At 63.5% G+C, this 41,642-nt stretch carries 52 protein-coding genes and 1 pseudogene (1 of these 53 only partly in view); 35 read left to right on the top strand and 18 right to left on the bottom strand.

Annotated features, from left to right (window positions below; all coding sequences use genetic code 11):
* A partial coding sequence (locus tag NKH70_RS22835; RefSeq protein WP_353026031.1) for a coiled-coil domain-containing protein occupies positions 1–1,080 on the bottom strand: 1,080 nt, incomplete at its 3' end.
* Between the two features lie 304 nt (positions 1,081–1,384).
* On the opposite strand from NKH70_RS22835, the gene NKH70_RS22830 reads away from it, so the two are divergent.
* From NKH70_RS22830 to NKH70_RS22805, 6 genes are all read left to right on the top strand, one after another.
* Positions 1,385–1,609, top strand: a complete 225-nt coding sequence (locus NKH70_RS22830) for a hypothetical protein (protein WP_352799302.1) — start codon at positions 1,385–1,387, stop codon at positions 1,607–1,609.
* A 155-nt stretch (positions 1,610–1,764) separates the two neighbouring features.
* Positions 1,765–4,263, top strand: coding sequence for a DNA ligase D (ligD, locus tag NKH70_RS22825; RefSeq protein WP_352912635.1), 2,499 nt, complete (start codon positions 1,765–1,767; stop codon positions 4,261–4,263).
* Positions 4,264–4,484: 221 nt separating this feature from the next.
* Positions 4,485–5,396, top strand: coding sequence for a non-homologous end joining protein Ku (gene ku / locus NKH70_RS22820; RefSeq protein WP_352912636.1), 912 nt, complete (start codon positions 4,485–4,487; stop codon positions 5,394–5,396).
* 59 nt (positions 5,397–5,455) lie between these two features.
* Positions 5,456–6,487 carry a tetratricopeptide repeat protein gene (locus NKH70_RS22815; RefSeq protein ID WP_352912834.1) on the top strand — a complete coding sequence of 344 codons (1,032 nt, stop codon included), beginning with the start codon at positions 5,456–5,458 and terminating at the stop codon, positions 6,485–6,487.
* A gap of 215 nt (positions 6,488–6,702) precedes the next feature.
* Entirely contained in the window at positions 6,703–7,347 is a 645-nt protein-coding gene (locus tag NKH70_RS22810) for an alpha/beta hydrolase family protein (protein ID WP_352912637.1), read from the top strand.
* 9 nt (positions 7,348–7,356) lie between these two features.
* Positions 7,357–8,127 (top strand): exodeoxyribonuclease III, encoded by a 771-nt coding sequence (locus NKH70_RS22805; RefSeq protein WP_352912638.1) that lies wholly within the window; start codon positions 7,357–7,359, stop codon positions 8,125–8,127.
* 39 nt (positions 8,128–8,166) lie between these two features.
* On the opposite strand, the gene NKH70_RS22800 is transcribed toward NKH70_RS22805, so the two are convergent.
* From NKH70_RS22800 to NKH70_RS22790, 3 genes are all read right to left on the bottom strand, one after another.
* A complete protein-coding gene (locus NKH70_RS22800; RefSeq protein WP_352912639.1) occupies positions 8,167–8,631 on the bottom strand; it encodes a GFA family protein in 465 nt (154 codons plus the stop codon).
* A gap of 96 nt (positions 8,632–8,727) precedes the next feature.
* Positions 8,728–8,931, bottom strand: coding sequence for a tautomerase family protein (locus tag NKH70_RS22795; RefSeq protein WP_353026029.1), 204 nt, complete (start codon positions 8,929–8,931; stop codon positions 8,728–8,730).
* A gap of 34 nt (positions 8,932–8,965) precedes the next feature.
* On the bottom strand, positions 8,966–9,706 hold the full coding sequence (locus tag NKH70_RS22790; protein WP_352912641.1) for an SDR family oxidoreductase: 741 nt from the start codon (positions 9,704–9,706) through the stop codon (positions 8,966–8,968).
* A gap of 100 nt (positions 9,707–9,806) precedes the next feature.
* Between NKH70_RS22790 and NKH70_RS22785 the strand changes: the two genes are divergently transcribed.
* The 3 genes from NKH70_RS22785 to NKH70_RS22775 all read left to right on the top strand — a co-directional run bounded on the left by NKH70_RS22785 (position 9,807) and on the right by NKH70_RS22775 (position 13,209).
* Positions 9,807–10,712, top strand: coding sequence for a LysR family transcriptional regulator (locus NKH70_RS22785; RefSeq protein WP_352979396.1), 906 nt, complete (start codon positions 9,807–9,809; stop codon positions 10,710–10,712).
* 160 nt (positions 10,713–10,872) lie between these two features.
* Entirely contained in the window at positions 10,873–11,424 is a 552-nt protein-coding gene (locus tag NKH70_RS22780) for an isochorismatase family protein (RefSeq protein ID WP_352717078.1), read from the top strand.
* Between the two features lie 162 nt (positions 11,425–11,586).
* Positions 11,587–13,209: an ABC-F family ATP-binding cassette domain-containing protein gene (locus NKH70_RS22775; RefSeq protein WP_352717076.1), complete on the top strand. Its 1,623-nt coding sequence runs from the start codon at positions 11,587–11,589 to the stop codon at positions 13,207–13,209.
* A 63-nt stretch (positions 13,210–13,272) separates the two neighbouring features.
* Here the strand turns inward: NKH70_RS22775 and NKH70_RS22770 are convergent, their stop codons facing one another.
* Positions 13,273–13,704, bottom strand: a complete 432-nt coding sequence (locus NKH70_RS22770; RefSeq protein WP_352717075.1) for an SAM-dependent methyltransferase — start codon at positions 13,702–13,704, stop codon at positions 13,273–13,275.
* Positions 13,705–14,196: 492 nt separating this feature from the next.
* Between NKH70_RS22770 and NKH70_RS22765 the strand changes: the two genes are divergently transcribed.
* The 3 genes from NKH70_RS22765 to NKH70_RS22755 all read left to right on the top strand — a co-directional run bounded on the left by NKH70_RS22765 (position 14,197) and on the right by NKH70_RS22755 (position 16,880).
* Positions 14,197–15,342 carry a KamA family radical SAM protein gene (locus tag NKH70_RS22765; protein WP_352717107.1) on the top strand — a complete coding sequence of 382 codons (1,146 nt, stop codon included), beginning with the start codon at positions 14,197–14,199 and terminating at the stop codon, positions 15,340–15,342.
* Positions 15,343–15,492: 150 nt separating this feature from the next.
* Complete coding sequence (locus NKH70_RS22760; protein WP_352717071.1) at positions 15,493–15,747, top strand: exopolysaccharide production repressor protein; 255 nt, start codon at positions 15,493–15,495, stop codon at positions 15,745–15,747.
* Positions 15,748–16,052: 305 nt separating this feature from the next.
* Positions 16,053–16,880 (top strand): hypothetical protein, encoded by an 828-nt coding sequence (locus NKH70_RS22755; RefSeq protein ID WP_353026027.1) that lies wholly within the window; start codon positions 16,053–16,055, stop codon positions 16,878–16,880.
* On the opposite strand, the gene yghU is transcribed toward NKH70_RS22755, so the two are convergent.
* Positions 16,877–17,764, bottom strand: coding sequence for a glutathione-dependent disulfide-bond oxidoreductase (gene yghU, locus NKH70_RS22750; RefSeq protein WP_352717067.1), 888 nt, complete (start codon positions 17,762–17,764; stop codon positions 16,877–16,879). The genes NKH70_RS22755 and yghU overlap by 4 nt on opposite strands.
* A gap of 259 nt (positions 17,765–18,023) precedes the next feature.
* Here yghU and NKH70_RS22745 point away from each other — a divergent pair, with 259 nt between their 5' ends.
* Positions 18,024–18,929 (top strand): S1C family serine protease, encoded by a 906-nt coding sequence (locus tag NKH70_RS22745; protein ID WP_352465364.1) that lies wholly within the window; start codon positions 18,024–18,026, stop codon positions 18,927–18,929.
* A 15-nt stretch (positions 18,930–18,944) separates the two neighbouring features.
* On the opposite strand, the gene NKH70_RS22740 is transcribed toward NKH70_RS22745, so the two are convergent.
* The 5 genes and pseudogenes from NKH70_RS22740 to NKH70_RS22720 all read right to left on the bottom strand — a co-directional run bounded on the left by NKH70_RS22740 (position 18,945) and on the right by NKH70_RS22720 (position 20,753).
* Complete coding sequence (locus NKH70_RS22740) at positions 18,945–19,556, bottom strand: hypothetical protein (protein WP_352717064.1); 612 nt, start codon at positions 19,554–19,556, stop codon at positions 18,945–18,947.
* 45 nt (positions 19,557–19,601) lie between these two features.
* The gene (locus NKH70_RS22735) at positions 19,602–19,784 is read right to left on the bottom strand and encodes a hypothetical protein (RefSeq protein WP_245274654.1); all 183 of its coding nucleotides are present in this window, start codon (positions 19,782–19,784) and stop codon (positions 19,602–19,604) included.
* Between the two features lie 216 nt (positions 19,785–20,000).
* A complete protein-coding gene (locus NKH70_RS22730) occupies positions 20,001–20,183 on the bottom strand; it encodes a DUF3606 domain-containing protein (protein WP_353026024.1) in 183 nt (60 codons plus the stop codon).
* 11 nt (positions 20,184–20,194) lie between these two features.
* Positions 20,195–20,502: pseudogene (locus tag NKH70_RS22725) on the bottom strand (hypothetical protein).
* Positions 20,499–20,753 carry a hypothetical protein gene (locus NKH70_RS22720; RefSeq protein WP_352717063.1) on the bottom strand — a complete coding sequence of 85 codons (255 nt, stop codon included), beginning with the start codon at positions 20,751–20,753 and terminating at the stop codon, positions 20,499–20,501. Before NKH70_RS22720 ends, NKH70_RS22725 begins: the two are co-directional and overlap by 4 nt.
* A gap of 122 nt (positions 20,754–20,875) precedes the next feature.
* On the opposite strand from NKH70_RS22720, the gene NKH70_RS22715 reads away from it, so the two are divergent.
* Entirely contained in the window at positions 20,876–21,046 is a 171-nt protein-coding gene (locus NKH70_RS22715; protein ID WP_352912645.1) for a hypothetical protein, read from the top strand.
* A gap of 122 nt (positions 21,047–21,168) precedes the next feature.
* The gene (locus NKH70_RS22710) at positions 21,169–22,128 is read left to right on the top strand and encodes a prohibitin family protein (protein WP_352912646.1); all 960 of its coding nucleotides are present in this window, start codon (positions 21,169–21,171) and stop codon (positions 22,126–22,128) included.
* Between the two features lie 60 nt (positions 22,129–22,188).
* Here NKH70_RS22710 and NKH70_RS22705 read toward each other — a convergent pair whose 3' ends face one another.
* Positions 22,189–22,755, bottom strand: coding sequence for an RBBP9/YdeN family alpha/beta hydrolase (locus NKH70_RS22705; RefSeq protein WP_352717057.1), 567 nt, complete (start codon positions 22,753–22,755; stop codon positions 22,189–22,191).
* A 111-nt stretch (positions 22,756–22,866) separates the two neighbouring features.
* Between NKH70_RS22705 and NKH70_RS22700 the strand changes: the two genes are divergently transcribed.
* A complete protein-coding gene (locus tag NKH70_RS22700) occupies positions 22,867–23,340 on the top strand; it encodes an Lrp/AsnC family transcriptional regulator (RefSeq protein WP_352717056.1) in 474 nt (157 codons plus the stop codon).
* 5 nt (positions 23,341–23,345) lie between these two features.
* Here the strand turns inward: NKH70_RS22700 and NKH70_RS22695 are convergent, their stop codons facing one another.
* Entirely contained in the window at positions 23,346–23,822 is a 477-nt protein-coding gene (locus NKH70_RS22695) for an Lrp/AsnC family transcriptional regulator (protein ID WP_245274655.1), read from the bottom strand.
* A 157-nt stretch (positions 23,823–23,979) separates the two neighbouring features.
* Here NKH70_RS22695 and NKH70_RS22690 point away from each other — a divergent pair, with 157 nt between their 5' ends.
* Together NKH70_RS22690 and NKH70_RS22685 are read left to right on the top strand one after the other, a co-directional pair.
* Positions 23,980–24,732 (top strand): tryptophan 2,3-dioxygenase family protein, encoded by a 753-nt coding sequence (locus tag NKH70_RS22690; protein ID WP_352717055.1) that lies wholly within the window; start codon positions 23,980–23,982, stop codon positions 24,730–24,732.
* 275 nt (positions 24,733–25,007) lie between these two features.
* Entirely contained in the window at positions 25,008–25,439 is a 432-nt protein-coding gene (locus NKH70_RS22685) for a DoxX family protein (RefSeq protein WP_352912647.1), read from the top strand.
* A 727-nt stretch (positions 25,440–26,166) separates the two neighbouring features.
* On the opposite strand, the gene NKH70_RS22680 is transcribed toward NKH70_RS22685, so the two are convergent.
* Together NKH70_RS22680 and NKH70_RS22675 are read right to left on the bottom strand one after the other, a co-directional pair.
* The gene (locus tag NKH70_RS22680) at positions 26,167–26,472 is read right to left on the bottom strand and encodes a hypothetical protein (RefSeq protein WP_023675713.1); all 306 of its coding nucleotides are present in this window, start codon (positions 26,470–26,472) and stop codon (positions 26,167–26,169) included.
* A 235-nt stretch (positions 26,473–26,707) separates the two neighbouring features.
* Positions 26,708–27,526 carry a class I SAM-dependent methyltransferase gene (locus NKH70_RS22675; protein WP_352717053.1) on the bottom strand — a complete coding sequence of 273 codons (819 nt, stop codon included), beginning with the start codon at positions 27,524–27,526 and terminating at the stop codon, positions 26,708–26,710.
* 376 nt (positions 27,527–27,902) lie between these two features.
* Between NKH70_RS22675 and NKH70_RS22670 the strand changes: the two genes are divergently transcribed.
* From NKH70_RS22670 to NKH70_RS22660, 3 genes are all read left to right on the top strand, one after another.
* On the top strand, positions 27,903–28,310 hold the full coding sequence (locus NKH70_RS22670; protein WP_353026020.1) for a hypothetical protein: 408 nt from the start codon (positions 27,903–27,905) through the stop codon (positions 28,308–28,310).
* A 3-nt stretch (positions 28,311–28,313) separates the two neighbouring features.
* Entirely contained in the window at positions 28,314–28,718 is a 405-nt protein-coding gene (locus NKH70_RS22665; protein WP_352717050.1) for a hypothetical protein, read from the top strand.
* Positions 28,719–28,976: 258 nt separating this feature from the next.
* Positions 28,977–29,276, top strand: a complete 300-nt coding sequence (locus tag NKH70_RS22660; protein WP_352465306.1) for a hypothetical protein — start codon at positions 28,977–28,979, stop codon at positions 29,274–29,276.
* Between the two features lie 50 nt (positions 29,277–29,326).
* Here NKH70_RS22660 and NKH70_RS22655 read toward each other — a convergent pair whose 3' ends face one another.
* Positions 29,327–29,602 carry a hypothetical protein gene (locus tag NKH70_RS22655; protein WP_352979356.1) on the bottom strand — a complete coding sequence of 92 codons (276 nt, stop codon included), beginning with the start codon at positions 29,600–29,602 and terminating at the stop codon, positions 29,327–29,329.
* A gap of 167 nt (positions 29,603–29,769) precedes the next feature.
* On the opposite strand from NKH70_RS22655, the gene NKH70_RS22650 reads away from it, so the two are divergent.
* The 4 genes from NKH70_RS22650 to NKH70_RS22635 all read left to right on the top strand — a co-directional run bounded on the left by NKH70_RS22650 (position 29,770) and on the right by NKH70_RS22635 (position 31,401).
* Positions 29,770–30,066 (top strand): hypothetical protein, encoded by a 297-nt coding sequence (locus tag NKH70_RS22650; RefSeq protein WP_352912649.1) that lies wholly within the window; start codon positions 29,770–29,772, stop codon positions 30,064–30,066.
* Positions 30,067–30,443: 377 nt separating this feature from the next.
* Complete coding sequence (locus NKH70_RS22645; RefSeq protein ID WP_352717046.1) at positions 30,444–30,749, top strand: DUF1236 domain-containing protein; 306 nt, start codon at positions 30,444–30,446, stop codon at positions 30,747–30,749.
* 122 nt (positions 30,750–30,871) lie between these two features.
* A complete protein-coding gene (locus NKH70_RS22640) occupies positions 30,872–31,084 on the top strand; it encodes a hypothetical protein (RefSeq protein WP_352452715.1) in 213 nt (70 codons plus the stop codon).
* Between the two features lie 86 nt (positions 31,085–31,170).
* The gene (locus NKH70_RS22635; RefSeq protein WP_352717044.1) at positions 31,171–31,401 is read left to right on the top strand and encodes a DUF2934 domain-containing protein; all 231 of its coding nucleotides are present in this window, start codon (positions 31,171–31,173) and stop codon (positions 31,399–31,401) included.
* A gap of 159 nt (positions 31,402–31,560) precedes the next feature.
* Here NKH70_RS22635 and NKH70_RS22630 read toward each other — a convergent pair whose 3' ends face one another.
* Positions 31,561–31,872 (bottom strand): hypothetical protein, encoded by a 312-nt coding sequence (locus NKH70_RS22630; RefSeq protein ID WP_352912650.1) that lies wholly within the window; start codon positions 31,870–31,872, stop codon positions 31,561–31,563.
* Positions 31,873–32,312: 440 nt separating this feature from the next.
* Here NKH70_RS22630 and NKH70_RS22625 point away from each other — a divergent pair, with 440 nt between their 5' ends.
* Entirely contained in the window at positions 32,313–32,981 is a 669-nt protein-coding gene (locus tag NKH70_RS22625; protein ID WP_352912651.1) for a hypothetical protein, read from the top strand.
* A 145-nt stretch (positions 32,982–33,126) separates the two neighbouring features.
* On the opposite strand, the gene NKH70_RS22620 is transcribed toward NKH70_RS22625, so the two are convergent.
* Positions 33,127–33,459, bottom strand: a complete 333-nt coding sequence (locus NKH70_RS22620) for a hypothetical protein (protein WP_352912652.1) — start codon at positions 33,457–33,459, stop codon at positions 33,127–33,129.
* A gap of 274 nt (positions 33,460–33,733) precedes the next feature.
* Between NKH70_RS22620 and NKH70_RS22615 the strand changes: the two genes are divergently transcribed.
* The 9 genes from NKH70_RS22615 to NKH70_RS22575 all read left to right on the top strand — a co-directional run.
* Positions 33,734–33,988 carry a hypothetical protein gene (locus NKH70_RS22615; RefSeq protein ID WP_352912653.1) on the top strand — a complete coding sequence of 85 codons (255 nt, stop codon included), beginning with the start codon at positions 33,734–33,736 and terminating at the stop codon, positions 33,986–33,988.
* A 168-nt stretch (positions 33,989–34,156) separates the two neighbouring features.
* Complete coding sequence (locus tag NKH70_RS22610; protein ID WP_352912836.1) at positions 34,157–34,882, top strand: GntR family transcriptional regulator; 726 nt, start codon at positions 34,157–34,159, stop codon at positions 34,880–34,882.
* A gap of 3 nt (positions 34,883–34,885) precedes the next feature.
* Positions 34,886–35,941, top strand: coding sequence for an ADP-ribosylglycohydrolase family protein (locus tag NKH70_RS22605; protein ID WP_352912654.1), 1,056 nt, complete (start codon positions 34,886–34,888; stop codon positions 35,939–35,941).
* A complete protein-coding gene (locus NKH70_RS22600; RefSeq protein ID WP_352717035.1) occupies positions 35,938–36,924 on the top strand; it encodes a PfkB family carbohydrate kinase in 987 nt (328 codons plus the stop codon). Before NKH70_RS22605 ends, NKH70_RS22600 begins: the two co-directional genes overlap by 4 nt.
* Before the next feature lie 39 nt (positions 36,925–36,963).
* Positions 36,964–38,025 (top strand): ABC transporter substrate-binding protein, encoded by a 1,062-nt coding sequence (locus NKH70_RS22595; protein WP_352912655.1) that lies wholly within the window; start codon positions 36,964–36,966, stop codon positions 38,023–38,025.
* Positions 38,026–38,091: 66 nt separating this feature from the next.
* Positions 38,092–38,961: an ABC transporter permease gene (locus NKH70_RS22590; protein WP_352912656.1), complete on the top strand. Its 870-nt coding sequence runs from the start codon at positions 38,092–38,094 to the stop codon at positions 38,959–38,961.
* Positions 38,961–39,749, top strand: coding sequence for an ABC transporter permease (locus NKH70_RS22585; protein WP_352912657.1), 789 nt, complete (start codon positions 38,961–38,963; stop codon positions 39,747–39,749). The genes NKH70_RS22590 and NKH70_RS22585 overlap by 1 nt, the downstream gene beginning before the upstream one ends.
* The gene (locus NKH70_RS22580; RefSeq protein ID WP_352912658.1) at positions 39,749–40,816 is read left to right on the top strand and encodes an ABC transporter ATP-binding protein; all 1,068 of its coding nucleotides are present in this window, start codon (positions 39,749–39,751) and stop codon (positions 40,814–40,816) included. The genes NKH70_RS22585 and NKH70_RS22580 overlap by 1 nt, the downstream gene beginning before the upstream one ends.
* Before the next feature lie 79 nt (positions 40,817–40,895).
* Positions 40,896–41,642: the 5' portion of an aconitase X gene (locus NKH70_RS22575; protein ID WP_352912659.1), read on the top strand. Its footprint extends 504 nt past the window's final position; only the first 747 of its 1,251 coding nucleotides appear in the window; the start codon lies at positions 40,896–40,898; its stop codon lies beyond the right edge, outside the window.

Below are 41,642 nucleotides of genomic sequence, written 5' to 3'. Positions count from 1 at the left end.
CAGCTGCGCCACGGCCGCACGGTCGGCGGTCGCGTCCTGCCGCAGCTTTTCGATCTCGGCCACGAGCTCGGTCCGCTGGCGATCGAGCGCATCCGGCGGAGGCGCCCGGGCGGCTTCGCTCACCTGCGTCCGCAGCTGCGCCAGCTCCGCGCGGTCGGCGGTCGCGTCCTGCCGCAGCTTTTCGATCTCGGCCGCGAGCTCGGTCCGCTGGCGGTCGAGCGCATCCGGCGGAGGCGCTCGGGCGGCTTCGCTCACCTGCATCCGCAGCTGCGCCACGGCCGCACGGTCGGCGGTCGCCGCCTGCCGCAGCTTTTCGATCTCGGCCGCGAGCTCTGCCCGCTGGCGATCGAGCGCAACCGCATCCGGCGGAGGCGCCCGGGCGGCTTCGCTCACCTGCGCTCGCAACTGCGCCAGCTCCGCGCGGTCGGCGGTCGCCCCCTGCCGCAACTTTTCGATCTCGGCCGCGAGTTCAGTCCGCTGGCGGTCGAGCGTAACCGCATCCGGTGGCGGTGCCCGGGCGGCTTCTCTTACCTGCGTCCGCAGCTGCGCCACTGCCGCGCGGTCGGCGGTCGCGTCCTGCCGCAGCTTTTCGACCAACTGGGGGAGGTTCGTGCTGTCGCCCGCCGCCACCTGCTGCAATTTTTCGATCTGACCCAAAAGTTCGGTCAGCTGGCGATCGAGCGTAGCCGCATCCGGTGGCGGCGCCCGGGCGGCTTCGCTCACCTGCGTCCGCAGTTGCGCCATGGTCGCGCGGTCGATCGTCGCGTCCTGCCGCAGCTTTTCGATCTCAGCCGCGAGCTCGGCCAGCTGGCGATCGAGCGGGGCGGCATCCGTCGAAGCCGCCTGGGCGGCTTCGCTCACCAGCTCCGTGTGATCGGCGGTCGCCTGTTGCCGCAGCTTTTCGATCTCAACTGCGGACGCAGTCGAGAGCGTAATTGTCGCGCCGACGATCAACATACTAGCCAAGAGTATTTTTTGCCAGTTGACACGAAACCAGCCCCTGGATTTCAGCAACTCGGCGCCGCTTGCAGGTGGAACGGCAGCTTTGAGGCCAATGTCTGTCCGTTTTCCGTTCGTCAAAAGAGCGACCTCGGTCGGGGGCTTGCTATCCCGCGACGCCAATTGGAAGACGTGCACCACGAGCCTACGCATAAATTCGAGCTTTTAGCTTCATCCATTCGAGTAAATTCGAGCTTTTAGCTTCATCCATTCGAGGGATGCTTCATCCAGTCCGGGGAAGTGTCACGTCCTGATATATGGACGTCGGGCACTATGCGCCGGCGGTCGTGGGACGCTCGCTCGCCGAAATTGACACGACACCCCGTCTCAGCCATCCTTGAGCTGGCCGTCTTGTCTTGCGGCTCTGCGTGTATGAGCAAATTGCATGGCCAGTTCCGCTACCAGCCAAAAATCCAAGCGCGCCGCGGTGCGCAAGGCGCTCGACCGCCACAAGGTCTACATCACCGCGCAACGTTTTTCGGCCGGCAGCTACAGCGCGCGCGTGCTGGTCGATGGCGAGGCCTATTGGGTCGACGAATTCCGGCTCAGCCAGCTGCAGCAGGGCCTGTCGCCGGCCGAACTCGAATTGACGCCGGCCACCGACGATTGAGCGGCGTGACCTCCCATCCTTCGTCATCCCAGGGCGGTGCAGGAGCGAAGCGACGTCGCGGAGACCCTGGGATCCATGCCGTTACATTGGAGCGCCGCTGCGATGGGATTTTGATGCTGCGCTCGTTGCTTTTGCCCACCACCCGCGCCTAGTCCATGACCGCCCCACCAAAGCTCAAGGCCTATCGCGCCAAGCGCGAGTTCACGAGGACGCCGGAACCGGCCGGCGGTCTGGTTGCCGGTGAGGGCAATCGTTTCGTCGTCCACAAGCATCACGCCACCGCCGATCACTACGATCTGCGCCTGCAGGTCGGCGACGTGCTGAAGAGCTGGGCGGTGCCGCGCGGCCCGTCGCTGAACCCGGCCGACAAAAGGCTGGCGGTCGAGACCGAGGACCATCCGCTCGAATATATCGACTTCGAAGGTGTCATTCCCGAAGGCGAATATGGCGGCGGGCCGATGATCGTCTGGGATACCGGCGTCTGGGCGCCGATGGACGATGTCGAGAAGAGCCTGCGCACCGGCTCCTTCAAGTTCCGGCTGGCCGGCGAAAAGCTGAATGGCGGCTGGATGCTGACGCGGCTGAAACCGAAGCCCGGCGAGGATGAGGGCAAGAAGAACTGGCTGCTGTTCAAGGAGCGTGATCTCGCCGCCGACACCACGCTCGACATACTGGAAGCCCGCCCGGAAAGCGTCAAATCCGGACGCCTCATCGAGGAACTGGTGGCAGCGCCGAAGCCTGCCGCCAAACCTGCCAGGCCGGTGGTGCTGAAACCCGGCGCTTTGCCGGGCGCCGTCAAGACGCCGCCGCCTCCCCGGATCGAGCCGCAGCTGGCTACGCAGGTTCCGAAGCCGCCGGGCGGAGATGACCCCGCGGCCCGAACGGGCGAAGTCTGGCTGCACGAGATCAAATTCGACGGCTACCGCACCATGGCGCATCTCGCTAACGGCGCAGTCAGGCTGATCACCCGCGCCGGCCTCGACTGGACGAAGCGCTATGGCGACCTTCCGCTTGCATTCGCCAGGCTGCCGTGCCGCGAGGCGATCATCGATGGCGAGGTCGTCGCGCTCGACGCCAAGGGCATCAGCCGCTTTGCCCTTTTGCAGGACGCGCTGGCCGAAGGCGCCGGCAACAAGCTCCATTTCTACGCCTTCGATCTTCTGTATCTCGACGGCTGGGACCTGAGACAAGCGCCGCTCCGCCGGCGCAAGGCGCTGCTTTCGCAATTGCTGTCCGGTCTCGGTGCCAATTCGGCCATCCAGCTCAGCGATCATGTCGAAGGCGACGGCCAGGCGCTCTATGACCAGGCATCCGAGATGGGGCTCGAGGGTGTCGTCTCCAAGCGCGCCACGGCGGTCTACCAGAGCGGCCGCACCAAGACCTGGACCAAGACCAAGGCGCTCCAGACCGGCGACTTCGTCATCGCCGGCTACACCGTCTCCGATGCGGCAGAGGGGTTGGCAGCACTCGGCCTCGGTGAATTCGAAGACGGCGAACTGCATTATCGCGGCAAGGTCGGCACCGGCTTCGATGCCGCGACAGCAGGCGAATTGCTGGCGCGGCTGGAGCCATTGCGGGCCGGTGCATCCGCGCCCGAAGGGGTTCCCCGCGAAATCATGCGCGAGATGAACTGGGTGCGGCCGCTGCTTTCGGCGCATATCCACTACGCCAACCGGACCACCGACAATGCGCTGCGTCATGCCGTGTTCCGCGGCCTGCGTGACGTCGGGCTGTCGACGCCGGTTTCGGCCAAGCGCAAGCGGCTGATCGCCGAGGCCGACCTCGCCACAATCTGGGTGACCAACCCGACGCGGCGGCTGTTCGGCAAGACCGGCCCGACCAAGCTCGATATCGCCGTCTATTACGCGCTGGTCGGCGATTTCATGCTGCCGCATATCCTTGGCCGGCCGGTGTCGCTGGTGCGCTGCCCGACCGGCAGACCGCAGGACTGTTTCTTCCAGCGCCATGCCTTCACCGGCATGCCGTCCTCGGTGGCGACCTTCGAGGCGACCAATTCGGAGGGCGAGACCAAATCCTATCTCTCGGTGGAAGACGCCAAGGGCTATCTGGCGCTGGCGCAGTTCGGCGTCGTCGAGTTCCACACCTGGGGCACCCATCGCACGCGGCTCGACAAGCCGGACCTGATCGTCTTCGACCTCGACCCGGGCGAAGGGATCGCCTGGCGCGAGGTGGTTGAGGCGGCGGTGCACATTAAGGGCGAGCTGGAAGCGCTAGGGCTGGTGCCGTTCGCCAAGACCTCCGGCGGGCACGGCATCCACATCACCGTGCCGGTGACACAAAAGCAGAACTGGAAGAAACTGCACCAGGCGACCAGCGCCGTCTCCACGCATCTTGCCGCCACCGCGCCCGACACTTTCACCACCACCATGGGCAAGGACAACCGCAAGCGGCGTATCTTCATCGATTATCACCGCAATGCGCGCGGCCACACCTCGGCGGCTCCCTATTCGTTGCGCGCCCGCACCAACTTGCCGGCCTCGACGCCGGTGAGCTGGAGCGATCTGGAATCCATCGACGCTCCGCAGGATCTGAATTATTCCTCGCTGCCGGGCCTTCTGGCGACGTCGGGCGATCCCTGGGCCGACATGGAAGATTTCGCCCGGGATTTGCCGGTGATAGGCACCGCGAGGTAGTCCTGCGGGCGCGGCCCCAGACTCCATCGACGCTCCGGAAAATTTGAATTATTCTTCGCCACGGACCTCTTGCCTGCAGGCGGCTCTCAGCGGAGGAAGATTTCGCTAGGAATTTGCCGGTATTGTAAGGGGCAATGTAGGATTTCGGCAGCCCCGTTCGTCCTCCGGACGAATGAACGCTGCGAACAGTTCGACAGCACAAGTCCGCGTAGGAGTATTTCATGGCGCCCAGGGCAAGTTGGAAAGGTTACCTCAAGCTCAGTCTGGTCAGCTGTCCGGTCCGGCTCTATCCGGCGACCAGCGCCAGCGAGCGCATCAGCTTCAACCAGCTGCACAAGAAGACGCACAACCGCATCAACATGAAACCGGTCGACCCCGAACTCGGGCTGGTCGAGCGCTCGGACCTGGTCAAGGGCTACGAATACGAGGACAAGCAATACATCATCATCGAGGACGCCGATCTCGATGCGGTGCGTATCGAATCCAATCATACGATGAACATCGAGGCCTTTGTCGACGAGCATTCGGTCGACGTCATCTATCAGGATGCGCCCTACTACCTGGCGCCGGACGGCGCAATGGCCGAGGAGACCTTCGCCGTGCTGCGCGAAGCGATGCGCAAATCCGGCAAGCTGGCGATCGCCCGCCTGGTGCTGTCCAGCCGCGAGCGCGTGGTGACGATCGGCGCGCGCGAGAACGGCATGTTCGTCTGCACCTTGAGAAATCCGAACGAAGTGCGTGGCACGGCTGAATATTTCGGCAATATCCCGGCCGGAAACCCCGATCCCGAAATGCTGCAGTTGGCCGAAGCGCTGATCAAGCAGAAGGAAACCACCTTCGATCCAAAGAATTACGAGGACCGCTACGAGATCGCGCTGATGACGATGATCCGAGAGAAGCTCAAGGGCCACAAGCCTATCATCGCGGCGGCGCCTGAGCGCGGCAATGTCATCAACCTGATGGATGCGTTGAAGGCGAGCCTGTCCCAATCGGCCAAACCGCCGGCCAAGTCGAAGAGCAAGGCCGACGAGGCGGCGAAACCGGCAGCCAAAGCAAAGTCCGCCAAGGGCGGCGCCAAGGAAAACCCGCTCAAGGCCAATCTGCTGCAGGCCGTCGGTAAGAGCAAAGGGTGACGGCGCCCACTGGCACGATCTTCGGCACTATCGGCGCGCTCGCGGCGTTTCCGCTTCGCATGGCGGCGCGCGAGGTCGCGCGCCGGCAGGGCCAATTGCGGCGCGGAGTCACCAGACGGACCACCCATGTCGTGTTCGGGCGGACGTTCCTCGCCAAGGCCGATGATGCCGAGATTGAGCGCCGCGTCGTCACCGAGCGCGCGGCCGGGCGCAAGCTGGTCAGTGAGAACGGCTTCCTGCGCCTGCTCGGGCTGATGAAGGCGCCGGAGGCTTCGGCGCTGTCGCGGCAGTCGCTGGTCGACCAATCGCGGCTGACCGGCGCGGATCTCGACCGTTTGTCGCTGTTCGATGCCTTCGAGCACGACGCCGAACCTTACTCCTTTCGCGACCTGATCCTCGCCCGCAAATATGCCGGCCTGGTTGCCGGCGGCGCCTCATGGGGTGCGATTGCGCGCTCGGTGCACCGCTCCGGCCCGGTCGCCTCGCTCACCGCCAAGTCGCTCGCCGTCGGCTCGCTGCATGGGCGGGCCGACGCCATCTATCTCGAAGGCGGCCAGAGCGAGCTCGACGGCCAGTTGCTGTTCGATCTGGGAACGCAGGATGACGATACGCTGGAAGAGCTGTTTGCCGATGCCGAGGCGGCGGAAGAGGCTGACGACCACGAGCAGGCCGCGGCACTCTACCAGCGCTGCCTGGCCATAGACCCGAGCGACGCCATCGCCGCCTTCAACCGCGCCAACTGCCTGCGCGCCGCCGGCCACGCGGCGGAGGCGGCGCACGACTATGCCCGCGCGATAAAGCTCGATCCCGGGTTCGTCGAGGCCTGGTTCAATCTCGCCGGGCTGATGAGCGAAGAGGGGCGGGTAGCCTCGGCGCGCCGCCATTTGCTCAAGGCGATCGCGCTGGATGCGAAGTACGCCGATGCGGTGTTCAACCTTGCGAGGCTGGAGTTCGACGCCGGCAATCTCGCCGAGGCGCGGCGGAGCTGGGTGCGCTATCTTGAACTCGACGCCAGCTCCGAATGGGCGCGTATGGCGGCCAAGGGCGTCCAGTTCGTCGATTTGCAGCTGGCGCGGATGTCGGCAGGGTGAGGTAATCCAATGCCTGCGCTTGAACACCCCCCTCTGTCCTGCCGGACATCTCCCCCGCAAGGGGGAGATCGGCAGCTTCTCCTTACCGCCCGCCTTCCAACGTTGGTGATTGGCGAAAGCGATGGCGACATCCAATCTCCCCCCCTTGCGGGGGAGATGGCCGGCAGGCCAGAGGGGGGTGGGACGGAACGCGGCCTCCATAAGTGGGCCACCCTATGACCACCTTCCTCTTCGACGGTCCCGACACCGCTGCCATCACTATCCTGCTGGCGCATGGCGCAGGCGCTCCTATGGACTCGCCCTCGATGACCGCCACGGCAAAAGCGCTCGCCGCGGCCGGCTTCCGCGTCGCGCGCTTTGAATTCCACTACATGGCGGCCCGCCGCTACGGCCACCGCAAGCCGCCGCCGCGCGCCGAGACGGTTAACCCGGAATACGTCAAGGCGATCGCCGACCTCCGGGCGAAGGGCGTGACGGGTCCGCTCATCATCGGCGGCAAGTCGATGGGCGGACGCGTCGCTTCGATGATCGCCGACCAGATGTTTTCGAAGGGCGAGATTTCAGGGCTGCTGTGTCTCGGCTATCCCTTCCATCCGCCGGACAAACCGACGCAGCTTCGGACAAAACACCTCGCCGATCTCAAGACGCCGACATTGATCTTCCAGGGCACGCGCGACGAGTTCGGGACCAAAGACGAGGTCGCGACCTATGCTCTGTCCGACGCAATCGAGATCTTCTGGCTGGAAGACGGCGACCATGATCTGAAGCCGCGCAAAAACATCTCCGGCTTCTCCACCGCCGATCATCTGAAGACGCTCGCTGATGCGGTGAAGGCGTGGACCGAACGCATCGTGCGCTGAAGCAGGCCGATGAAGATCGCCACCTTCAACGTCAACAACATCAACGGCCGGCTGCCGAACCTGCTCGCATGGCTGGCCGCCGCCAAACCCGACATCGCCTGCCTGCAGGAGCTTAAGGCCAGGCAGACGCAGTTTCCGCGAACGGCGCTGGCGGCGGCCGGCTATGGCGCGGTGTGGGTCGGGCAGCCGACCTGGAACGGCGTCGCCATCCTTTCGCGTGGCTCGGAGCCCGTTCTGACCCGCGACGCGCTGCCCGGCGACGATAGCGACCAGCAGGCGCGCTACATCGAAGCGGCGGTCAACGGCATCGTCGTCGCCTCGCTCTACGCGCCGAACGGCAACCCGCAGCCCGGCCCGAAGTTCCAGTACAAGCTGGCCTGGCACGAAAGGCTGGAGGCGCATGCGGCGCAGTTGCTCGACACCGGCCTGCCCGTGGTGCTGGCCGGCGACTACAACATCGTGCCCGAGCCGCGCGACATCTACCCGACCCGCTCCTATGACGACAACGCGCTGGTCCAGCCGGAAAGCCGCGCATCGTTCCAGCGGCTGCTCGACCAGGGCTGGCTTGACGCGCTGCGTAAGAAGCATCCGACGGAGACGCTCTACACATTCTGGGACTATCGCCGCAATCGCTGGCCGCGCGACGCCGGCCTGCGGCTCGACCATATCTTGCTCAGCAAGAAGCTGTCGCGCCGGCTGGTAGCGGCGGGCATCGACCGCGACGTGCGCGGCGAGACCGGCGCCAGCGATCACGCGCCGGTCTGGGTGGAGTTGCGGTGAAGCATGAAAGCTGGCGCCGCCTTTCCGGGCGGCAACCAGTCAGGTTGGCCGCGCCGCTTCGCGGGCGAACGCTTCGATCAAAGGGGCGTATCCCTCAAGGTCGGGCTGCGTAGCGAAACTGTGGGTAGCGGCGGTCGAAGCCCAGGGCAGCTTTTCCGACGTGAAGACTTCGACGAAAGGCGCATACCAATGATGTTCGTCCAGCATGGTCGCACGAACATTGACGAAAAAGTCCAGGCCATGCGGACGCGTGAACATCCAGTTCTTGCAGTGCGGGCAATAGAGCTGCCGGTGCGGGCCGTGCAGGCCGCCGACCACCGGCTCGCCTTGCGTTATGGCAAAACCGTCGCTGGGCACGGCGATGGTCAGGGAATACGCGCTGGCGCTCAGCTTCTGGCAGCCGGTGCAGTGACACGCCGTCGTCAGCAAGGGCGGCGCGCTGATGCGAAAGCGTATTCCGCCGCACAGGCAACCGCCGTCCCAAGGTAGCTTCCAATCGTCCATCGCTGGCCTCGCGTTAGCTCTGCCAGCGATCTAGCGCGCGACCGCCAAGCTGCAATCTCTCCCTTGACGGTCCCAGAAGGGGGGAGATCGGCAGCTTCACGTCCTTCTCTCAGGGATCGTGAACACCACGTCGGCGCGGCCGTAGCCGCCATCGGCGACCTCCTCGATCAGCACCATCGTGTAGGGGCGCACGCCTTCGCCGAACATCTCGACGAACAGGGCTGTGGTCTTGTGGACGAGGTCCTCCTTCTGTCCGGCGGACAGCGCGCGCTCAGGCACCTTGAAATTTGCAAACGGCATGATGTCGATTTCCTGTTGGTTGTTGGAGGTAAAGTCAGACCGTGCCGCCATTGGCGCGCAGCACCTGGCCGTTGACCCAGCCGCTGTCCGGTCCGGCGAGGAACGACACCACGCCGGCGATGTCGGCGGGCTGGCCGAGCCGCCCGAGCGGGATCATCCTGGTGATCGTCTCGACCAGTGCCTCGGACTTGCCGCCGAGGAACAGCTCGGTTGCCACCGGCCCCGGCGCCACGACATTGACGGTGATGCCGCGCGGCCCGAGTTCCTTGGCCAGCACATGCGTCATGGCCTCGACGCCGGCCTTGGTGGCAGCGTAAACGCCGTAGGTCGGCTGGTAGAGCCCGACCACGCTGGACGAGAAGCTGATGATGCGGCCGCCGTCGCGCAGCCTTCTTGCGCCCTCGCGCATGCCGCGGAAGACGCCACCGAGATTCACCGCGATCTGCTGCTCGAAACCGGCGTCGTCCATCTGCGCGATCGGCGCGAGCTTCATGATGCCGGCATTGTTGACCAGCACGTCGAGGCCGCCAAAGGCCTGCTCGGCTGCGTCGAACAGATGCGCCACGCCCTTGGGATCGCCGACATCGGCCTGGACGGCGATCGCCGTGCCGCCCGCCGCCTCGATCCCGCGCACCACGCCTTCGGCGGCTTCAGCGCCCCTGGCATAATTGACGACGACCGAAAAGCCGTCGCGTGCCAGCCTTCTGGCAATTTCGGCGCCGATGCCCTTCGAGGCGCCGGTTACCAGCGCCACCTTTCCATTCCGCGTAGTCATGTCAGCTCTCCAATTCTTGTCGGCTGAAAATAGGCGATAAATCTTGCGGGATAATCGATCGGCACTTGCCAACACCATTCGGATATGGCGAACAATGGCGATGGACAGTCTCGACCGGATGCGCCTGCTTGCCCGCGTGATCGAGCGCGGCAGCTTCACCGCGGCGGCCGCCGATCTCTCGATGTCGCGATCGACTGCCACCGACGCGATCAAGGACCTCGAGGCGCGGCTGGGGGTGAGGCTGCTCGAACGCACCACGCGCCATGTCACCCCGACATTGGACGGCCAAGCCTATTACCAGCGCTGCCTCGCCATCCTTGCCGATGTCGAGGATGCCGAGGCCGGCTTTCAATCGGCGCAGCCGCAGGGCCTTTTGAGGATCGACGTGCACGGCTTCATGGCCCGCCATTTCATCCTGCCGCGGCTCTCCGAATTCCTCGACCGCTACCCCGGGATCGACTTGCATATCGGCGACGGCGACCGGCTGGTCGATCTGGTGCGCGAGGGCATCGACTGCGTGCTGCGTTCCGGCGAACAGGCCGACAGCGGCATGATCGTGCGGCGGGTGGCAACATTACGCGAAGTCACCAGCGCCAGCCCCGCCTATCTCGAAAAGCACGGCATGCCGGCAACCCCCGACGATCTCGAAGGCCATCTTATGGTCGGCTTCCGCTCGTCGCGGACCGGCGAGGTCATGCCGCTCGAATTCACCGTTGGCGGCGCGTTGCGCTATGTCAGCCTGCCCAACCGGGTGACGGTCAACGGCTCCGACACGATGGCGGAGCTGGCGCGTCTCGGCTTCGGCCTTGTGCAGGCGCCGCATTACCGCTTCGCCGGGGATTTCGCACGCGGCACGCTTGTCGAAGTGCTGCCGGATTACCCGCCGTCACCGACACCGCTGTCGGCGCTCTACCCGCAGAACCGCCAGCTCGCGCCACGGGTACGCGTGTTCATCGACTGGGTGACCGGGATTTTTGGCGAGGATGGGACATCGGGCCGGGTGTGATCGTGCGCCGGGGGCCGCCGGCTACTTTGCGAAGGGCCGCGATCCTTCACGCCCCCCTCTGTCCTGCCGGACATCTCCCCCACAAGGGGGGAGATCGGTGGCTTCAGCGTCGGCGCCGAGTATCCTTGACCCGCCTACCACCCACGCTATGTTCGCACCCATGTCAGGGACCAGCCCCGCGGCCACTGCGCCGCTCATCGTGATCGATCTTCAGACCGGCATGTTCGACGGTGTCGCCGAACCGCCGATCCATGATGCCGATGGCATGGTTGCCCGCACCCGCGCGCTGATCGAATGGGCACGGCGCAGCGGGCGCAAGATCGCCTTCATCAGGCATGACGGCCCGCAGGGCGATCCTCTGGCGCCGGGTGAGCCGGGCTGGCCGGTGTGGCCGGCGCTCGGCCAGGCCGAGGACGAGCCGACTTTCGCCAAGCGTGTCGGCGACGCGTTCAGCAATGCCGCGCTTGCAGAATGGGTGGTCGGGCAGGGCGCCGGCGAGGTCGTTCTGATCGGCGCGCAGACCGATTTTTGCGTGGCGGCCACGGTGAAGGGCGCCTTTGCAGCGGGCCTGGGCGTCACCGTGATTTCCGACGCTCACAGCACGCTCGACACCACCAGCGAGACCGCCGCGGAGATCATCGCCCGGCACAATGCGGCATTTGCCGCCGCCGGGGTCAAGCTGGCGACGACAAAGGCCCTTACCGATAGCTGATTCGCCGGCTCATCCCTACGCCGTCAAAGCCTGATCCAGCCGGGAAGAAACTGGCGGGTTCAGACAATTTGGCGCGCGGCGCCTCGCCACTTGCGGGCTTCCGCAAGCGCGGCCTATCGCGTATTGGCGCGGGACCTCTCCTTTGGCCTTTCCCGGGAAACCATGATTCGTCTCGAAAGCATCAGCAAGCAGAACGGCCGGCAGATTGTCTTCATTGAAGCCTCCGCCGCCTTGCAGAAGGGCGAGAAGGTCGGGCTGGTCGGGCCTAACGGCGCCGGCAAGACGACGCTGTTTCGCATGATCAACGGCGAGGAGCAGCCTGACGAGGGCCAGGTCTCGGTCGATCGCGGCGTCACCATCGGTTATTTCAGCCAGGATGTCGGCGACATGGAAGGCCGCAGCGCCGTTGCCGAAGTGATGGACGGCGCCGGGCCGGTGAGCGAAGTGGCGGCCGAGATGCGCAAGCTCGAGCACGCCATGGGCGACCCCGATCGCGCCGGTGAGATGGACGAGATCATCGCCCGCTACGGCGAGGCGCAGCACCGCTTCGAGGAACTCGACGGCTATGCGCTGGATGGGCGTGCTCGCGAGGTGCTGGACGGCCTTGGCTTCAGCCAGGAGATGATGGACGGCGACGTCGGCAAGCTGTCCGGCGGCTGGAAGATGCGCGTGGCGCTGGCCAGGATCCTTTTGATGCGGCCCGACGCCATGCTGCTCGACGAACCGAGCAACCATCTCGACCTGGAAAGCCTGATCTGGCTGGAGCAGTTCCTGAAGAATTATGACGGTGCGCTGCTGATGACCTCGCACGACCGCGAGTTCATGAACCGCATCGTCAACAAGGTCGTCGAGATCGACGGCGGCTCGCTGACTGCCTACTCCGGCAACTACGAATTCTACCAGCAGCAGCGGGCGATTGCCGACCGGCAGCAGCAGGCGCAGTTCGAGCGCCAGCAGGCGATGCTGGCCAAGGAGATCGCCTTCATCGAGCGCTTCAAGGCACGTGCCTCGCATGCCGCCCAGGTGCAGAGTCGGGTGAAAAAGCTGGACAAGATCGACCGTGTCGAGCCGCCCAAGCGCCGCCAGAAGGTGTCGTTCGATTTCCAGCCGGCGCCGCGCTGCGGCGAGGACGTGGTGACGCTGAAGAACGTGCACAAGGGCTATGGCAGCCGCTCGGTCTACGAGGGATTGGATTTTCAGGTGCGCCGCCGCGAGCGCTGGTGCATCATGGGCGTCAACGGCGCCGGCAAGTCGACGCTGCTTAAGCTGGTGGCTGGCGCTTCCGAGCCGGACAATGGCACGGTGGCGCGCGGCCCGAGCGTCAAGATGGGCTATTTCGCCCAGCACGCCATGGAAGTGCTGGAGGGCGAGCGCACCGTGTTCCAGACACTGGAAGATGCGTTTCCGCAGGCCGGCCAGGCGCCGCTTAGGGCGCTGGCCGGCTGCTTCGGCTTTTCCGGCGACGAGATCGAGAAGAAATGCCGCGTGCTGTCGGGCGGCGAGAAGGCGCGGCTGGTGATGGCGCTGATGCTGTTCGACCCGCCCAATTTGCTGGTGCTGGACGAGCCGACCAACCACCTCGACATCGCCACCAAGGAGATGCTGATCACGGCACTGTCGCAGTACGAGGGGACCATGCTGTTCGTCTCGCATGACCGCCATTTCCTGGCGGCGCTGTCGAACCGGGTGCTGGAACTGACGCCCGAGGGCATCCAAACCTATGGCGGCGGCTATACCGAATATGTCGAGCGCACCGGGCAGGAGGCGCCGGGGCTGCGGAGCTGAGACACAGATTCGGCTCTGCCACTCCCCGTCGCCTAAAGCGCGTGGCGTTCGATCGAGCTCTGCTCAGCCGTGTATCGCAATTTCGCGCAGCGGATCGCCGCCATCGATGAACAGCCGGCCTTGCGCGGTCAACGCCGCCTTGAGCCGTTGCAGGGCAATTTTTCCTGCTTCGGGATGACGCCCGTCCAGCGCGCCGACGCGCACCGCAACGGCAATGTCGAAGTGCTTCTCGTCGGCCTCCAACTCGAAATCCTCGATGGCGATCTGGCGAAGGCTCAGCCGGCCTGCCGCAATCTCGGCGCGCGAAGCGGCCCCGGCCTGCGCAATGGCCTTGGCCGAGCGGTCGATCGCCAGCACGTGCCCGCCGCCGATCCGGCGCGCCATCTCGCGCGCTGCAGCACCCGGTCCGCAGCCGATCTCCAGCACTCGCATGCCCGGCCGCAGGGGCAGCGCATTGATGATCGCCAAAAGCCTTGGCGACAAATCGTTCGCCATTTCCGCTTCTCCAGCTTTTCGCGATCCGAGATTAGCGACCGCGGCCGGCGACGGGAAGGCCGAGAGGCGCGGGCATTGCCGATGTGTTCAGCTGGTGTTTTGGGTACTGGTTGAGGAGGGGGGAATGATCGACGATCCGGTCTCGACCGCGGGCGACCGGGCGGACCCCGAGCGGCCCGGCGTCGTTGACCTGAGGGGTAGGGAGGGAACTGGCGCCGAGCCTAACCGGTGGGGGGTAGATTACCGGCCGTTTATGTGTATACGCTCAAGCTAATATAAGAGCAAGCTAATGTTTTGCGTCAGCGATGCGGGACGTTGGTTTCTGATCAGTGGACGGCCGCCGCTCCTGGCCGCGCACTCCAACCGGCCCAGCACCGCTTATTGCCTTCACGTCCAGGCTCCAATGCTGTACCCCGGCCCGAACTTCAAGGAGCCTCGATGACCTCACATCCCGACATCCCCGACGCCGGCATGGCGGTTGATGCGGCCGGCATGACAGCCGATGACGAGCGCGCACGCGAGGCGGATGCCGCATGGCAGGACGATGTTCGCGAGGGCGTGCGGCATATAGGCGATCTGGATTCGCTGCCGCTGTCGCCAGCCGAGCGCGCGGCGGCCGAAGCCGCGGCCACGCGCCACAAGGTTCGCATTCCCAAGGCCTATCTCGACCTGATCGACTGGAACGACCCCGCCGATCCGATACGGCTTCAGGTCATCCCGTCGCCCGATGAACTGGGGGAGCAGGAGGGCGAACTCGACGATCCGATCGCCGACCACGCCTTCAGTCCGGTACCGCGATTGACGCATCGCCATGCCGACCGGGTTCTGCTGTTCCCGACCTATCAATGCGCGGTCTATTGCCGGTTCTGCTTTCGTAAGGAGTCGCTGACGTCGATCGGCCGGGGTTTTTCGCGCGAGGCGCTGGAGCCGGCCTTCGCCTATATCGAGTCCCGTCCGGAAATCCGCGAGGTGATCCTGACCGGCGGCGATCCGCTGTCCCTGCCGGACAAAGCGCTGGCGGAAATCCGAGCCCGAGTCGAGGCGATCCAGCATGTGCGGCTGTTGCGCATTCATACCCGCGTGCCCGTCGCGCTGCCGTCGCGCGTCACCGGCGGGCTGGTTCAAGCCCTGCAGGGTCGGCTGATGGTCACGGTCGTCACCCATTTCAACCATCCGCGGGAGATCACTGAGGCGACCGAGCGGGCCTGCCGTACTTTAAGGCAGGGCGGCTTCGTGCTGATGAACCAGAGCGTTCTGCTGAAAGACGTGAACGATACGGTCGAGGTGCTGGAGGAACTGTGCCGGGAGCTGATGTACCGCCTCGGCGTCAAACCCTATTACCTGCACCACGGCGACCTCGCGCGCGGCATGGCGCACCGGCGCACCACGATCGCCGAGGGCCAGGCGCTGGCCAGCGCCTTGCGGGCGCGCCTGTCGGGCATCTGCAATCCCGTCTACGTGCTGGACCTGCCGGACGGCGGAGGGAAAGTGCCGCTCGGCCCGTCCCATCTTGAGGCGCGGGAAGGGGAGACGTGGCGAATACGTGGGCTTGATGGGGCGGTGAGGGAGTATGGAGAGCTGGTTGGGGAGGAGGGGACGCGCAGCCGCCGTCCAAGCCAGCCCACCTTGATGACGTGACATGCGGCCCTTAATCACGGAAGCATGCGTTAACTGCTCCTCTATTTGGTGCTTGCGCAATTGCTAAAATGGTGAAAACGTTGGTTCGGGGTAATGGGTTAGGGGAGTTCGTCCCGGCTGTTGCGAGTTCCGGGGCGGCGCAGAAAAGTCATGAACTTTCCACAGTTCCTGGTGGGGCTGACCACCACATCGTCCATCGTTGCGATCTCGGCTTACTTTGCGACGGGTTCAATCTGGAAGACGCTGGCCTGGACGATCTTGACCTTGATCGTCATGCAAGTTGGATATTTCCTATTCGTCGTCCGGTTGATCTACGGATCCGGGGCGAAAAACGCGGCGGCAAAGCCGCGGCGTCTGAGGGCTGTGCCGCCGAACCGTCGAGGTCGCGTTCAGCTTAGGCAGTAATGTCCCATATAGATATCATGGTCTAGACAGGACATGTTCGGTTCTGGGAATGTGCATTGGACGTTCCGCTAGTTTAGTCAACTAATATATATCGCCCAACTCATATCGTCGGTTTTGGGCTAGCGGGAAAACCTGGCTGCCGCTTGTACGATTGTGCCTGAGGCGACAGTTTACAATCGGCGGGCAACGGTCCTTTGCTGGTCGGCCTGTGAATCCGGCTGGTGTTTTCGATGGGGCGTTGAGGGCTATAAAGCTGTTCAACCGTGCGGCATCGAGGTGCGCGTCGGCCGGTCGAAGAGGGGATGATGGCCACCGACGGAACGCCAAACATGATTTTGCTGATCGGCAGCGCGCCCGATGTGGTGCGCTGCGCGGCCTGGCCCAAGCAGGCCTTCGGCAAGATTGTCGCCATCAACAATGCCTGGCGCGTGCGCCCCGACTGGGATTTCCTCGTCCATGCCGGCGATTTCCCGGCGGAGCGGATGCCGCAAGGCGATCCCCTGCAGCAGGCGCAGATATTCAGCGCCTCGCATTACGTGCCGGCGCAAAACAGCTTTGGCGGCTTCGTCTATGCCGGCGGCACCATGTCGATGACGGCGGCCTACTGGACGATCCACAGCCAGAAGCCGGACGTGCTGGCATTCCTTGGCTGCGACATGATCTACGATCAGCCCGGCAACACGCATTTTTACGGCGTCGGCCGGGCCGACCCTTTGCGCAACGACGTGACGCTGCGCAACCTCGAGGCGAAGTCGGCCCGCCTGCTCATCCATGCGCTCCGGCGCGGCTGCCTGTGCGTCAATCTATCCGATCTGCCGAGCAGCCGGCTGATCTTCCCGCGGCTGACGCTCGACGAACTCGGCGCGCTTTCTTCCTCGCAACTTTCGGAAATGAAGGCGGAGATGCTTGCCCGGCTGCGGCTCGATCGGGCGGAGGAGGCCGACAGGATGGAGAAGGAACTCGGCTATTTCTTCGAGGACGGCATGTACTGGAAGCACCTCGACAAGCTCGACGAGAAATTCCTGGCCAATATCGACCGGCTGCGGATGGCGGCGGTGGAGGCGAGCCTGAGCAGTCGGCCGAAGCTGCCGATCTCCCCTACAAGGCGGGAGATCGGCGCGTCGTCGGCTTAGCTTTTGGCCGCCTCGAGCTTGTCCTGCGTCTTCGTCTCGAAATCGCTGGCGTCATGGCGCTCGTGCAGCTGCATCGAAGGCTCGCCGAAGGTGCGGTTGACCATGCGGCCGCGCTTGACCGCCGGGCGCGCGTCGATGGCGTCGGCCCAGCGCTGCACGTTCTTGTACTGCTCAACCTGCAGGAACTCGCCGGAATCTTCGTACATGCGGCCCTTGGCCAGCCCGCCATACCAGGGCCACACCGCAATGTCGGCAATCGTGTAGTCGCTGCCGCCGAGATACTCGCTTTCGGCCAAGCGCCGGTCGAGCACGTCCATCTGCCGCTTGGTCTCCATGGCGAAGCGGTCGATGGCATATTCGATCTTCGTTGGCGCATAGACGTAGAAATGGCCGAAGCCGCCGCCGAGATAGGGCGCCGAGCCCATCTGCCAGAACAGCCATGACAGGGTCTCGGCGCGAGCCGGCTGCTCTGTCGGCAGGAATTCGCTGAATTTTTCGGCGAGATAGAGCAGGATCGAACCGGATTCGAAGATGCGGACAGGCTTTTTCCCGCTGCGGTCCATCATGGCCGGGATCTTGGAGTTGGGGTTGACCTCGACGAAGCCGCTGCCGAACTGGTCGCCGTCGTTGATCCTGATAAGCCAGGCGTCGTATTCGGCGCCGCTGTGGCCGAGCGCCAGAAGCTCCTCCAGCATGATCGTCACCTTGACGCCGTTCGGTGTCGCCAGCGAATAAAGCTGCAGCGGATGCTTGCCGACCGGCAGCTCCTTGTCATGCGTCGGGCCGGCGATCGGCCGGTTGATGCTGGCGAAAGCGCCGCCGTTTGCCTTGTTCCAGGTCCAGACTTTTGGCGGCGTGTATTGGTCCGTTGTGTAGTCGTTCATTTGGGAGGCCTTTGGAAAGATTGGGTTGGGAGGATTGGGGAGGATATCAGGTATCAACTTGGGTAATGGCGGAGGAACTTTGCATAGGGCAGCTTCGGATAGCCGTAGGTACAGATAGGGCTGCCGGCGCAGTTGCAAAACCCCGGCGCGAACGGCGCGGCGCCGGTCCACGCTAAAGCCGGCGCCGCCTCTTGCGCCTGATCACCTGCGCCATATCTATAGCCCATATCAGCCTGCGAACATCGCCAGGAACCAAAGCATGAATATCGAACCCCTTTTGCGATCCATCGTGGCCGTCCGAGCCACCGTGCCGGAGGACGCCTTCACGGCAGACGCGCTGGGCACCCGCCGCGAAGGCAGCGGCGTGGTCATCCGCGGCGACGGGCTGGTGCTCACCATCGGCTATCTCATCACCGAGGCCGAGGAGGTCTGGCTGGCCGACCAGGACGGGCGCGTGGTTCCCGCCCATGCGCTCGCCTACGACCAGGAATCGGGCTTCGGCCTGGTGCAGGCGCTGGCGCCGCTCGGGCTTCCCGCCATTGCGCTCGGCGATGCGTCCAGGGCGAAGATCGGTGATCCCGTCGTGCTCGCCGACGGCGTCGGCCGCTCCGTGCGGGCGCGGATCGTCACCAAGCAGGAATTCGCCGGCTATTGGGAATATCTGCTCGACGAGGCGATCTTCACGGCGCCGGCTCACCCCTCATGGGGCGGCGCCGGCCTGATCGGCGCGGATGGCAGGCTGCTGGGCATCGGTTCGCTGCGCCTGCAGATGAGCCGCAACGGCGAGGTCGCCGACATCAACATGGTGGTGCCGATCGATCTTCTGCCGCCCATCCTCGACGATCTGCTGACCCGCGGGCAGGTCGCCAGGCCGCCGCGGCCCTGGCTCGGCGCCTTCTCGGCCGAGAGCGACGGCAAGGTCGTGGTGATGAGCGTTGCCGAGGGCGGTCCGGCCGCCCAGGCGGGCCTTCGCCAAGGCGACGTCATCTCGGATGTCCGCGACACGGCGGTCGACGGGCTTGCCGATTTTTATCGCAAGCTTTGGAAGAGCGGCCCGGCGGGTGCCGAGATCCCGCTCCGGGTGCTGCGCGATGGCCGCGAAACCTGGCTGCGCGTCAAGTCCGCCGATCGCAACAGCCTGCTGTGGAAGCCGCCGCTGCAGTGAGGCAACCGAAACCCTTCACTCTCCGCAAGCGCTGAAGCCAGTGCCTGGGGTCCATTCCGCGAATGGGATGACCTTACCTTCGACCGATACGGTCGCTTGCCTGGTGGTGCCGTCTGCCAGCTTCTTGCTGCTTTTGCCCTTGCCGGTCAGCACATTGTAGTCGCAGTCGCCGGCAACATTGTCGTCCATGTAATCCCAATACTCGTAGGCGAAACCGGCGACGACGAACGTGCCGTTGCGCCAGGCGAGCGTCAGCGTCTTGTTGGTCCGCTCGCTGCCGATCTCCATCGCCGGAATATAGAGCTTGATCGAGCCGTTGGGGAGCGCGGTGAGTTCGGGCTCGGTGTCGGATGTGGCGGGGCCCGGCCGGTCGTAATCCTTCCATTCGCCGTAGATCTGTTCATGCACGACCCCGGCAGGTCTGAGAAAATTGCCGTCGCGATCCCTGAGGAACAAATGCAGGTCCATGGGATGGCCGGGCTCGGTCTGGACGATCATCGCCAGATCGGCGGCGCCATCGCCGTTCCAGTCGCCGGTCGCCGCCGTGATGATCTTCTGGGTCTCGATCGGCTCCGCCAGGGCGGCGGCCGGCAGCAACAGGATCAGACCGAATATTGTCGATCGCATGTAAAAATCCCCTGAGCCTGGGCAGGCCTGAGACGCACGCGCTTCTCAGGAGGCCCGGCTCTGCCGCGTCTCGGAACGGCTCGTCTCGTTGAGCAGCCGGCAGAGCGAAACCGCTTCACGACGGCTCAGGCCGATCAGCGCGATTTCCGAAAATTGCGCCGGCAGATCGTGAACGATGTCCCACACCATCCATCGGCCGTTCGGCTCCATGACACATTCGTAGCGCAATAATTGTTCCTGCATCCGACCCCCGGCTTTGCTCACCGGACTGGTACAGCGTCGAGGTAAATGAGTTGTTGCGCCGCGAGAGTATTCCGCGGCTGTCAAAACCAGGCGTTGAATCCTGCAGGGCGAACCCGACAGGGCACGACCGACGGTGCAGATACTCTCGACAAGGCGGCAGGGCAGGGACGCTTCTGAACGGCGGCGGCCGCCAAACGTGGATCAGGCGTTGCGGCTCGCCATATGCGCGTCGAGCTTCCTCCTCGAGGGGCCGTACCGCTTGATGATGGTTGCGGCCTCGCTTTGCGGTATGCCGTATTTGCGGGCAAAGGCAGCGACCTCGTAAGGCTCTTCGCCGAAGACCAGTTTGCGATCCTGCTTGGTCTTGGATTTGTCGTCGGCCATGGCGTCCTCCATCACATCTGGTCGTTATAGGGCTCCTTGGTCCGGCCGACCATCCTGGCCAGTTCGCCAAAGGATGGCACGCCGGTTTCACCCCGGGCATTGTTGGCCGCCTGCAGCAGCCTGAGCGGAAAGCAGACGGCGTCGCGGTTGGACGGCGACATGTCTTCATAGAGACGCTCGTCGCTGGTCATCGCCGCCTCGGCCCGGCGCAACGCCATGTCGACCTCGTCGACCGATAACAGGCCCTTGTGGACCAGCGCGTTGTTGACGGCCGCGATCGCCATCATCAGTCCTTCGACTGGAGATTGGCGACGTTCATCGTCTTGCGTCCTTGCCGGGCTTCTTGACCGTAGCTTTGTCGTCTGGCCGGATCGCTGCGCGCGGCGGGTTCTGGCCCTCCGAATGCCGGGTCTTGTCGTCGAAATCGTCAGCCGGCCTAGTCAATCCCATGCCGCCGGGAGGTGGCTTGTTGCCGGCCGCATCCTGCGAGAATTCGTCGGCCGCGTCGGGGCTCGTCTTTGCCGGATATTTCCTCGCTCCGGTCTCGTAGCGGTTCGGGTCGTCGGCCATGTCCTGTGCTCCGGTTGCAATGAGCAGATAACTTTCATGCGGCGGCAGCGGTTCCGTGGCGAAAAACGACGTTGCCGGTGCGCAAGCCTTCGCAATCTGTCGGGTTTCGTGCATGCTTGTGCATGCCAACGATGCTTCGCTCCGACGCGCCGGCAAAATGCTGCTCCTACTGCGGCGGGCGCGACCACGACTACGAGGATTGCCCGAAGCGCAAAAGCGATGCCGAACGGCAGAAGCAGACGCCAGGCAACGCCTACCAACCCGGCGCTGCGGCTGCAGGGGAAATCCGCTAGCCAGCCTGAACCACCCCGCCGGTCCGACAGGCCGGCGCGAAGGTCCTTCCATGTCCAGAGGATTGCAATGCCGCCACTATTGTGGGCAAAAGCAGCACGGGCAATCAGGTTGGGGTGGGGCAATGACCGAAACGCAAGGCAGTTCAGGCCGTCCGCAGGGCAAGCCGGGGACGGCATCGGGGTCGATCGGTTCCGGCCTGATCGCACTCCTCATCGTGGCGCTCGGCGTCTTTGCGCTGTTTGGATCCTGGTACACGATCGACCAGGGCGACCGCGGCGTGCTCTTGACCAACGGAGCGCTGAGTTCGGTCGTCGATCCCGGACTGCATTTCAAGCTGCCGTGGTTGCAGCGCGTCGAGAAGATCAGCCTGCGCCAGCAGGTGCTCAAATGGGGCTGCGAGAACCAGAACGATTGCAGCGGCCTGCCGGCCATGCAGGCCTATTCGCGCGACCAGCAGCCGGCCGACATGCGCGTCACCGTCAACTTCCACGTGCCGGCAGCCGAGGTCAGCAACGTCTACACCAATTATGGATCGATCGAGGCACTGGCCGACCGTGTCATCGCCAGGAAAGCACCGCAGGAGATCAAGACGGTGTTCGGCCAGTACGACGCGGTGTCGGTGATCCAGAACCGGGCGAAGTTCAACAAGGACGTCGCCGACGCCATTGCGGCGGTAACCGACGGCCCGGTGATGATCGACAGCGTGCAGGTCGAGAACATCGACTTCTCCGACGCCTACGAGCAGGCGGTCGAAGCCAGGATGACGGCGCAGGTCGAGGTGCAGAAGCAGGAACAGAACCTGCAGCAGGAAAAGATCAAGGCCGACATCGCCGTCACCCAGGCCAAGGGCCGCGCCGACAGCGTCAAGGCCGAAGCCGAGGCCAGCGCCTACAAGACCAGGGTCGAAGGCGATGCGACCGCGGGCGCCATCAAGGCTCGCGCCGCCGCAATCGCCAACAATCCGCTGCTGGTCGAACTGACCAAGGCGGAGAGATGGAACGGCGAATTGCCGAAGTCGATGATCCCGGGTTCGACAGTGCCGTTCCTCGAACTCAGCACGCCTGCCACAGCATCGAACTGAGGCGCGGCGCCGCGGCGCAAACCAGATCAGGGCGGCGGCGCGGTAGCCGTTCCAGTGCTGTCACGGCTGAAGCACAGCGCCTCGGGCGATTGCCTGCGTTTGCCCGAGAAAAGCCGTCAGCAGCTCCATTCCCGCCGGCCAGTCGCCGAGCCCGCTGTCGCCATTGATGTGGCCAAGCGGCCCGGCGATATGGAGATCGCTGCCCCAGCGCTCGGATTTCGCCCTGACATAGTCCAGCGAGCCATAGGGATCGTTGGTGCTGGCGACAATCAGCGATGGAAAGCGAAGCCGTTGTTGCGGTGCGTCGGCGAAGGCCCGGGCGGAGGACGGGAAAGCCGGCGACGCAGGGTCCGGAACCGCGACCAGCAACGCGCCGCTGATCTCGCGGGGGGAGATCCGCTGCCAGTGTACGACCAGCAGACAGCCGAGGCTATGGGCGACGAGCACCGGTGGTATCTTTGCCAGGCATACAGCGGTGTCCAGCGCAGCCACCCAGTCGTCGAAGTCCGGCGCGTCCCAACTCGCCGGGTTGAACCGCCGCATCGCGGGCCTTGCCTGCTGCCAATGCGTCTGCCAGTGGGCTTTGCCGGATCCGCCGATGCCCGGCACAATGATGAGGTCAGTCATGCGAAGCCCTTCTCTCCTGATGCAACGCGCGCAATTCTAGGTCTTCTCCCGGGCGGCGGAATGAGAGATCATCGGAAAGCGGCGAAGAAATCCGATGGATTAAAGGCGATCATGCGGAACGGCGATTATCGGCCAAGGCTCGACCCCACCGATCTGGCGATCATCGAGATCATGCAGGAGGATGGCCGTATTGGCATCTCCGAGCTTGGCCGCCGCGTCGGCCTGTCCCAGCCCGCCACCTCGGAACGGGTGACGCGACTGGAGGAGCGCGGCGTCATCACCGGCTACAAGGCGGTGATCGATTCGGCAGCGCTCGGGCTCGGCACCATGGCGGTCATCCGCCTGCGCACCACGCATGAGCATATCCAGGCCTGCCTGAAGAAGTTCGCCCAGTTGCCGGAGGTGGTCGAGGTGCTGCGGGTGACCGGCGAGGACTGTTTTCTGGTCAAGGTCGTGGTCCCGTCACCGCCCGATCTTGAAAGCATCGTCGACAGCATCGGCCATTACGGCACGGTGACGACAAATGTGGTTCTGCGCGCCGAGCAACCGAAGCGGCTGGGACGCGAATTGATGACCAGGGCCTGACCGGTCTATCGCTTGGTCTGCGTATGCCCGACGGCATTGGCGAACGAGATGCCGCCCTTGATCTCGCGCATCGCCATCGAGGTGATGGTGCGCCGCACGCCGGGCAGCCGGCTGAGCTCCTCGCGCAGCATCCTGTCGAGCGCCATCATGTCGACGGTGACGATCTGCAGCAGATAGTCGGCCTCGCCTGTCGTGGCGTGGCAGCGGCGGATCAGCGGATGCTTTTTGACCGCCGCCTCGAAGGCGTCCGACAGCTCGAAATCGATCGACACCTGGATGAAGGCCTCGATGCCGAAGCCGAGCTTTGCCGGGTCAATGCGGGTCGAGTAGCCGCGGATGACGCCGGCGTCCTCAAGCGCCTTGACCCGCTTCCAGCACGGCGTCTTGCTCAAGCCGACCTCATCGGCGAGCGCGGCAAAGGAGATGCGGGCCTCGCGTTCGAGCGCCGCGACGATCTTCCGATCGACCGCATCCAGCATCATTCGTTCTTCCAATCTGCTTAAGAGACAATTTTCGTCCTTCGTTTACCGCTAATCGAATAACAGAAGGGGACAATGTTCGGCAAGAAAGCGATTAGACTCAGGGGATCGGGACCCAACAGCGCCCGCGCCCGGACGGGCCGCGGCAAGGAGCATGGCCATGGACAAGCAGGACTACTATGCCCGCATCGAAACGCCTGAGATGCGCGACTATGGCGTCTACCTCAAATGCGACAGGCTGCTCGCCTGCCAGAAGCCGCTGGCCGAGATGGTCAATGCCGACGAGCTGCAGTTCCAGATCGTGCACCAGGTCGAGGAGCTGTGGATGAAGCTCATCGCCTACACGCTGGTCGATGTCGTCGATTTCCTGGAAAGGCAGGACACGTATCGCATCGTCACGCTGATGGGGCGCGTGCACCGGCTGATGCGGCTGATGACGGCGCAGCTCGACCTGCTCGAAACCATGTCGCCCAAGGAGTACCAGCAGATCCGGCTGCAGCTCGGCAATGGCAGCGGCCAGGAATCACCGGGCTTCAAGCAGCTGTTGCGGCTGCCGCCCGATCTGTGGCGGGCCTTCAAGGCGTCATACCTCGACGGCCGCGGTCTCTCGGTCGAGGACGTCTACGATACCGGCTACGATCACGGCGACAGCTATGTCGTTGCCGAAGCGCTGGTCGAGTTCGACGAGCTGTTCCAGAAATTCCGCGCCAACCACCTCTACCTCATTCACCGCACGATCGGCCTCGGCGCGAAATCGCTGAAGGGCCGGCCGGTCGAATTGCTGGAGGCCGGCGCCCGCCACCGCTTCTTCCCGGAACTCTGGGACATACGCTGGGCGATGACCGACCGCTGGGGCAGCCAGTATGGAACGGTACGGGAGCCGATCAGCCAGCCGGGGGCCAAGGTGGGGTAGTCCTGAACCTGGTTCCTCGCCCCGCGCGCAGCGGGGGGAGAGGTGGCCGCGAAGGGGCCGGAGAGGGGCTTTTCCTCCTTGCAGGCGAAGGCCCCCTCTCCGTCGCGGCTTCGCCGCGCCACCTCTCCCCCACTTCGTGAGGGCGAGGAACCCTGGTCCTGTAAGGCCTTCTCGCCCCGCGCTTGTATCTCGCAGGCTTTTTGGCGGATGATGTCGGGCTTGCGGCTGGTGGTGCGTCCTTGGGGCACAACCATCGCAACTCTTGGGAGGACATCATGACCTTGGAAACCGCTCAATCAACCGTTCAGTCGCCGTGGCAGACCGCGGCAATCCTTATCGCCCGCCTGATCTTTGCCGCCGTCTTCCTGATGGCCGTGATCTTCAAATTTATCGATATCGGCGCCACCGCCGGCTATATCGCGGCGGCCGGCTTTCCATTCCCGCTGTTCTTGGCCTGGTGTGCAGCCCTGCTCGAGGTCGTCCTCGTTCTATGCTTCCTGACTGGCGCCTTCTTCTCATGGGCAGCACTCGTCGCCGGCGCCTATGTGCTGTTCCTGGGCTTCGCCTTCCACGGGCCGTCGCACTGGGCCGGCAACCAGGCGGAGTTCGGCTTCTTCGTCGATCACTTCACCTTCCTGGCCGGGCTGCTGTTTGCCGCCGTGCACGGGCCGGGCAGCGTCCTGGCGCTGAAGCTTGGCAGGGGGTGATCCCCAATCTCGGATCCGGCGTTCTCGTAAAGGCGCTCAGAAGGGTGGCTGCGACAATGGCGGTCGGGTCTATGACCGCGACCAGGGCCAGATCGGCAGCACAATCCGTACCAGCATCGTCGTGACGATCGAGAACGGCCGGATACCGTCATTCAAGGCATCGCAGGTCGAGTGAAATAAAAGCGAGAGCTAAAGTACGAGCGTTCGAGGTTTATGCTTTTTGTAGATGCGCCTGCATTCCCTCTGTACTTCCAACTTTCGGCGGGCTAAGCAAGACACGGGTCTTGAGGGGGAATTCATGAACATCGCCACGCGTTTTGCTGCCGCCATGATCGGCGCGTCACTGCTTGCCGGCTGCACCACGTTGACCGAAGGCGAATTCAACACAATGCATGCCACGCTTGAAGGCAGCCCTGTCACCAAGCGCGTGGCGATCAACGAATGCATTGCACGCGAGAGGTCCACGCCGCTCAACGAAAGAAAGACTTACGCAGCAATCATGAATGTCAGTGTCGCAAAATACGACAGCGCTTTTTGTAACCGGCTCTTTAATGCCGTTGCAAATGGCAGGCTGACTTACGCGGACTACCGCAGGCTTTCCTCGCCGGGGGCCGACAGCAGCAAGTTGATCAAGATCCTGCAGGCCGCTAGCAGTCGCCGCCAGCCCGGCACGGCAGCCGTTATCGCTGTGTCAACTCCGATCGCTGCGTCAGTTATGATCGCCGCGTCACATCTGGTCGTTGTAAGGTTCCTTGATCTGACCGACCATGCGCGCCAGTTTCGAGAAAGACGGCATGTCCGTCTCCGGCTGACATTGATTGGCCAACTCCAGCAGTCGGATCGGGAAGTTGACGGCGTCGCGGCTTGACGCCGACATGCCTTCGGACCTTTCCTCGTTGGTCTCGCTGGCTTCGGCCTTGCGCAATGCGATGTCTATCTCCTCGACGGAGAGCACGCCCTTGCGGACCAGGACCTGATTGATCGATGCGATGGCCATCAGCAGGCCTTCGAGTTGCAGATTGGCGACGTTCATGGCTTTTGCTCCCATTGGCTAGGGTTCAAACGCGTCAGCGCGCGTTGCGATCCAGTGTGGGGCGGCAGGCAGGTCTAGGACCGGTCGGGCGGCGGTGGCTTAGGCGAGGGTATTCTCACATTTTTTCGCGTCTCAGGTGAATTTTGTTCTTGCTTTGTGCCGGCAGCTATGCTACTAATTTGGGTATGGTGCTAATTGGCTCCAACGACCCGCCCGCCGAGGCGGGGTTTTTGTTTCAGGCCGGTTTGGAGACGATCACGGCGAGCGAGGCGAGCTTTCCGTCACTCAGGCTTCGGATGTAGTTACGGCGGCGCTGCAGGAATTCCGTGCCCATGACGACTTCATTTGCCTGCTGCTGGGCCGGCGAGGGCACGATGCCGGAATTGGCTCTCTTCAGCGCCAGCTCAACATGTTCGCCGGTTTCGTCGACGATCTCGTCGATGCGGAATCCGGCATCGACAAACAGGGCTTTCAATTTTTCCCGATCGGCGAGGTGACTGGTCGCCGGCGAAACCGCCCAGGGCATGGGATAGTATGGCTCGCCACCCGCGAGCACGGCTTCGGTCCAGATCAGCCTGCCTCGCGGTTTCAGCACACGCCGGGCCTCGTCGATGACCGCGGCCTTGTTCTCGATGTTCATGCCGACATAGAAGCAGATCGCCGCATCGAAGGTGCTGTCGCCAAAAGGCAGTTTCGTCGCGTCGGCTTGATGGAAGCTAACCTTGTCAGACAATCCGCTGAGTGCGGTCAGTCGGCTCGATGCGGCGACAAAGGCCGGTGTCAGGTCGATGCCGTCGACCTGGCAGCCATAGGTCGAGGCCAGAAACCTTGCCGGCCCGCCAATGCCACTGCCGATATCCAGGATCCGATCTGTCGGCGAAGGAGCAAGACGGGCCGCATGCTCCCGCGTGGCGATCAGTTCGCGGCCATGGAGCTGATCGAATGGATAGAGTTGCGCGGCCGCGAGTTTTTCGGCCGGGTCGGCGTCCGGGATCGCGGCCAATATGCGATCGACGATGCCGTCGCTGCCGTAGTGACTGGTGACATTGCCCATGACGCGTTCCCCTCAAGCGCAACCACCATCCCATCAACGCAAGTCTCACGCAATGCCCCGCCTTTTCGCGCCGTTCACCGACGAGGTGCGAGGTCGTCAGTGCATTCTTTTCCGCCGATGCCACATTTTGTTCTTGCTTTGTGCCGGCAGCTATGGTACTAATCTGGGTATGGTGCTAATTGGCTCCAACGACCCGCCCGCCAAGGCGGGTTTTTTGTTTCAGGCTCCCTTTCGACCCAAACGTTACGTGAGCTGCCTTCTGTGAAGTCGGCAGGACAGAGAGGGGCGCGAAGGAACGCGACCTGACGATCGTCGGAACCGCGAAATCACCAACCATGAATCCCGCAACGCGCTCGCCCATCCCAGAGAAGCCCCCATGCCCAACCGTTACGCCACCATCATCACCGACGATGACGGCCGAGAGGTCGTCAGCGCCATTGGCGAGTTCGCCGGCGCCGCACCCTATGCACGCCATGGCCGCTTCGAGCAGGTTGCCGCCGGCGTGCGGATCGGCATGGTGCGTGGCGGTACCGTCGATGCGGTCGGCGGCTTCGGCTTCCCGTTGGGAGCACTCGACGGCAAGGCGGCGGCAATTCTCAGGGCAAGGCTGAGTGCCTTGCCTGACGCCGGTGCGATGAGGCCTGGCACGGCGACTGATGAGAAACCGGCAAGCCAGCTGCGGAAGCCGAAGTCGGCACGCGCCGGCAAGAAGGCGAAGCCGCGCAGGCGCATCGTGCGGCCAGGCAACAAGAAGCCGGCGATCTCCGCCGGGACGGCGGAGTAGGGCATGGCCAAGGCTCCTTCCGCCGGCGATCCGCTGCCGCACGATCAGGCACCCGGCAAGTCCGGCCGAACCAAGCGGGCGAAGAAGACGCTGGCCGACGGCTTCCTCGAAGCGATCCGCGCCGATTTCCGCGCCCATGGCGCCGGCGTCATCGCCGAGGTGCGCGCCGAAAAGCCCGACCAGTACCTGAAGCTCGTGCTGTCGGTGCTGCCCAAGGATCTTAGTGTCAACATCAACAATCTGGATGCATTGAGCGATGACGAAATCAGGCAGCGCATCCGCGGCCTCGAAGCCGTCCTCCGGCCGTTTCTCGAAAGACCGGGCCCCGCAAAAGGCCTCGCACAGCCGGGCGGCAAGGAAGGAATATCTCAGCCTGCTGGCGGAGTTGGACCGGAGGCGCCGCACTAACCAGCTTGCCGCCTATCGGCCTTATCGGACATCGTCTTCGAAATGATCGTGCGCCGGTTCGGGCCGGTGAAGGAGGAGTAAGCCGCCCAAGCCCGACGAAATAGTGACGTTCAGCTGGAGCCCGCCGCGCCGAAAGGGGCGGCGGGCTTTTTTGCATTTTTCCTCGCATTCTGTACGATCTTTACTTCGCGACAGGGCGGCTCGATCCGGCGCTTGCCAGACCAAGATGCGCGTTAGGCTTCACGGGAGATGGTGGTCATGCTTGCCAGAGTCCTGACACAAGCGGCAGTCCTGACAGTCGGGGCGCTTCTGTTTGCCGCGACGGCCCATGCCCGGCCGGACAGCCGCGCGATGACGTGCGAACAGACACAGCTTCTGATCCAGAGGCATCGCTCGGTGGTGCTGACCACCGGACAGAACACCTACGACCGATACGTCCGCCAATTCGGCAACGAATGCGACTGGCCGCAGGTGCCGGGCGCCGCTTATATCAAGACGCGTGACGGTCAATGTCTGGTCTATCGCTGCCAGGAGCCGGTCTTCGATCTCCCGAATTGAAAGCAGGGGCTTTCATCCGGCCGCCGACGCAGAGTGCGAAAGGCGGTGGCTCACTCCTCGTCGAAAGGACCACCTTCGCGTGCGAGATCGCGCGAAATGACGCGTTCATCGGTATCGTCCGGCAAGGCCTCGTCGCTTTCCTGGTAAGCGTTATCGTCGTCCTCCTCGGGCAGTTCGCCGTCTTCCTCGACGTCGTAACGGATGTCGCCGTTTTGCGGCACGCCGTCTGGGAGAATTCTCCCGCTCCGGATGGCATCCCAGTCCTGTTGCTGGATGGTCGGGCTCTCCGTCTCGTCGTCGGTTCGTTCTTTCCTGCGCGGTTCCATCGCTGGTTCTCCATAATGTCAGCGGCCCTGAATTGGCTCAGTGGTTGAACTCATAAGTCTGGCGGCCGGTTCCCGTTCCCGGGGCCACTGCGGTCCGGGCGCATTGCCGCACGACGGAACCAATCGCGACTGCCTGGCTTCACAAGTCAGCGCGAAAGGAGCTCGACATGAGACCGCTCATTTTCTTGCCGTACATGCTAGGCGCGCTGGTACTGGCGGTGCCGGCGTCCGCGCAGCCGGGCGAACAGTCGCAATTCGACCGCTGCAAGGTCGAGCCGCCGGACAAGAACAGCCAGCAGCAGAAGCCGGCCGGCAACAATTTGTCCGATATGCTCGAGCCATGCGGTGGGGTGCTGAAGCCGCCGCCAACGGGCGATCAGGGCATGGCGGCGCCACCGCCGAATGACGGCAAGACCCCGGTGATCAAGCCCGGCGAGGTGCCGCCACAGCCGCCCAAGCAGTAGCCGCTTCATTTGCTGCCACAGGGGCTGTCCATGGCGCTGCGACGGGGCGGTAACGCCGCGCCGTTCGAGCCGGCAGGTTTGTTGCAGTGGCCTAGGAACATTAGCTTGTCCTAAATGTTGTTTTAGACGCAGCCGATATCACCCCCTCCGGTATCGCTGCTGATCGGGAGACCGATCGGCCCGCGTCTTGCGACGCGGGCCACCGCAGCTCATCCGCAGTCCATTCGCCGCACCGCACGGCACTTCACCGCCATTCGATTAGCCGCCACTTACGGAACAACAAGGTGGCGTGGGCGTTTGCGTAGAGGGTTCGCCGCTTCGACCGGAATGCCGTGTTGCAACCATAAAGGCGAGGCCCGCAACAACAGGAGTAGACGATGAAAATCCACCTTGTTCCTGCCGCGGCGGGATTGGTGTTGCTCGCCGGCGTCGGCGTGGCCACCGCGGACCAGGTGATTGTCACGCCCGAACAGCAGACGGTCATCCGCGAATACGTCCACAAGCACCCGTTGGCGTCGATCAGTCTTCTGGGGGTGGAGCTCAATATCGGTTCCACGTTGCCCGATACGGTCGAGCTGCAACCGATCGATGTTCCCGACGTGCAGTACAGATACGTCGTCGTCGGCAATCGCACAGTGCTCGTCGACCCAGGCACTCGCAAGATCGTGCAGGTCATCGAGTGATCGGCGTTCCCAAACCGCGAACCGGATTGGGAAAGGTCACGGTCTAATAACCAATCAGAGCTCCATCCTGAGCGATCGGGATGGAGCTCTGTCGTTTCGAAACAAGGAAAGGAGCCATTCCCATGCTGCCGCATGTCGAGCCGGTCAACGTGGCCGCCGCCGTCGACAAACTGCTTGCTGAACGAGGCGATGGCCTGCTGTCGATGAAGGCGGCGATTGCACTGTTGCGCGAACGCACCGGAACCGAGCGCTCGGACGCCGACCTTGAAGGGCTGATCATCAAGAAGGCGGCGCTTCTCGGCGTCGCCGTCCTGTGTGACAGAGAGGTTCAATGACGCTGTTGCCTAGCGCTCAAGACGCCGGTCGAAATTTCAGCTAGAACAAAGTTGCTTACGCATGAACCGAGCCGACGGAGGCAACAGTGACGGACAGGCAGGAACGGATTCGCCAGCGGGCACACGCGATCTGGGAACAGGCAGGCAGGCCCGACGGGGCGCATCAGCAGCATTGGGATCAGGCTACCGCCGAAATCGACGCAGAAATCGCCACGACAGAGACCGCCAGCCGGCCGAAGCCGAAAGCACGTCAGCCTAAGCCGGCGCCGGCCGCCAAGGACGGAACCAAACCCAAGGCGCGACCACGCAAAGCGTGAACTCGAGCGGATTTGATTCCAACGCTAGATCTCGCGGTTGGTCGGGCCCATCGTCTTGGCGCTCGTGCACGTCGTTCCGTGATCGGCAGCAGAACCAGTCCTGACCGGTCCCGCCGCCGCAAGCCCACGCGCGATGGTAGGCCCGATTGGTGCGGCTAACTACTTACCGCAATTGTTGTCGTTGACAGTCGGTGAAACCGTCCCGGCAGGCTTGTTGGACGCATCGGGTTGAGCTCCTTGCGGGGTTGCAGGGCAGTTTTCATCCGCATTGGAGTTCATGGCACCCGTCGTCCCCATCGTGCTGCTGGTCGTGCCAGGGTCAATACCGTTCGGCTTGGGCTGGACGACGATGCTCTTCTCGCTGCCAGGCGCATTGTTGTCCGAGCCGGCATTCTGGGCCATCGCTGCGGTCGCCAGACCGGCTGCAAGTATGGAGGCTGTCAGGATTTTCGTAAGCATGTTGATCTCCATCGTTCGGTTATCATCATGTGGCGACTACAGAGAAAGCAACACGGGTGATGGAAAGGTTCCGGCAAAAATGACGCAGCACGGTGAAGCAAACCCGCGCAGCGCGGATCTTCTCGGCCCGTTGTTCTATTAGCGTTGGTCGGTTTGATGTTGTTGTTTGCAGATTAGGAATTCGCCTTATTTTAGCTGCCGACGGTTGCGCGACGTTCTTCTGTCCCGGCGCCCATCAGCTTACACTCGCATCGCTTCAACCGGTAGAGGCCATCCCGAAGCAAAACTTTCGGAAAATTTCACTACAAATTTCACGCGGCTGTTCTTTGAACATTTACCATGAGGCCAATAATTGGATCGGCAAAGAAACCGATCTTCTTCCTTGCACTTAGGGCGTAATGCAACCGGCGAGTTCGCGGGCTGCTCAGCGCAACTACAGCAAGGAGGATGTTATGACCATCAAGATCAAAACAATCACCGGTGCGGTGGCAGGCAGCGCAGTGCTTTTCATGCTCTCGATGCCGGTAAATGCCGCGAACGGAATTGCCGTTGGCGTTGGAACGTCCATCGGCGGCAACGGCGGCATCAACGCCGGTGCCGGCGCGACGGTTGGCGATCGCGGCGGCATCACCGCCGGTGCCGGCGCAGCGGTTGGCGGCAGCGGCGGCATCAAGGCACGCCTCGGTGCCTCGGTGGGCGGCAGCGGCGGCATTAACACCGGTGCCGGCGCAACGATTGGCGGTTCCAGCGGCATCGCCGCGGGCGCCGGCGCATCGGTCGGGGCCAGAAGCGGCATCAACGCCGGTGCCGGCGCGACGATCGGCGGTTCCAGTGGCATCGCGGCGGGCGCCGCGGTAGGCAGCGGCGTTAACGCTGGCGCCGGGGTCAGGGTCGGCAGTGGCATCAATGTCGGCGCCGGTGTCGGGATCGGTGGTGGAAGCAATCCGAGCAGCCCGTCCAATCCCAGCAACCCCAACAATCCCAGCTTGCCCCAGGTCGTTGCCGACATGTCGGGCGACAAGTTGGCCAGGATGAAGAAGCGCTGCGTTGACGTGCTCGGCAGCGAAGGCACTTACGACAGCGATCTGCGCCAATTGTGCCTGCTGATCGCTCGCCGCTAAGGCGAATACATCGGATGAAATGTCGGACCGGGCCGAGAGGCCTTCGTCCACCAAACCTCCAGCAGTCCAAAGCCCGCCATTGCGGCGGCGGGCTTTTTTGCCGAGCACGTGGCGGAGCATGGCGGGGCTCGAAAGAGCTTGCGCCTCAATGCGTCTGACGGCCAAGATCCGGCGGAGCGGCCGCTCTGTCTTCCACGGCATCCCCGCCCACTACGGGGCTGCTTTGCATCAGCTGAGTGCATGCAAACTCCGCCAGATCGGCTTCCGCGAAGCCGTCGAACTCGATAGCTGCGCCTTGGAGTTGGGCGGCTTGCATGACGAGCCATTCAATGTCTTCGCGCGCAACATTCTCGGCGAGGTTCTGCAGTCGCACGGCTTCGGCGACAGCAGTCAGATTGATGGCAATCCCGGACCGCAATGTAGCTCGAACTCGGGAACTGACGTCTTCGTGCAGGCGAACCGAAAATCCGTAGCGCATGGAAAACCTTCCCTTCAGGAGCGGTTTGTCCCTTGGGGTCTACCATGCGCCCAAGGCTCGCGATTGGCAAGCGAAATCCTTAAAAAACCATTTTATATCAAATAGTTAGCGTATTTTGTTGATTGCCCATTTGATACTTGATCCGCTTCATCGGACTTCTGCATGACTCACACATCTGAAGGTCTTGACGTATTCTGCTCACGTACCTAATTCTACAGAAAATTAGGAACATACTAACTCAGCTGCATTTAGGCTGGTATGACTGGAGGCCGAGATGTCCGAACTGGAACGCCCGGAACGATTGCAGATCATGCTGACCGTCGATGAACTGGCGGCGTTGGAGAACTGGCGCTTCGACAAGCGCATGCCGAGCCGGTCGGCCGCGGTACGTGAGCTTTTGAGGCGAGGTCTCACAGCCGATGGTTTCCTGACGGCGGCGCATGGGACCAAGTCGCGCGACTTCGGCATTCTGCCCCATTCTGCAGATGGTGACGGGGTAGTCGAGGGGTCTTCCAGCAGCGAACAGTGACATCTCCAGCGACCCCGTTCGCCCGCCGCACCTCGCATGGCCTTCACGGCCACAGGGTATCATCAAGCAGCTTGGTTTATCTGTGTGGCCCCTCCGCCGTCGGTTGACAGAGCTGGCTTTGCAGATACATTGCACAGGACTATACAGGTGCAATGAACAGGTATGCCTATGGTCCGCCGCGTGGTTCCATCGTCTCCCGGCACGGGCAAGCCCGAACAGATCGCCACCGTTCTCGAACAGGAAATCCGCTCCGGTGTCCTCGGCTTCGGCGACCGGCTGCAAAGCGAGAACGAGCTCGTCCAGCGTTTCTCCGTCAGCCGCAACACCGTCCGCAAGGGCCTCGAGGAACTTTCCAGCCGCGGGCTGATCACCACCAAGGTCGGCATCGGCTCTTTCGTCACCTTCGATGGCAAGCCCGTTGATGACTCAATCGGCTGGTCGCGGGCGCTCGCCAACGCCGGCGCCAATGCCGAAACGCGGACACTGCGGCTCGAGGTGATCGAGGACCCCGATCTTGCCGCACTGCTTGGAATAGAAAACCCGTTTTTCATCGCTGTCGATCGGGTGCGAACCAATGCCAGCGACGGCCACGCTATCTCAATCGAGCGCAGCCGCCTGCCATTGTCACCCGAACTGGAGGACGTGCCGTTGCGCGGCCTGCGCGAAGGTTCCCTGCACCAGACGCTTCGCGGCGCCGGCCTCATTCCCGACCATGGCGAGGAATGGGTCGGCATCGAAATGCTCAACCCAGAGGACGCCGCAATCCTCGGCTGCCCGCAAGGCACGCCGTTCCTGCGCGGTCGTCGGTTGACCCGCGCCGCCGATGACCGGCCGATCGAATATGTGACCAGCCTGCTCAACCCGGCGCATTTTGCGCTGCATATGAGGTTCTGAGTGATGCCGGACGACACCGGGAGCATAACCGATCGGGCCATGGGAGCGCTTGTGGGCGGGGCACTGGGAGATGCGCTGGGAATGCCGACGCAGCTTTTGTCGCCGGCGCGGATTGCCGAACTCTACGGTCATGTCGAGGACTTCATTGCTCCTTTCGCCGACCATCCGGTGTCGAAGGGACTCCCGGCCGGAACGATCACCGACGACACAGAACAGGCACTTCTGCTTGGCCGTATCCTGGTCGAATCCGGTAATCGGTTCGACCATGCGCGGTGGGTCAACGCGCTGCTCGACTGGGAACGCGATGTCAAGGCGCGCGGCAGCTACGATCTGCTGGGACCATCGACCAAACGCGCCATCGACGCCATCAATAACGGTATGCCAGCCGAGGAAGCGGGACGCAGCGGCGACACAAATGGTGCAGCCATGCGCATCGCGCCAGTCGGCATCATGATGCCGCCAGAGCCGCTTGACGCACTGGTCGGCAAAGTGGCCGAAACTTGCAGGGCGACGCACAACACGTCAATCGCAATCGCTTCGGCGGCAGCGGTCGCTGCCGCCATCAGTCGCGGCATCGCTGGCGGTGACTGGCGCGCCGCTTCCGACAGCGCCATCGCGGCAGCGAGACGAGGAGCGACGCTCGGCAATTGGGTGACCGGCGGTGACATCGCCGCGCGTATTGGGTGGGCGCAGGAGCTCGTGCGCGGCAAGGCGACGAAGGACGCGATCCGGCTGATCACCGATCTGGTCGGCACCGGTGTCGCCAGTCAGGAATCCGTTCCGGCTGCATTCGCGGTGCTGGAAGTCGCCCGTGGCGATCCCTGGCAGGCGGCAGTCATCAGCGCCAATCTCGGTGGCGACACCGACACGATCGGCGCCATCGCGGCCGGCATGGCCGGTGCCTGCACCGGCCTTTCCCGATTGCCTCAGAACCGCATTGCAGACCTCAAGGGTATCGACATGACGGAGGTTAGCGCGCTCGCCGCCGACCTTGTTGCGGCGCGGACGTCTAGGGGCCGTGCGGACAAGACCAGCACCGGCAAGGATGCGGCGGCATGAAGGGGCGTCTCGTCCATGTCGGCAGCGCGGTGGTCGACTATGTCTACCATATCGATGCCTTGCCGGCACCGGGCACGGAGAAGACCGCGTCGAGCTATGCACAAGTCGCCGGCGGCGGCTTCAACATGATGGTCGCAGCCAGCCGCACCGGCATGAAGGTGGTGTTCGGCGGCCAGCTCGGCAGCGGACCCAATGGCGACTTCCTGCGCACGGCCTTAGCAACTGAGGGAATCGAGACACTCACGCCGCCATCGTCGGTTATGGACAGTGGCAATTGCGTCGCCATGATCAGCAGCGATGCCGAGCGCACCTTCGTCTCATGGCCTGGTGCGGAGAGTGTGCTGAGCCTTGACATGATGGCGCCCGTCTCGGTCGCACCGGGGGATTGGGTGTTCACCTCCGGCTATACGCTTAGCTACCCGGGAAGCCGAGACGCGATTGTTGACTGGATCGAGGCACTTCCGGCCGACACACCGCTTGTCCTCGACCCAACACCTGTTATCACCGACATTCCTCGCCATATCCTGTCGCGGATACTCGCCCGCACCACCTGGTTGAGCTGCAACACGACGGAAGCGACCGCGATTGCCGGTCCGGGCGGTGTCGAGACACTCGCGTCACGGCTTCTAAGAGACCACTCCCCGAAGGCCGTCGGCGTCGTCATTCGCGCCGGGGCGAAAGGCTGCCACGTGCGGCTGGCCGATGGCTCGGCGAAAACGATTGCCGGCTTCCAGGTCGATGCCATCGACACCAACGGCGCCGGGGATACCCATATCGGCGCCTTCGTCAGCGCGCTGGCGCGCGGCATGCCGCCTTTTGAGGCAGCGCGCTACGCCAATGCGGCGGCGGCCATTTCCGTCACCCGCCACGGTGGTTCATCAGCGCCGACCGACTGCGACATCCGGACATTCCTAAGCCATGCCGGCGGTCCGCCGATCGGCCTCCATGGCCGGAAGCAAGAGGCCAAACGCCCGACAGCCTGACAAAGCCCGGGAAGCGGGCAAACACAGAGAGGAACGAACATGCGCATGCCCCACTTGACTGCCCTGCTGACGGCGGCCGCCGTCTTCACCTCCGCACTCGCATTTGCCGCCAAGGCCGACGAGGTGCACGTACTCAACTGGAAGGGCTACGGCGCCGACGAGCCGTGGGCCGTCGAGGCGTTCGAGAAGGCGACCGGCAACAAGGTCGTCAACGACTTCTTCAATTCCGAACAGGAAATGCTGACCAAGCTCAGGACCAATCCCGGCCTCTACGACGTCGTTATGATCAACGCCGCCTTCAACGACCAGGCAATGGCGGAAAAGCTGATCCAGCCGATCGACACATCCAAGCTGCCGAACTATGCCGACATCAGCAAGGACAAGGCGAGTTCGCCGATGCTCGTCCATGACGGCAAGGTCTATGGGGTACCTTGGGTCTGGGGACTGACGGCGCTCGCCATCAACGAAAAATCCTTCGACAAGCCGCCGACCAGCATCGCCGAAATGTGGGATCCCGATCACAAGGGCCGCGTCACCATCCGTGATGATGCCGTCGAGGCGGTGCAGTTCGGCGCCATTGCCACCGGCCAGAACATCAACGACATCAAGGATATGGAGGCGGTCAAGGCGAAGCTCACTTCGCTGATGCCGCAGATCAAGACGTTCTGGAGCTCGGAGAACGACTGGAACCAGATGGCTGCCTCTAACCAGATCGACATCGGCACCTATTGGAGCGGCTCGGCCGACCGCGCCAAGACCCATTTCAAGCTGCCGGTCGCGCTCGTGATCCCGCAGGAGGGCGCCGTCGCCTGGCTCGACGCCTTCTCCATTCCGGTCGGATCCAAGAATGTCGCCGGCGCCGAGGCCTTCATCAACTACATGATCGACCCGAAGTTCTATGTCGAATGGGTCACCAAGGTCGGAGCCCCCGTATCCGCCAACACCAAGGCTGTGGAAGCACTTCCCTCGGATGCGTTCAACCGCAAGGTGATGGGTGACCCGGCAGTCGCCAAGCGCATCCAGTTCCAGGCGCCGATCACAGACGCCCAGCGCGAAGCCTATCTGTCGCTCTGGCAGCAGCTCAAGGTCGACGTGAAGTAACAGCAAAAGCCGCGATCAGCCGACCATCGTGTCGGCTGATCCTTCCCGTCCTGGGAGGAGATTGTCATGGCAGTACAGGTTGCAGCCGCGTCGCGCAACGAGCTGAGATCGGCCCTGCCGCTGCTGGCGCCTGCCTATCTCTGGCTGACGGTTGCAATTTTCCTGCCGCTCTCTGCAATGGTGTTCTTTTCCTTCATGACCGACCTGCCGCTGTCGGGAAAGCCGTGGGCATTCACGCTCGAAAACTATGCCGCCTTCTTTTCACAAAGCCTTTACCTGACATTGCTTGTGGCCTCACTGCGCCTCGGCCTCGAGGTGACGCTGTGGTGCATCGTCATCGGTTATCCCGCCGCTTATGTGCTGGCCAAGGTGCTGAAAGGGCGAAGCCGCGAGGCGATTTTCCTGCTTGTCATCCTGCCGTTCTGGTCGAACGGGCTGGTGCGCATCTTCTCCTGGGCGATGGTGCTGCGTGAAGGGGGCATTCTCGACACCGCGCTCAACGCCGTGCTGCCATTCAAGATCAACATTGATCTCATGTATTCCTATCCGGCCGTCATCATCGGGCTGGTGCACTCCTACGTGCCTTACATGGTGCTGACCTGCTATCTGACCCTGCAGGCCATCGATGACTCGCTGATCGAGGCCGGGCGCTCGCTCGGCGCCTCGCGGCTGCAGGTGCTGAAGCGGGTCATCATTCCGCTGTCGATGCCGGGCCTAGTGGCGGGCGCAGCACTCATCTTCGTGCCGGTCGTTGGCTCGTTCATGGAACCGCGCATCCTCGGCGGCCGTACCGGCACCTTTTATGGCACTGTCATCGAGGACCAGTTCGTCGCTGTGTTCAACTGGCCGCTGGGTGCTGCGCTCTCCTTTATCCTGTTGGCCGTCGTGCTCGTCATCCTGGCGGTTGCCTCGCCGGTGCTGCGTAGGGCTACGTGATGGCGACGACACGTGTCCTCGAATGGCTCGGCCGACTGTACATCTGGCTGTTGCTCGCCTTCCTCTATGTGCCCATCATCATCATGGCGCTGATGTCTTTCAACGTTTCGCCCTTCTACCAGCTGCCGTTCGCATGGACGACGGAATGGTACGCCTCGTTGTGGCAGAACGACGAGCTTATCGCAGCCACTTGGAACAGCGTCGAAATCGCAGTCATCACCACCATCATCTGCGTCTTGCTTGGTTCGGCGGCGTCACTGGCGCTCTACCGGTATGAGTTTCGCGGCAAGAAATTCCTGCAGGTGCTGCTGTTTCCGCCAATCGCCATTCCGTGGCTGATCACCGGCACGGCGATGTTGATCTTCTTCTTCGGCGTCGGCATTGGGCGCGGCCTGTTCGCCATCCTGCTCGGCCACGTCGCGCTTGCACTGCCCTATGTCATCGTCGTCGTATCGGCCCGGCTGCAGACCTTCGCGCCCGAGTTGGAAGAGGCGGCGCGCTCGCTCGGCGCCAATCAATGGCAGGTGACGAACCGCGTCACGCTGCCCTGGATCATGCCGGGCGTCATTGCCGGTGGGCTGTTCGCCTTCGCCGTGTCCTTCGACCAGTTCGTCGTCTCCTACTTTCTGTCGACGCCCGGCCAAACGACGCTGCCAGTCGAAATCTACGCCGCGATCCGCAAGGGTTTCACGCCCGAGATCAATGCTGTCTCAACGATCATCATTGTCGTGTCGATGGCGCTGATGCTGCTGACGGCGCGTTTCTTCAAATTCGGCGGAGAGAAATAATGGCGGGCGTGCAGGTATCGAATGTATCGCGCAGTTTTGGCACGCATAAGGCGCTGGACGATGTCTCGATCGATTTCCCCGACGGCGGGTTCTACGCCCTGCTCGGTCCTTCCGGCAGCGGCAAGACCACGCTGCTGCGCCAGATCGCCGGCTTCGACTTTCCCGACTCTGGCCGCATCTCCATAGGCGGCGAAAGTGTCGAGCGGGTGCCGGTGGAGAAGCGGCGCATCGGCATGGTGTTCCAGAACTACGCGCTGTTTCCCAATATGAGCGTCTCCGACAATGTCGCCTTCGGCTTGTCGGTGCGCGGCGAGCCCAAGGCGGTGATTGCCAGCGAGGTGCAGCGCGCACTCGACCTCGTGCAGCTCAGCAGGCTCGGCGGCCGCCGGCCGCACCAGCTGTCCGGCGGCCAGCGCCAACGGGTGGCGCTCGCTCGCGCGATCGTCATCCGCCCGCGCGTGCTGTTGCTCGACGAGCCACTCGGCGCGCTGGATAAGGCGCTGCGCGTCGACATGCAGATCGAGCTCAAGCGCATCCAGCGCGAGATCGGCATCACCACCATCTTCGTCACCCACGACCAAGAAGAAGCGCTGACGATGAGCGACCGTATCGGCATTCTGCGCGACGGCAAGCTGGTGCAGGAAGGTCCGCCCGAGGAGATCTACGATCGGCCGAAGAGTGAGTTTGCCGCCACCTTCCTGGGCGACGCCAACATCCTTCGCGGCAACGCCACTGGTACGGGCATCCGGCTGCCTGACGGAACAGGGATTGCCGCAGGCGCGGGGGCTACGCTTGTCGCCGGCATGAAGGCGAGCTGCGCCGTGCGGCCCGAACGGATCCGCATCGCCACCAATGCCGGCGTTCCGGACCGAGCCCATGCCAACATGCTCACGGGGCGGGTCTCCAAGCGTATCTTCGCCGGCAACAACAGCACGTATTTTGTCGATCGCGATGGCCAGACAATCAAGGTCATCGTGCAGAACACCGGCATCGAAAAGCTGGCGGAAGGACAACAGGTGGTGCTGCGCTGGTCGTCGGAGAGTACGGTGCTGATCGACGCGAGCTAGCAGATCCAATCCTTCAGTCTTGCCAGGCGGTCCGCAATCGGGGAAAGCATGGTCGGGCAAAGCGTGAGCGGAATACTCGATGTCGCTTGAATTGAATGCGGGCGACCAGTCGATGCTGCAGGGCGAGCAGGGTCCGGCCGTGGCCGCTGCGATGAAGATCCTGGTTGCCTTTTCGAAAGCGGTCGGCGCGCACAAATTGTTGGATATTGCCGGTGCCCATATCGACGGCTGCCTCTATCACGGCCAGGCCAGCCTCGATTTCGTCGAAAGGCTGATCGAGGGCGGCGGTCGCGTTCGGGTGCCGACGACGCTCAATGTCGGCTCGTTCGATCTGATCCATCCCGGATTGGTGAAGATGCCGGCCGCCGAAGAAGTACCGGGGCGCCGTCTAATGAAGGCCCATCTGGAACTCGGCTGCCAGGCGACCTTCACCTGCGCACCCTATCAGACTCGGTTCCGGCCAGGGTTCGGCGAGCAGATCGCCTGGGGTGAGTCCAACGCCATCGTCTTTGCCAATTCGGTGATCGGAGCGCGGACCAACCGCTATGGCGATTTCATCGATTTGTGCTGCGCCATCACCGGGCGCGCGCCGGCTTGGGGGCTGCACTTGAGCGAAAACCGGCGCGGCCAGGTTCTGTTCGAGCTGGTCGGTTCTGACCCAGAACCGAGCGACAGCCTGTTCGTTGCCGTCGGGCTTATCATCGGGCAAGCAAGCAGCGATCGCATCCCCGTGATCTCGGGCCTGCCAAGACCGCGCGATGAGGATCAGCTGAAAGCGCTAGGCGCCGCCGCCGCGACGACCGGGGCCGTTGCGCTGTTCCATGCG

Source organism: Mesorhizobium sp. M0991, assembly GCF_040318915.1.
In the GTDB taxonomy this organism is placed as follows: domain Bacteria; phylum Pseudomonadota; class Alphaproteobacteria; order Rhizobiales; family Rhizobiaceae; genus Mesorhizobium.
This window is presented reverse-complemented; position numbering and strand designations above follow the sequence as displayed.

Coding starts and splice junctions, on each gene's coding strand:
- NKH70_RS22755 (WP_353026027.1), top strand. CDS start 16,053: ATGGCCACCGACGGAACGCCAAACATGATTTTGCTGATCGGCAGCGCG.
- NKH70_RS22685 (WP_352912647.1), top strand. CDS start 25,008: ATGACCTTGGAAACCGCTCAATCAACCGTTCAGTCGCCGTGGCAGACC.
- NKH70_RS22810 (WP_352912637.1), top strand. CDS start 6,703: ATGACCACCTTCCTCTTCGACGGTCCCGACACCGCTGCCATCACTATC.
- ku (WP_352912636.1), top strand. CDS start 4,485: ATGGCGCCCAGGGCAAGTTGGAAAGGTTACCTCAAGCTCAGTCTGGTC.
- NKH70_RS22640 (WP_352452715.1), top strand. CDS start 30,872: ATGCTGCCGCATGTCGAGCCGGTCAACGTGGCCGCCGCCGTCGACAAA.
- NKH70_RS22715 (WP_352912645.1), top strand. CDS start 20,876: ATGCCAACGATGCTTCGCTCCGACGCGCCGGCAAAATGCTGCTCCTAC.
- NKH70_RS22830 (WP_352799302.1), top strand. CDS start 1,385: ATGGCCAGTTCCGCTACCAGCCAAAAATCCAAGCGCGCCGCGGTGCGC.
- NKH70_RS22590 (WP_352912656.1), top strand. CDS start 38,092: ATGGCAGTACAGGTTGCAGCCGCGTCGCGCAACGAGCTGAGATCGGCC.
- NKH70_RS22665 (WP_352717050.1), top strand. CDS start 28,314: ATGGCCAAGGCTCCTTCCGCCGGCGATCCGCTGCCGCACGATCAGGCA.
- NKH70_RS22745 (WP_352465364.1), top strand. CDS start 18,024: ATGAATATCGAACCCCTTTTGCGATCCATCGTGGCCGTCCGAGCCACC.
- NKH70_RS22805 (WP_352912638.1), top strand. CDS start 7,357: ATGAAGATCGCCACCTTCAACGTCAACAACATCAACGGCCGGCTGCCG.
- NKH70_RS22630 (WP_352912650.1), bottom strand. CDS start 31,872: ATGGAGATCAACATGCTTACGAAAATCCTGACAGCCTCCATACTTGCA.
- NKH70_RS22700 (WP_352717056.1), top strand. CDS start 22,867: ATGCGGAACGGCGATTATCGGCCAAGGCTCGACCCCACCGATCTGGCG.
- NKH70_RS22585 (WP_352912657.1), top strand. CDS start 38,961: ATGGCGACGACACGTGTCCTCGAATGGCTCGGCCGACTGTACATCTGG.
- NKH70_RS22655 (WP_352979356.1), bottom strand. CDS start 29,602: ATGGAACCGCGCAGGAAAGAACGAACCGACGACGAGACGGAGAGCCCG.
- NKH70_RS22650 (WP_352912649.1), top strand. CDS start 29,770: ATGAGACCGCTCATTTTCTTGCCGTACATGCTAGGCGCGCTGGTACTG.
- NKH70_RS22610 (WP_352912836.1), top strand. CDS start 34,157: ATGGTCCGCCGCGTGGTTCCATCGTCTCCCGGCACGGGCAAGCCCGAA.
- NKH70_RS22620 (WP_352912652.1), bottom strand. CDS start 33,459: ATGCGCTACGGATTTTCGGTTCGCCTGCACGAAGACGTCAGTTCCCGA.
- NKH70_RS22730 (WP_353026024.1), bottom strand. CDS start 20,183: ATGGCCGACGACAAATCCAAGACCAAGCAGGATCGCAAACTGGTCTTC.
- NKH70_RS22645 (WP_352717046.1), top strand. CDS start 30,444: ATGAAAATCCACCTTGTTCCTGCCGCGGCGGGATTGGTGTTGCTCGCC.
- NKH70_RS22710 (WP_352912646.1), top strand. CDS start 21,169: ATGACCGAAACGCAAGGCAGTTCAGGCCGTCCGCAGGGCAAGCCGGGG.
- NKH70_RS22795 (WP_353026029.1), bottom strand. CDS start 8,931: ATGCCGTTTGCAAATTTCAAGGTGCCTGAGCGCGCGCTGTCCGCCGGA.
- NKH70_RS22790 (WP_352912641.1), bottom strand. CDS start 9,706: ATGACTACGCGGAATGGAAAGGTGGCGCTGGTAACCGGCGCCTCGAAG.
- NKH70_RS22775 (WP_352717076.1), top strand. CDS start 11,587: ATGATTCGTCTCGAAAGCATCAGCAAGCAGAACGGCCGGCAGATTGTC.
- NKH70_RS22580 (WP_352912658.1), top strand. CDS start 39,749: ATGGCGGGCGTGCAGGTATCGAATGTATCGCGCAGTTTTGGCACGCAT.
- NKH70_RS22740 (WP_352717064.1), bottom strand. CDS start 19,556: ATGCGATCGACAATATTCGGTCTGATCCTGTTGCTGCCGGCCGCCGCC.
- yghU (WP_352717067.1), bottom strand. CDS start 17,764: ATGAACGACTACACAACGGACCAATACACGCCGCCAAAAGTCTGGACC.
- ligD (WP_352912635.1), top strand. CDS start 1,765: ATGACCGCCCCACCAAAGCTCAAGGCCTATCGCGCCAAGCGCGAGTTC.
- NKH70_RS22680 (WP_023675713.1), bottom strand. CDS start 26,472: ATGAACGTCGCCAATCTGCAACTCGAAGGCCTGCTGATGGCCATCGCA.
- NKH70_RS22770 (WP_352717075.1), bottom strand. CDS start 13,704: ATGGCGAACGATTTGTCGCCAAGGCTTTTGGCGATCATCAATGCGCTG.
- NKH70_RS22660 (WP_352465306.1), top strand. CDS start 28,977: ATGCTTGCCAGAGTCCTGACACAAGCGGCAGTCCTGACAGTCGGGGCG.
- NKH70_RS22815 (WP_352912834.1), top strand. CDS start 5,456: ATGGCGGCGCGCGAGGTCGCGCGCCGGCAGGGCCAATTGCGGCGCGGA.
- NKH70_RS22615 (WP_352912653.1), top strand. CDS start 33,734: ATGTCCGAACTGGAACGCCCGGAACGATTGCAGATCATGCTGACCGTC.
- NKH70_RS22720 (WP_352717063.1), bottom strand. CDS start 20,753: ATGGCCGACGACCCGAACCGCTACGAGACCGGAGCGAGGAAATATCCG.
- NKH70_RS22595 (WP_352912655.1), top strand. CDS start 36,964: ATGCGCATGCCCCACTTGACTGCCCTGCTGACGGCGGCCGCCGTCTTC.
- NKH70_RS22780 (WP_352717078.1), top strand. CDS start 10,873: ATGTCAGGGACCAGCCCCGCGGCCACTGCGCCGCTCATCGTGATCGAT.
- NKH70_RS22605 (WP_352912654.1), top strand. CDS start 34,886: ATGCCGGACGACACCGGGAGCATAACCGATCGGGCCATGGGAGCGCTT.
- NKH70_RS22800 (WP_352912639.1), bottom strand. CDS start 8,631: ATGGACGATTGGAAGCTACCTTGGGACGGCGGTTGCCTGTGCGGCGGA.
- NKH70_RS22600 (WP_352717035.1), top strand. CDS start 35,938: ATGAAGGGGCGTCTCGTCCATGTCGGCAGCGCGGTGGTCGACTATGTC.
- NKH70_RS22625 (WP_352912651.1), top strand. CDS start 32,313: ATGACCATCAAGATCAAAACAATCACCGGTGCGGTGGCAGGCAGCGCA.
- NKH70_RS22705 (WP_352717057.1), bottom strand. CDS start 22,755: ATGACTGACCTCATCATTGTGCCGGGCATCGGCGGATCCGGCAAAGCC.
- NKH70_RS22675 (WP_352717053.1), bottom strand. CDS start 27,526: ATGGGCAATGTCACCAGTCACTACGGCAGCGACGGCATCGTCGATCGC.
- NKH70_RS22690 (WP_352717055.1), top strand. CDS start 23,980: ATGGACAAGCAGGACTACTATGCCCGCATCGAAACGCCTGAGATGCGC.
- NKH70_RS22670 (WP_353026020.1), top strand. CDS start 27,903: ATGCCCAACCGTTACGCCACCATCATCACCGACGATGACGGCCGAGAG.
- NKH70_RS22785 (WP_352979396.1), top strand. CDS start 9,807: ATGGACAGTCTCGACCGGATGCGCCTGCTTGCCCGCGTGATCGAGCGC.
- NKH70_RS22765 (WP_352717107.1), top strand. CDS start 14,197: ATGACAGCCGATGACGAGCGCGCACGCGAGGCGGATGCCGCATGGCAG.
- NKH70_RS22760 (WP_352717071.1), top strand. CDS start 15,493: ATGAACTTTCCACAGTTCCTGGTGGGGCTGACCACCACATCGTCCATC.
- NKH70_RS22695 (WP_245274655.1), bottom strand. CDS start 23,822: ATGATGCTGGATGCGGTCGATCGGAAGATCGTCGCGGCGCTCGAACGC.